The 57671-nt window shown below is 51.1% G+C and carries 59 protein-coding genes and 1 riboswitch (1 of these 60 running past the window's edge); of the genes, 46 read left to right on the top strand and 13 right to left on the bottom strand.

All coding sequences use genetic code 11. The features are described from left to right. Window positions 1-262: rhodanese-like domain-containing protein (locus TX85_RS27135; protein WP_262362593.1), on the bottom strand; the 262-nt coding region annotated here is incomplete at its 3' end. 254 nt (window positions 263-516) lie between these two features. Between TX85_RS27135 and TX85_RS00315 the strand changes: the two genes are divergently transcribed. Then, complete coding sequence (locus TX85_RS00315; protein WP_044477169.1) at window positions 517-1440, top strand: DMT family transporter; 924 nt, start codon at window positions 517-519, stop codon at window positions 1438-1440. 24 nt (window positions 1441-1464) lie between these two features. Here TX85_RS00315 and TX85_RS00320 read toward each other — a convergent pair whose 3' ends face one another. After that, a complete protein-coding gene (locus TX85_RS00320; protein ID WP_044477170.1) occupies window positions 1465-1677 on the bottom strand; it encodes a hypothetical protein in 213 nt (70 codons plus the stop codon). Window positions 1678-1871: 194 nt separating this feature from the next. Between TX85_RS00320 and TX85_RS00325 the strand changes: the two genes are divergently transcribed. The 7 genes from TX85_RS00325 (at window position 1872) to TX85_RS00350 (ending at window position 9401) form a co-directional block, all read left to right on the top strand. Further along, window positions 1872-2462: a hypothetical protein gene (locus tag TX85_RS00325; RefSeq protein ID WP_049894735.1), complete on the top strand. Its 591-nt coding sequence runs from the start codon at window positions 1872-1874 to the stop codon at window positions 2460-2462. A gap of 55 nt (window positions 2463-2517) precedes the next feature. Next, entirely contained in the window at window positions 2518-4641 is a 2124-nt protein-coding gene (locus TX85_RS00330) for a DNA topoisomerase III (protein WP_044477171.1), read from the top strand. A 112-nt stretch (window positions 4642-4753) separates the two neighbouring features. Then, a complete protein-coding gene (locus TX85_RS26955; RefSeq protein WP_187375119.1) occupies window positions 4754-4891 on the top strand; it encodes a hypothetical protein in 138 nt (45 codons plus the stop codon). Window positions 4892-5040: 149 nt separating this feature from the next. Next, a complete protein-coding gene (locus TX85_RS00335) occupies window positions 5041-5304 on the top strand; it encodes a DUF1294 domain-containing protein (RefSeq protein WP_044477172.1) in 264 nt (87 codons plus the stop codon). A gap of 109 nt (window positions 5305-5413) precedes the next feature. Further along, window positions 5414-5848, top strand: coding sequence for a universal stress protein (locus TX85_RS00340; protein WP_044477173.1), 435 nt, complete (start codon window positions 5414-5416; stop codon window positions 5846-5848). Between the two features lie 991 nt (window positions 5849-6839). Next, window positions 6840-8006 (top strand): winged helix-turn-helix domain-containing protein, encoded by a 1167-nt coding sequence (locus tag TX85_RS27900; protein ID WP_044477174.1) that lies wholly within the window; start codon window positions 6840-6842, stop codon window positions 8004-8006. A gap of 105 nt (window positions 8007-8111) precedes the next feature. Next, entirely contained in the window at window positions 8112-9401 is a 1290-nt protein-coding gene (locus TX85_RS00350) for an MFS transporter (protein WP_044477175.1), read from the top strand. Window positions 9402-9460: 59 nt separating this feature from the next. Here the strand turns inward: TX85_RS00350 and TX85_RS00355 are convergent, their stop codons facing one another. Then, window positions 9461-10189, bottom strand: coding sequence for a MerR family transcriptional regulator (locus TX85_RS00355; RefSeq protein ID WP_044477176.1), 729 nt, complete (start codon window positions 10187-10189; stop codon window positions 9461-9463). Window positions 10190-10287: 98 nt separating this feature from the next. On the opposite strand from TX85_RS00355, the gene TX85_RS00360 reads away from it, so the two are divergent. The 25 genes from TX85_RS00360 to TX85_RS00475 all read left to right on the top strand — a co-directional run bounded on the left by TX85_RS00360 (window position 10288) and on the right by TX85_RS00475 (window position 37287). Next, window positions 10288-10995, top strand: coding sequence for a CPBP family intramembrane glutamic endopeptidase (locus TX85_RS00360; protein ID WP_316244860.1), 708 nt, complete (start codon window positions 10288-10290; stop codon window positions 10993-10995). 140 nt (window positions 10996-11135) lie between these two features. Continuing rightward, a riboswitch (purine riboswitch) is annotated at window positions 11136-11237 on the top strand. A 240-nt stretch (window positions 11238-11477) separates the two neighbouring features. Continuing rightward, window positions 11478-11981 carry a 5-(carboxyamino)imidazole ribonucleotide mutase gene (gene purE, locus TX85_RS00365; protein WP_044477177.1) on the top strand — a complete coding sequence of 168 codons (504 nt, stop codon included), beginning with the start codon at window positions 11478-11480 and terminating at the stop codon, window positions 11979-11981. Next, on the top strand, window positions 11978-13234 hold the full coding sequence (gene purK, locus TX85_RS00370) for a 5-(carboxyamino)imidazole ribonucleotide synthase (protein WP_081671599.1): 1257 nt from the start codon (window positions 11978-11980) through the stop codon (window positions 13232-13234). Before purE ends, purK begins: the two co-directional genes overlap by 4 nt. Continuing rightward, a complete protein-coding gene (purB, locus tag TX85_RS00375; RefSeq protein WP_044477178.1) occupies window positions 13231-14526 on the top strand; it encodes an adenylosuccinate lyase in 1296 nt (431 codons plus the stop codon). Before purK ends, purB begins: the two co-directional genes overlap by 4 nt. Window positions 14527-14598: 72 nt before the next feature. After that, window positions 14599-15495 (top strand): phosphoribosylaminoimidazolesuccinocarboxamide synthase, encoded by an 897-nt coding sequence (locus tag TX85_RS00380; protein ID WP_044477179.1) that lies wholly within the window; start codon window positions 14599-14601, stop codon window positions 15493-15495. Between the two features lie 72 nt (window positions 15496-15567). After that, entirely contained in the window at window positions 15568-15813 is a 246-nt protein-coding gene (gene purS, locus TX85_RS00385; protein ID WP_044477180.1) for a phosphoribosylformylglycinamidine synthase subunit PurS, read from the top strand. Window positions 15814-15816: 3 nt separating this feature from the next. Continuing rightward, a complete protein-coding gene (gene purQ, locus TX85_RS00390) occupies window positions 15817-16506 on the top strand; it encodes a phosphoribosylformylglycinamidine synthase subunit PurQ (RefSeq protein WP_044477181.1) in 690 nt (229 codons plus the stop codon). Continuing rightward, entirely contained in the window at window positions 16484-18727 is a 2244-nt protein-coding gene (purL, locus tag TX85_RS00395; protein WP_044477182.1) for a phosphoribosylformylglycinamidine synthase subunit PurL, read from the top strand. Before purQ ends, purL begins: the two co-directional genes overlap by 23 nt. Next, on the top strand, window positions 18712-20193 hold the full coding sequence (purF, locus tag TX85_RS00400) for an amidophosphoribosyltransferase (RefSeq protein WP_044477183.1): 1482 nt from the start codon (window positions 18712-18714) through the stop codon (window positions 20191-20193). The genes purL and purF overlap by 16 nt, the downstream gene beginning before the upstream one ends. A gap of 495 nt (window positions 20194-20688) precedes the next feature. Then, complete coding sequence (purM, locus tag TX85_RS00405; RefSeq protein WP_044477184.1) at window positions 20689-21732, top strand: phosphoribosylformylglycinamidine cyclo-ligase; 1044 nt, start codon at window positions 20689-20691, stop codon at window positions 21730-21732. Further along, entirely contained in the window at window positions 21732-22346 is a 615-nt protein-coding gene (gene purN, locus TX85_RS00410) for a phosphoribosylglycinamide formyltransferase (RefSeq protein ID WP_044477185.1), read from the top strand. Before purM ends, purN begins: the two co-directional genes overlap by 1 nt. Window positions 22347-22666: 320 nt before the next feature. Next, window positions 22667-24214 carry a bifunctional phosphoribosylaminoimidazolecarboxamide formyltransferase/IMP cyclohydrolase gene (purH, locus tag TX85_RS00415; protein WP_044477186.1) on the top strand — a complete coding sequence of 516 codons (1548 nt, stop codon included), beginning with the start codon at window positions 22667-22669 and terminating at the stop codon, window positions 24212-24214. A 75-nt stretch (window positions 24215-24289) separates the two neighbouring features. Then, on the top strand, window positions 24290-25567 hold the full coding sequence (gene purD, locus TX85_RS00420) for a phosphoribosylamine--glycine ligase (protein WP_044477187.1): 1278 nt from the start codon (window positions 24290-24292) through the stop codon (window positions 25565-25567). 177 nt (window positions 25568-25744) lie between these two features. After that, window positions 25745-26173 carry a helix-turn-helix transcriptional regulator gene (locus tag TX85_RS27145; RefSeq protein WP_233500569.1) on the top strand — a complete coding sequence of 143 codons (429 nt, stop codon included), beginning with the start codon at window positions 25745-25747 and terminating at the stop codon, window positions 26171-26173. 184 nt (window positions 26174-26357) lie between these two features. Beyond that, the gene (locus tag TX85_RS27150) at window positions 26358-26636 is read left to right on the top strand and encodes a hypothetical protein (RefSeq protein WP_233500570.1); all 279 of its coding nucleotides are present in this window, start codon (window positions 26358-26360) and stop codon (window positions 26634-26636) included. Between the two features lie 69 nt (window positions 26637-26705). Then, window positions 26706-26936, top strand: a complete 231-nt coding sequence (locus tag TX85_RS00430; RefSeq protein ID WP_044477188.1) for a hypothetical protein — start codon at window positions 26706-26708, stop codon at window positions 26934-26936. Between the two features lie 133 nt (window positions 26937-27069). Then, a complete protein-coding gene (gene ilvA, locus TX85_RS00435; RefSeq protein WP_044477189.1) occupies window positions 27070-28344 on the top strand; it encodes a threonine ammonia-lyase IlvA in 1275 nt (424 codons plus the stop codon). Window positions 28345-28544: 200 nt separating this feature from the next. After that, complete coding sequence (locus TX85_RS00440) at window positions 28545-29894, top strand: FAD-dependent oxidoreductase (protein WP_044479693.1); 1350 nt, start codon at window positions 28545-28547, stop codon at window positions 29892-29894. 44 nt (window positions 29895-29938) lie between these two features. After that, window positions 29939-31234, top strand: coding sequence for a citrate transporter (locus TX85_RS00445; RefSeq protein ID WP_044477190.1), 1296 nt, complete (start codon window positions 29939-29941; stop codon window positions 31232-31234). A gap of 63 nt (window positions 31235-31297) precedes the next feature. Next, on the top strand, window positions 31298-33439 hold the full coding sequence (locus tag TX85_RS00450) for a hydantoinase/oxoprolinase family protein (RefSeq protein ID WP_044477191.1): 2142 nt from the start codon (window positions 31298-31300) through the stop codon (window positions 33437-33439). A 54-nt stretch (window positions 33440-33493) separates the two neighbouring features. Further along, the gene (locus TX85_RS00455) at window positions 33494-34195 is read left to right on the top strand and encodes a hypothetical protein (protein WP_044477192.1); all 702 of its coding nucleotides are present in this window, start codon (window positions 33494-33496) and stop codon (window positions 34193-34195) included. Window positions 34196-34335: 140 nt separating this feature from the next. Then, entirely contained in the window at window positions 34336-35196 is an 861-nt protein-coding gene (locus TX85_RS00460; RefSeq protein WP_044477193.1) for a MurR/RpiR family transcriptional regulator, read from the top strand. Between the two features lie 180 nt (window positions 35197-35376). Next, window positions 35377-35760: a GntR family transcriptional regulator gene (locus TX85_RS00465; RefSeq protein ID WP_044477194.1), complete on the top strand. Its 384-nt coding sequence runs from the start codon at window positions 35377-35379 to the stop codon at window positions 35758-35760. Between the two features lie 70 nt (window positions 35761-35830). Further along, complete coding sequence (locus TX85_RS00470; RefSeq protein ID WP_044477195.1) at window positions 35831-36529, top strand: ABC transporter ATP-binding protein; 699 nt, start codon at window positions 35831-35833, stop codon at window positions 36527-36529. Then, entirely contained in the window at window positions 36526-37287 is a 762-nt protein-coding gene (locus tag TX85_RS00475; protein ID WP_044477196.1) for a hypothetical protein, read from the top strand. The genes TX85_RS00470 and TX85_RS00475 overlap by 4 nt, the downstream gene beginning before the upstream one ends. Window positions 37288-37292: 5 nt before the next feature. Here TX85_RS00475 and TX85_RS00480 read toward each other — a convergent pair whose 3' ends face one another. After that, the gene (locus TX85_RS00480; protein WP_044477198.1) at window positions 37293-37997 is read right to left on the bottom strand and encodes a hypothetical protein; all 705 of its coding nucleotides are present in this window, start codon (window positions 37995-37997) and stop codon (window positions 37293-37295) included. A 1173-nt stretch (window positions 37998-39170) separates the two neighbouring features. On the opposite strand from TX85_RS00480, the gene TX85_RS26635 reads away from it, so the two are divergent. From TX85_RS26635 to corA, 7 genes are all read left to right on the top strand, one after another. Then, the gene (locus TX85_RS26635) at window positions 39171-39347 is read left to right on the top strand and encodes a hypothetical protein (protein ID WP_158297287.1); all 177 of its coding nucleotides are present in this window, start codon (window positions 39171-39173) and stop codon (window positions 39345-39347) included. 131 nt (window positions 39348-39478) lie between these two features. Further along, complete coding sequence (locus tag TX85_RS00485; RefSeq protein WP_044477199.1) at window positions 39479-40306, top strand: alpha/beta hydrolase family protein; 828 nt, start codon at window positions 39479-39481, stop codon at window positions 40304-40306. 123 nt (window positions 40307-40429) lie between these two features. Next, window positions 40430-41221 carry a DODA-type extradiol aromatic ring-opening family dioxygenase gene (locus TX85_RS00490; protein WP_044477200.1) on the top strand — a complete coding sequence of 264 codons (792 nt, stop codon included), beginning with the start codon at window positions 40430-40432 and terminating at the stop codon, window positions 41219-41221. A gap of 177 nt (window positions 41222-41398) precedes the next feature. Then, a complete protein-coding gene (locus tag TX85_RS00495) occupies window positions 41399-42493 on the top strand; it encodes a DUF3048 domain-containing protein (protein ID WP_044477201.1) in 1095 nt (364 codons plus the stop codon). Between the two features lie 191 nt (window positions 42494-42684). Then, window positions 42685-43299 carry a DUF47 domain-containing protein gene (locus tag TX85_RS00500; protein ID WP_044477202.1) on the top strand — a complete coding sequence of 205 codons (615 nt, stop codon included), beginning with the start codon at window positions 42685-42687 and terminating at the stop codon, window positions 43297-43299. 82 nt (window positions 43300-43381) lie between these two features. Next, window positions 43382-44380, top strand: coding sequence for an inorganic phosphate transporter (locus TX85_RS00505; RefSeq protein ID WP_044477203.1), 999 nt, complete (start codon window positions 43382-43384; stop codon window positions 44378-44380). 298 nt (window positions 44381-44678) lie between these two features. Beyond that, entirely contained in the window at window positions 44679-45638 is a 960-nt protein-coding gene (corA, locus tag TX85_RS00510; protein WP_044477204.1) for a magnesium/cobalt transporter CorA, read from the top strand. 20 nt (window positions 45639-45658) lie between these two features. Here corA and TX85_RS00515 read toward each other — a convergent pair whose 3' ends face one another. Further along, a complete protein-coding gene (locus TX85_RS00515; RefSeq protein WP_044477205.1) occupies window positions 45659-46201 on the bottom strand; it encodes a hypothetical protein in 543 nt (180 codons plus the stop codon). 256 nt (window positions 46202-46457) lie between these two features. On the opposite strand from TX85_RS00515, the gene TX85_RS00520 reads away from it, so the two are divergent. The 4 genes from TX85_RS00520 to rlmD all read left to right on the top strand — a co-directional run bounded on the left by TX85_RS00520 (window position 46458) and on the right by rlmD (window position 50755). Beyond that, window positions 46458-46748 carry a YerC/YecD family TrpR-related protein gene (locus TX85_RS00520; RefSeq protein ID WP_044477206.1) on the top strand — a complete coding sequence of 97 codons (291 nt, stop codon included), beginning with the start codon at window positions 46458-46460 and terminating at the stop codon, window positions 46746-46748. A 69-nt stretch (window positions 46749-46817) separates the two neighbouring features. Beyond that, on the top strand, window positions 46818-47627 hold the full coding sequence (locus TX85_RS00525; RefSeq protein ID WP_316244861.1) for a sirohydrochlorin chelatase: 810 nt from the start codon (window positions 46818-46820) through the stop codon (window positions 47625-47627). Window positions 47628-47737: 110 nt separating this feature from the next. Continuing rightward, entirely contained in the window at window positions 47738-48619 is an 882-nt protein-coding gene (locus tag TX85_RS00530) for a diacylglycerol kinase (protein ID WP_044477207.1), read from the top strand. 525 nt (window positions 48620-49144) lie between these two features. Then, window positions 49145-50755, top strand: coding sequence for a 23S rRNA (uracil(1939)-C(5))-methyltransferase RlmD (gene rlmD, locus TX85_RS00535; RefSeq protein WP_081671600.1), 1611 nt, complete (start codon window positions 49145-49147; stop codon window positions 50753-50755). A 171-nt stretch (window positions 50756-50926) separates the two neighbouring features. On the opposite strand, the gene TX85_RS00540 is transcribed toward rlmD, so the two are convergent. After that, window positions 50927-51784, bottom strand: coding sequence for an Hsp33 family molecular chaperone HslO (locus TX85_RS00540; RefSeq protein ID WP_044477208.1), 858 nt, complete (start codon window positions 51782-51784; stop codon window positions 50927-50929). A gap of 99 nt (window positions 51785-51883) precedes the next feature. On the opposite strand from TX85_RS00540, the gene TX85_RS00545 reads away from it, so the two are divergent. Further along, a complete protein-coding gene (locus TX85_RS00545; RefSeq protein ID WP_049894738.1) occupies window positions 51884-52609 on the top strand; it encodes a MerR family transcriptional regulator in 726 nt (241 codons plus the stop codon). A 153-nt stretch (window positions 52610-52762) separates the two neighbouring features. Here TX85_RS00545 and TX85_RS00550 read toward each other — a convergent pair whose 3' ends face one another. The 4 genes from TX85_RS00550 to TX85_RS00565 form a co-directional block, all read right to left on the bottom strand. Next, window positions 52763-53383 (bottom strand): DedA family protein, encoded by a 621-nt coding sequence (locus TX85_RS00550; protein WP_044477209.1) that lies wholly within the window; start codon window positions 53381-53383, stop codon window positions 52763-52765. Window positions 53384-53387: 4 nt separating this feature from the next. After that, window positions 53388-54035: an ammonium transporter gene (locus tag TX85_RS00555; RefSeq protein ID WP_044477210.1), complete on the bottom strand. Its 648-nt coding sequence runs from the start codon at window positions 54033-54035 to the stop codon at window positions 53388-53390. Window positions 54036-54045: 10 nt separating this feature from the next. Beyond that, complete coding sequence (locus TX85_RS00560) at window positions 54046-54348, bottom strand: PadR family transcriptional regulator (RefSeq protein WP_049894939.1); 303 nt, start codon at window positions 54346-54348, stop codon at window positions 54046-54048. 457 nt (window positions 54349-54805) lie between these two features. Beyond that, a complete protein-coding gene (locus TX85_RS00565) occupies window positions 54806-55561 on the bottom strand; it encodes an SDR family NAD(P)-dependent oxidoreductase (protein WP_044477212.1) in 756 nt (251 codons plus the stop codon). Between the two features lie 217 nt (window positions 55562-55778). Here TX85_RS00565 and TX85_RS00570 point away from each other — a divergent pair, with 217 nt between their 5' ends. Then, window positions 55779-56666 carry an AraC family transcriptional regulator gene (locus TX85_RS00570; RefSeq protein ID WP_044477213.1) on the top strand — a complete coding sequence of 296 codons (888 nt, stop codon included), beginning with the start codon at window positions 55779-55781 and terminating at the stop codon, window positions 56664-56666. Window positions 56667-56832: 166 nt separating this feature from the next. On the opposite strand, the gene TX85_RS27155 is transcribed toward TX85_RS00570, so the two are convergent. The 3 genes in view from TX85_RS27155 to TX85_RS00580 are tightly spaced (each overlapping or abutting the next) and all read right to left on the bottom strand, a layout consistent with a single transcriptional unit that may run on beyond the window. Next, window positions 56833-57192: a hypothetical protein gene (locus tag TX85_RS27155; protein WP_233500751.1), complete on the bottom strand. Its 360-nt coding sequence runs from the start codon at window positions 57190-57192 to the stop codon at window positions 56833-56835. After that, window positions 57101-57508: an alpha/beta hydrolase gene (locus TX85_RS27160; protein WP_049894740.1), complete on the bottom strand. Its 408-nt coding sequence runs from the start codon at window positions 57506-57508 to the stop codon at window positions 57101-57103. Before TX85_RS27160 ends, TX85_RS27155 begins: the two co-directional genes overlap by 92 nt. Continuing rightward, window positions 57495-57671 carry the 3' portion of a LysR family transcriptional regulator gene (locus tag TX85_RS00580; RefSeq protein WP_044477214.1) on the bottom strand. 726 nt of this gene lie beyond the right edge of the window, so the window shows 177 of its 903 coding nt (coding positions 727-903); the start codon falls outside the window, past its right edge — the gene reads right to left on this strand; its stop codon occupies window positions 57495-57497. The genes TX85_RS27160 and TX85_RS00580 overlap by 14 nt, the downstream gene beginning before the upstream one ends.

A 57671-nucleotide genomic window follows, 5' to 3' on the forward strand; every position in this document is an offset into this window, starting at 1 on the left:
CGACCCGGACGGCATTGCCGATGCCGGCGCGACCCAGGGTCAGCGCCAGCTCCTCTGGCCGCGGCAGCCCGTCGCGGCCATCGCCGTCCGGAGCGGACAAGTCCCGCTCCGGATCAAGATAGACCGCCCCTGGTATATGGGCGGTCTCGTAGGCGAGCCGTCCGGCTTCCGGCTCCCCGGACTTGAACCGGCAATCCACGATGACGAGATCGGGCTCGTACATTCTTGCAAGCACCCATCTGGGGCTTACCAAAGCTTCCATATCATTTACCTCCCTAAATTAGCGATAGAATGAAGTCCTAGGCTTTGTCTGTATGCGACTGAATTCGCTCCTGGACTCCACGAAATTCCCCTCTTAAAATACCTCTAAAAATAGCAGTTGCCGTTCCAGCAACAGCTCAGCTATACTATGGAGCGGACTATAGAGTTGAACTAGAGAAACTACTTAGAAAAGGCATAAGTGTTCGAAGAATAGCCCCAAGATGTACTATGCGATGAGAGGAACCTGATGAATTAATGAATTCCACCGCGAGAGCTTCGCTCAAGTATCAAATCCTGTTTATAATCGGCATTATTGCGATTTCCTTCTCGTCGATCTTCATCCGATGGTCAGACGCCGAGGCGTCGGTGATCGGTATGTATCGGCTGTTCCTGACGAACCTGATTATGCTGCCGCTTGTATGGAAATCCCGTAAAGAGATGTTTTCTCTAACCGGAAGACAATGGGGCTGGCTGCTTCTGTCGGGAACGCTGCTTGGCCTCCATTTTCTCTTCTGGATCGGCTCCTTGTCCTATACAACGGTAGCCAGCTCCACGGTGATTTTAACGCTGGAACCGATTTTGGTCGTCAGCTCGTCCTATTTTCTGTTCGGCACACGAATCAACCGGACCATGATGCTCGGCATCGGACTGGCCCTGGTCGGTTCAATCGTTATCGGTGCAGGCGATTTCCAGGTATCCGGATCGGCGGTGCATGGTGATTTGCTATCCCTGCTGGGAACATTTGCAGTAGCGGCTCATATGCTGGCGGGCAAGCAAATATTGCAGAGCATGAGCGCGTTTGTCTACAATTTCTGGGTGTTCTTCACGGCCGCCTCGCTGCTGGCTGTTTATAATCTTGTTCAAGGCTATTCCTTTACCGGATACTCGTCCAAGGAATGGGGCGTCTTCTTGCTGCTAGCGGTCGTTCCTACCTTGTTCGGGCACTATCTCTTTAATTGGCTGATGCAGTATATGAGTGCTTCCGCTGTATCCATGGCCGTACTGGGGGAACCGGTTGTCGCTTCCTTGCTGGCCTGGTTATTGCTTAAAGAAAGTCTGTCAGGGCTTCAGCTTGGGGCCGGGGCTGTTATTTTGGCTGGCGTATGGCTGTTTATTGCTAATAACAAGGAAGTACCGAAGCCGGCGGCGGAACCTGAGCGACGTAGGAAATCTGCCTAAAGCTGGGTAAACACTTCATTTTTCTTATTTTTTGACCTCAAAAAATTGACAGTCACGGCGTGAGTGATAGGTAATGTCACTCACGCTTTTTTGCGTGATGACGGTATCTCCATCGAGCCGGATAATGACGGTCCCGTTTTCTACTAAATGCTGTCCTTCGAATACCCGAATCCGGAGCTGGCGCTGAAGCGCATCTTGAAAATCCTGCTCAGTGAGCAGCTTGCGAACGGTTGGCACAATCGTTGTCTCCTCTGATCTTCAGTTTGTTTTTTGACGGCGGAATTTCCTTTGCCGCTATCAAGAGCATATCGCCGCCAATTCGCTTTGTCCAGCATACTGCGCCCAGCCGAAGCGGCCATCACCTACATAGGATGAAGCATATAGCGTCGTGCCAGTAATCAGGCGTGGGTCTGAATGAGGAGGAGATTGAAATGGGGAAAACGAGCGGAAAATCATGCAAAGCTGTTCGCCGCAGCGGTCCTAGAAAGCCAACAGCAGCATTGCTTCGGGTCACGGCAGGGAGTATGCTGCCTTTCCTGCGGACGGTAGCCCGGAACCGCAGGTTCGCCGCAGCCTGGAGCAAAGCGATTGTAAAGGGAGATCTTGACCGGATGATCGCCTTGCTTCGTCCGGTTGCTCCGGATTTGATCCGAAACGGACTGGGCACCAACGGGATCGGTTATTTCTTTTCTTGCCCTAAACCTTGGTCAGAGTATAGCTGCGGCACCACGATTCCTCCGGGATCGGTGCAATTTCATTTCAGCCCGGTCATGCATCGGCGGATCGCGGCGTTGTTGATTCCTTATTATCGGCGGTTGCTGAAGCAGCCGGTATATGCGGCCGCACTTGCCCGCGCCATCCGGCGAGGGGAGCAGCGTACAGCGGAACGGCTCATTAAGCGGGAGATTTGTTCTTCTCTGCTTCGCTCCGTCTGTGTGAAGGATGGGGAGCTCCGGCTGACCTTTAAAACCCGCAAAAGCAAATATGTGTACGCGCATTTGCTCTTTCCGTTTCTGGATTGATGCAGATGGGATGGTATAATGGAGGATAGTCAGGAAAGGAGTGCTTGTGTTCGTTATGAAAACTTTGGTATTAGCGGAAAAGCCGTCTGTTGCCCGAGAGATTGCCCGGGTGCTGGGCTGCCGGGATAAACATAAAAGTCATTTGGAAGGTCCGAAGCACGTAGTCACCTGGGCTCTGGGCCATCTGGTCGGACTCGCGGAGCCGGAGGACTATGACGGGAAATACGGGACCTGGTCGCTGGAGGATTTGCCGATTCTGCCTGGCTCCATGAAGCTGAAGGTGCTGCGGGAGAGCAGTCATCAATATAAGGCGGTCCAACAGTTAATGCGCCGTCAGGACATCAGTGAGCTGATCGTAGCCACGGATGCTGCCCGGGAGGGGGAGCTGCTGGCACGCTGGATTATGAGCATGGCCAAATGGAACAAACCCTTCAAGAGGCTATGGATTTCGTCGCAGACCGACAAGGCGATCAAGGAGGGATTCGCGTCCTTGAAGCCGGGAAGCCAGTTTGACCGGCTGTATCAGTCGGCGCGCTGCCGGGCTGAAGCCGATTGGATGATCGGATTGAATGTAACCCGGGCCTTAACCTGCAAGTTCGGTTCTCCATTGTCTGCGGGCCGTGTCCAGACGCCGACGCTGGGTATGATTATGCAGCGGGAGCGGGAGATTACCTCCTTCCGTTCCGAGGAGTTTCATTCGCTGCGCGCCGACCTTGGCGGGTTTGAGGTTTTGTGGCGGGGGTCCAACGGCGATTCCAGAATCTTTAATGCAGAGCAGGCCGGACAATTGCAGCGCAAGCTGGAAGGTAAGACCGGCGTCATTGTGAAGCTGGCCAAGAGCGAGAAGCAGGTGCCTCATCCGCAAGCCTATGATCTGACCGAGCTGCAGCGGGATGCGAACCGTTATTTGGGCTTTTCTGCAAAGCAGACATCAAATGTACTGCAGCGTCTGTACGAGCAGCATAAGCTGGTGACATATCCGCGGACCGACTCGCGCTATCTGACGACCGACATGGTCGATACATTGAAGGAACGGCTGACCAGTGTGGCGATAGGCCCGTATGCATCTTTGGCCCGGCCTTTGCTGCGCAAGCCGCTCCATCCGGGCAAGCGCGTGGTCGATGACAGCAAGGTAACGGATCATCATGCAATTATCCCGACCGAGCAGACGGTACTGCTGAATACGCTGAATACGGAGGAACGGAGATTATATGATCTGATCGTTCGCCGCTTCATCAGCCTGTTCTATCCGCCGGCCCGTTTTGATCAGGTTGCAGTGGTCGTGGAGGCAGAGGGCGAGAAGCTGCATGCCAAGGGGATCACGATCAAGGACAGCGGCTGGAAGGCCGTCTATGACGGACAAGCCGGGGGCGAAGAGGACGAGGAGGAAGAATCCGGAGAGGACAGCGGCACTCTGCCGGAGCTGAAGGAGGGCCAGCGTTTGACGATCAAGCGCTGCCGCTTGCTGCCGGGGCGGACTCAGCCGCCGAAGCGGTATACCGAAGCCGCCCTGCTGACCCAGATGGAGAAGCATGGACTGGGAACCCCGGCGACCCGTGCGGATATTATCGAGAAGCTGGTTAGCTCGGATACGATTGAGCGGCAGGGATCTTCACTGCATCCGACGGGCAAAGGCAAGCAGCTCATCGAGCTGGCGCCCGAGGATCTGCGCTCGCCGGAGCTGACGGCCAAATGGGAGGCCGAGCTGGAGCGGATCGCGCGCGGACAGGGCAAGCCTGAGCCGTTCCTTGGCGGCATCCGCGAAATGACGATGACACTGGTGCGTGGCGTGAAGAACAGTGAGGCCACTTACAAACCGCACAATGTCTCGAACAGCCACTGCCCGGATTGCGGCACGCGGCTGCTGGAGAAGAAGAGCAAACGCGGCTTGCTGCTGATCTGCCCGAGCGAGGATTGCGGATACCGCCGTTCAGGCGAGAAACGTCTGTCGAACCGCCGCTGTCCGCAGTGCCATAAGAAGATGGAGCTGAAGGAAGGTAAAGCCGGTCTGTACGTGCAGTGTTTGCCTTGTGGAATTACGGAGACCTTGAACAAGGATTCAAAGCATGTGAACAAGCGGGAGCAGCAGAAGCTTGTGAAGCAATACGCCAAGCAGGAATCGCTCGGCAACAACCTCGGGGATCTGTTGAAGGCAGCGCTGGAGAAGCAGGACAAATAGCAATTGAGGAATGAGGACTCAACAGAGCTTGCATAAAACGGCAGCCCCTGCGGGAGGATAATGATGGGAATGAATTGATTTGCATTCTTTATTTCCACAGGAGGTGAAGCTCATGCCGTATCATAAAGCGCGCAAGACAGAGAATCAGCAGAATAAATCCAGTATTCTGGAGGAGAGCATCACGCCCAAGCCGAAAAAGCAAGGCGAGCGTCCAGCCAGTCTGAACGATATTCCGAAGCAGGAATCCTGATAGATTCAGCCGGCAAATTGCAGCAGCAGTCTCCTAAACGTAAGGCCAGGCCCTTCATTCCCGTGAGGGCGCCTGGTCTTTTTCTGTTTGGTATGCAGAAGAGGTTAGCAGTATAATAGAACTAGAGCGATGAAGGGAGGGGAGCGGTTATGCGGATAGGAATCGTGATATGGTTTGTATTTATTAATTTAGTAGCCTATATCGTCATGTCCGATGACAAGCGCCGGGCCAGACAGCGTAAGGAACGTACGCCGGAAAAAACACTGTTTCTACTGGCGGCTATCGGTGGTGCGCTGGGCATCCTCCTGGCGATGAATATCCATCGTCACAAGACGAAGCACGCCAGCTTCCGGATCGGAATCCCGCTGCTCTTGCTGTTAAATGCGGTGTTGTACGGCTATTTCTTAAGCTGAGACCGGCCGTTAACACGGATACAGACCGGAGGAGATGCCTGGAATAGTTTCATTCGTTGGGTCAAGGGTTATTGGTTTACATACTTTTAGAGATAAGGGGTGCTGACCTATGTTATTTTCTAAAATTGTTGCCGCCTTCGACGGATCCAAAGCCGCCAATAAGGCACTGGATAAAGCGATTGAACTGGTGAAGCTGACGCCGGGAGCCAGTCTTACGGTTGTTCATGCGTTTGATTTTCCAAGGTTCTATATAGCGGAGGGCTTCGCGCCGATTCCCGCTTCTGTGAATCAGGATTTCTATAATATGGCTGAGAGTACGGTGAAGGAAGCAGAGGAACGGGTTAAGCAGGCGGGTTTAACGGCGAAGGTCGAGTTGTTGCAGGGGGCGCCGGCCGAAGCGCTGCTTGATTATGTGAAGAAGCACGATTCCGATCTGATTGTGATCGGCAGCAGAGGGCTCGGAGGCATCCGCGAATTCGTGCTGGGCAGTGTCAGTCATAATGTGGTGCAGCATGCGCGTATTCCGGTACTCGTGGTAAAATAAATCATCTTTAAATAGAATAGCGATCCGCCTGGATTGCATGGAAAAGCGGGGGAAATCCTCCCGCTTTTTTGTTAATGGCTTCAGCCCGTTGAGCACGCGAAGCATGCGAAACAGAAAACCGCCCGCTATGCGGGTGAGATAACAAAGGTTGAGCCAACAGGATCATTGCTCCAACTTATATTCGATCTATGGTGACGGTTTTTGGAAAAGATACGCCTAAGTTCTGAAGTTTGGCACTGAATTTAGAAATAGTAGTATAGAGTACAGTTAGATTCGCAAAAACTCAGCCGTACCGTCCCACCGCGCGCTGGGAGCTGCGCGCGGTGCCAGAGCGATTCTGAAAAAACAGACATCTTTTGACGGTTGACCTGAACGCTGTTCCTTATTAAGCACTGCTGCAGCGCTTAACAGGGCGATATTCTTCTTTTCGAGCTTGACTGATGCGTTGTAACTAGAGCAATTCAAGCAACAATGCAAGCAACAATGCAGACAGCATGCAAGCAGCGCAATCGATACATTTGCTCAGAGGGGAAATGCTTGGTCTAACGGACATTACGTCTCCTTAAAGGCCACTATGGATGAAGCCAGAAATGTAACGGACATTTTGGCTGCTTAGATAGGTGAGTTGTGTGAATCAGAGCCGATTGAGCGTCTTAAATGCCGAAAATGTCCGTTACCCTTCGAAAATGCGCAAAAATGTCGGCTAACGGTTCAAAATGTCCGCTAGCAAATTCAAAGAAGATACTCCTTTCTAGCGAGTCCAAAATATCCGTTAGTCCAAAACCTGTAGGTGGTATACTTAAACCTGTGAAATTTGGAAATGGCGAGGAATTTAGTTACCCCTTCTACAATATAATCGTCAAGGTTATCCAGCGATCCGCCCAGCCACAATAGGCTTAAATGAACTGAAGCAACCAATAGGCACAAAACACATGAAGATCCATTCAGCAAATATAATTTGAACCCGAATCGATAGGAAGGAAGAATGAACATGGCACAACTTATTTTTGATCCAGCCGGCTATACGGTGAACGACGGAACGGAAAGCGTGGAATTGCTGGCCAAGGAATTTGCCTTGCTGCAGTTTTTATATGAGCGGCGGGGGCAGGCCTTTTCACGCGAGCAATTGCTGGACCGGGTCTGGGTGCTGGAATATCCGGTAGAGCGGACGGTCGATGACCATATTTACCGTTTGCGCAAAAAGCTTCGCCGTTGGCCGCATGTCAAAATTAACACGATTCGGGGCTACGGCTACAGTCTTATCATGGCTGAGCCCAAAGCTTTGGACAATCCCTCCATGCGTGATGAAGAGATCCAGAATGCGGTACGGGGGCTGTTTGAAAAATACCATTTGCTCGGGCAGGGAAAATCTATCGTGGCATTGGCGTCTCAGCGCGAAGTCCTCGGATTTGAGATCAATGCATATTTCCGGAGCTATATCCGGTTTATTCAAGCCGACATCGGGTGGTTTCTGGAAACGGACGAGGTTCAACCGCGGGAACGTTTTTATTGGTTGCTCCTTCTTTACTGGGCGGCCACGCCAGATTCCGACCGGGTGCTCGATTACTGCGAGGAAGTGCTGAGGCAAGGCCTAATGACGCCGGAACAGCACAGGGAGATGGAAATCCTGAATATTCTTGAGCTGTATGCCGATGCCGGCAAGCCCAAGAAGGCTATCGAACGATTTGATCATACTGGGCGCGTAGTGGAGCAAGACGGATTGACCGGTTTTGTCATGCCCGTGGCATTGATGGAGATGTATGTTCATCTGGTGGCCGGAAGCTGGGAGGAGGCCGATCAGACCGCTGCCAGACTGGAGCGCTTGCTGGAGAAAGAGCCTTATATTAGAGAGATAGGCAGATTTCGCGTTTTTAAAGGCTTGCGCCTTCTTACGAAGGGGCAAGAGCGAGAAGCGGAAGAAAGTCTGGATGAAGGACTGGAGATACTGAGCATGTCTCAACACCTGCCGCTTTATCTAGGTGCTATCAAACAGATTAATTTATTTTTGCGGCGCTGTGATCCGGAGAATTCATTAGCGCGTAAATATGCCTATTTATTTGAGTCCGTACAGAAGGAATTTCATCTATCGACGCTTCGCCCCGTCATGGAAAAATACATTTCGGAATTTCTTGGAGCCGGTATGGTCGAAAAGGAGTAATTTATCCCCGTCCCCCATTCTTATTTGATCATTCTCTGATATTCATCGGTTAAGCTGCAAAGAGTGATCACGAAATGGACAGATGAAGGATGGAGGAATTGTTAAATGATATCTGCTTCCCGCTCCGCGCTGTGGTCGATCCGCAGTTACAGGAGCATGTTTTCCGCCTATGCGCTCGCTTCGTTCGGAGACTGGTTCGATGCGCTCGCCATTCAGGTTTTGGTAGTCTATCGCTGGGGCGTAGACCCGTTCATGATTGCGCTCATTCCGGTATGCATGGCGTTACCGGCCGTTTTGTTCAGTTCTTTTGCAGGCACGCTGGCGGACCGGGTCCAGCAGGCGAAGCTAATGATGCTGTGTGATCTGCTGACCGTCATCCTGACGGTCGGTGTCCTGTTCGCTCCGAATTTTGCATGGCTGTTGCCGCTGCTGGCGCTCCGGGCCATGGCCGGTGTATTTCATGTGCCAGCTCAACAAGCGCTGACCCGCCGGGTTGTTCCCGCTGATTTATTGCTGCAGGCGACCTCCTATAACGGACTGGTCGGCCAGGGATCTAAGGTGGCCGGACCGCTGCTGGGCGCGGTAACGCTTGCTGCCCTGTCTCCCCATGCCTGTATCCTGATTAATATGGGAGCGCGGCTGCTGTCTGCTCTTCTGTTGCTGGGGTTATGGAGGCTGCCTGCTGGTAAAGCCGGACAAGAGAGGGAAGTCGCAAAGGGGCAGTTCCGAAGACAGAGCTTCTGGAGCGAATGGAAGGAAGGCTGGGCATTCCTCTGGCACCGTAAAGTGGTGTTTCATACTATGATTTTTGGCTTTATCGGTTTAACGGCAATCTTGATGGTTGATTATCAATTTCCGACCCTGTTTAAGTCTATTTCTCCCGATAATGAATCGTTGACCGGACAGGTTGTGGCCGCGATTGGAGCGGGTGCCGTGGGCGCGATTGTTGTTCTGAACAAGCTGGGTAAAATCCATTATGCTTGGGGATTGGGCGGAGGCTGCGGATTGATCGGCCTGGGTATTGCGCTGCTGGGGCTATGCCCTCCGGCAAGCCCGCTTTGGCTGTTGCTAGGATTTGGGCTGCTGCTCGGAATCGGCAATGGGACATATATTCTGGTCCAAAATTATATTTTGCAGAAGGAAACTTCTCCGGACGTCGTCGGGCGCGTGTTCGGCATTCAGAATACAATGAACAGTCTCGTGATGCTGACCGCGCCGCTGGTTGGGGGACTATTCATCCGGGCGCTTTCCGTTGGGACGGCCTTCATGTCTATCGGCATAACGATGGTGGGACTTGGCCTGACAGGAATTTTGCTCCGGCGCTTGCTCTGGCCTCAAACGGAAGTTAAAGAAACCGGGGCCGGTGTATCCGGAATGAAAATGCCCTCCGCTTAAACATGCTTTTCGATAGATATTGAATGTTGTTAGTCGCATGAGCACCCACGCCAGCAATTTTAATGCTGCTCGGCAAAGTGAATGCTCTCCTCCACAAAGGCTAGTACCTCTTCACTTATGGGAAGCAATCCGGTATCCGCGGCCGGACGTTTCCGAACCTCCCAGAACTTGCTTTCCAGCTCCTGGTCTCCGCCAAAGGTAACTTTGGATAACGTTAGCAGCTCTTGTGCAATAATTTGTCCCTCTTCGGATTGGGGCTGGATCCCCTGAGAAATACACCAATCGATCCGGCGAAGCAAGGAAATATATTGCTGGGTGACCGTGTCGTTGTTTTCTAATTTCGGCAAGGTTCTTCGCAGTAGCTCCTGTTCTTCCTTCTCGAAATAGTCGACCCATTTCTTGGGGGTTGATTTCCCATGGGCAATGAACCCGGATACTTTCTCCCAGGGCAAGTCATCCTCCAAATCCACCATATGAATCAGAGAGACCGTATGATCAATTTGCTTTTGCAGGGCGCTTAATTGATCTTGAAGGTGATTGTGATGGGCAATAAGTATCTCCCGATACGACAGCGCATCCAGCAGATGGGCAATATCCTCCAGCGGTAAAGCCAACTGCTTCAGCATCATTATTTTTTCCAGTCGAAACAAGTCATCCTCGGAATAGTACCGGCGGCCGTGATCATCCTTCCGACCAGGACGGAGCAATCCAATCTGATCATAAAATCGAAGTGTTCGGACCGAAATGGAGCGCTTTTTGGCTACTTGTCCGGTAGTCCATTGAACCATTTTTTTCTCCCCTGACGAATTTATGCTTGCAGGTTACGTTGCGTAACCACTTATAGTTGCCAGTATAACATACGACATACGTACTGGAGGCCAATGAAATGGAAATGCACATCGCGGAGAAGTGGACGAAAGAAAATAAATGGTCATGGCGTGAATTTCTTGCTTTAATGCTGCTTGAATTCGGAGGTGTTGTGTGGTTCGTCAAACATGGCCTGCAGCCCCTGTATGAGGCGCGGTTGGATAATTCCTTGTATGCCGGTGCCTTGACGGGCCTGACCATTGCCGTTATCCTGCTGACCGGACTCTATCTGATTGCCTTGCGGCCCCTTGGATTATCTTGGAATCAAGTCGGTATTCGATGCTTTCCGTCCAGCTATTGGGGGAAGATAATCCTTTGGTTCCTGATCCTGACGATCCTTAGTATTGCTGCTGTCATTATCACAGGATATATGGGAAATACCGTGGATAACAGTAAGACCGAAGCATTGCGTGAGCAAGTGAATGGACTAACAGTATGCATAGGGATTCTATCGGCAGGGGTCATATCCCCAGTGTATGAAGAGATTTTTTATCGCGGATTTATTTATCGGTGGTTGAGAACACGTACGGGAAAAGGGTTAAGCCTATTGATCAGTTCCCTGATTTTTACCGCTGCTCATTATCCGACCCTGAATGCCATGCCGGTCAATTTCATCTCGGGTATTATATTTGCCTGGACTTATGAAAGAACCGGCTCTGTCTGGCCTGCCATCCTGATTCATGGCGCTTTCAATTCGATTGCCGTTATCCTGACCGCCTTGTCTTAATGCGATGGATTTGCAGAGGGAAGGGGATAGGTTAAAATACGAACGATATTTTGTTAACAAAAAAATAATGTTCGTGTTTGAGTTGACATCCCTTGTCGGGGATTGTTAAACTAAGAGAGCGCGCGGGAGAACCGCGAATGAGAATGAAACTTATATACTCTCGTATAAAGCCGGGGATAGGGCCCGGAAGTCTCTACCCGAGAACCGTAAATTTTCGGACTACGAGTGAATACGTCATAGGAATAGGCTGTTTCTTGCGTTGCCTTGACGGGCTGCGGCCGATAAGGCCGATTTTGTGCTCGTCAGGGCAAGCGGCGTATTCGCAACCGGGTCCGAAACTTCTGAAAATACGTGTATTTTCATAGAGTTCGGGCTTTTTCTTTTTTAGGCTCCGGGTACGAACAGCAATTTCAACCATTTTAGTTATAGAAGAAGATTTATGAAAGTTTAGGAAACCTAAAGAAAGCGGGTGGATGTCAAGCATGTCAGCACGGGTTGGAGTCATTATGGGCAGCAAATCGGATTGGGAGACCATGTCTCACGCATGCAGGGTATTGGAAGAGCTTCAGGTGCCTTATGAGAAAAAGGTAGTATCTGCGCACCGCACGCCGGATCTTATGTTTGAATACGCGGAGCAGGCGGCGGAACGCGGACTGAAGGTGATCATTGCAGGTGCCGGAGGTGCAGCACACTTGCCGGGCATGGTTGCTGCCAAAACGGTGCTGCCGGTGATCGGTGTGCCGGTACAATCAAAGGCGCTGCAGGGGCTGGATTCGCTCCTATCCATCGTCCAGATGCCAGGCGGGATTCCGGTTGCAACGGTAGCCATCGGTAAGGCAGGCGCGACGAACGCCGGGCTGCTGGCAGCACAAATGCTTGGCGCATTCGACCAGGAGCTGGCTGAGCGGCTAACGGCACGGCGGGAGCGGATCCGCGATGAAGTGCTTGAGAGCAGCGGCGAGCTGGTGCTGGAGGAGAAGCAATGAGCCGTTTGAAGCTGGAGGCGGCAGGCCCTCGCCTGGCTCCGGAAGGAGCCGGCGGGGAAGCGCGAGCTAACCTGGATGCCGAGAAGGTAATCGCTCCCGGCTCCACAGTCGGTGTGCTGGGCGGCGGCCAATTAGGGCGGATGATGGCCTTGGCGGGAAGTAATCTCGGCTATCGCTTTGTAACGCTGGACCCGACACCGGAGTCGCCGTGCGGGCAGGTTGCCCGGCAGATTGTCGCCGGATACGGAGATCGGGCGGCGGCCCAAGAATTGGCTGCTCAAGCGGACGTAATCACATACGAATTTGAAAATGTGGATGCAGATGTAGCGGCATTGCTTGAAGAGCAGTCTTACGTTCCTCAGGGGAGCCGCTTGCTCTATACAACGCAGCATCGTCTGCGTGAGAAAGCGGCTATTGAGGCGGCTGGTGTGCCGGTCGCTCCTTATGAACAGATCCATAACGAGGAAGGGCTGCGCGGAGCGGCAAGCCGTCTGGGACTGCCGGCGGTATTGAAGACCGCGACAGGCGGTTATGACGGAAAGGGGCAATGGGTGATTCGCTCAGAGGCTGAGATTGCCGAGGCGTATGCTACATTGAGTCAGGCGGGAACGGAGCTGGTATTGGAGCAGTTCATTCCGTTTGAGAAGGAATTGTCCGTGATCGCAGCCCGCAGCCCGCGTGGTGAGATCAGGACTTTTCCCGTTGCCGAGAACATTCATGTAGACAATATTCTTCATGTGTCGATCGTTCCGGCCCGGATCGGGTCGGAAGTGCAAGCAGAAGCGGAGAAGCTGGCTTCGCGGATTGCGGAGTCGCTGGGAGCAGTAGGACTGCTGGCGGTAGAGATGTTCCTGACCGGAGACGGAAGGCTGTATGTTAATGAGCTGGCGCCAAGGCCGCACAATTCGGGCCATTATACGATGGAGGCAAATGCGACCTCGCAGTTCGAGCAGCATGTCCGGGCCATCTGCAATTTGCCGCTTGGCGCCCCTGGCTTGAGAACACCAGTGGTGATGGTCAATGTGCTTGGTGAACATTTGCAGGCGGTAGAGCAGGCAGTAGCCACCGGGCAATGGGGAGAGAGGGTGCCGTCTGCGGCTGGCAATCCGGTCAACCCGAAAGTACACTTATATGGAAAGCAAGGTTCTGCGCCGAAGCGGAAGATGGGACATGTCAATCTTTTGTGCAGCGATGTGCAGGACGGGCTGGATTTTATACAGCAAACCAAAATATGGAGGAACCAACAGTTATGATCGAACGTTACAGCAGACCGGAAATGCGGGCCATATGGACCGAAGAGAACAAGTTTAAGGCCTGGCTTGAGGTGGAGATTTGCGCTTGCGAAGCGTGGGCGGAGCTGGGAGTTATTCCGAAGGAGGATGTAGCGCTGCTGCGTCAGAATGCCACCTTCGATATGGATCGGATTTATGAGATTGAGCTGGAGACGCGTCATGATGTCATCGCCTTTACCCGTGCCGTTTCCGAGAGTTTGGGCGCAGAGCGCAAATGGGTGCACTATGGCCTCACCTCGACGGATGTTGTGGATACGGCGCTTGGTTATCTGCTCAAGCAGGCGAACGAGATTCTGGAACGGGATTTGGTAAGCTTCATCGATATTCTGCGCAACAAGGCCATCGAATACAAGGATACGGCCATGATGGGACGGACACACGGAGTTCATGCCGAGCCGACGACCTTTGGTCTGAAGATGGCGCTCTGGTATGAAGAGATGAAGCGGAACCTGGAACGGTTCAAGCGGGCAGCCGACAATGTTCAGTTCGGAAAGATCTCCGGTGCGGTCGGCACTTATGCGAACATCGACCCGTTTGTAGAGGAGTTCGTCTGCCGCAAGCTGGGCACGAGCCCGGCGCCGATCTCAACGCAGACGCTGCAGCGTGACCGTCATGCTGAATATATGGCGACCCTGGCGTTGATTGCAACCTCGCTCGACAAGTTCGCCACGGAAATCCGGGCGCTGCAAAAGAGTGAGTTCCGCGAGGTGGAGGAAGCCTTTGCGAAGGGACAGAAGGGCTCATCGGCCATGCCGCACAAGCGCAATCCGATTGGCTGCGAGAACATTTCCGGCCTGTCGCGCGTGATTCGCGGGCATATGCTCTCTGCTTATGAGAACGTGACGCTGTGGCATGAGCGCGATATTTCGCACTCTTCGGTGGAGCGTGTGATTTTGCCGGATGCAACGATGCTGCTTAACTACATGCTGAACCGCTTTGGCAATATCGTGAAGAATCTGACGGTATTCCCTGAAAATATGAAGCGCAATATGGAGCGCACCTTCGGCGTGCCGTTCTCCGGCCGGGTGATGACGAAGCTGATCGATAAGGGCTTCAGCCGTGAGCAGGCATACGATACTGTACAGCCTCGCGCGATGCAGGCCTGGGAGACGCAGCGGCATTTCCGGGACATTATTGAAGAGACGCCGGAGATCACCTCCGTGCTGACCAAGGAAGAAATCGAGGATGCATTTAATCCATCCTGGCATTTGAAGCATGTGGACACGATTTTTACCAAGCTGGGATTGAACTAAATTAGTCCTTGTATTAAAGGAATAATGAAAAATGTAAGTTGAACTATAAAGGTTCATAGGAGGGAAGCAAGCATGTCAACACCGGCGATTTCCACGGCGGAGGGAATGATTGGGGCCCCGCTGCTATATAAAGGGAAGGTTCGCGAGCTGTACGATCTTGGGGAGCATTATCTCATCGTCGTAACGGACCGGATTTCGGCCTTCGACTTCGTGCTTGAGCCGGCTGTGCCGGAGAAGGGCAAGGTCCTGAACCGGCTCAGCGCTTATTGGTTCGAACAGACCAGTCACCTGATCGATAACCATGTGATCCACACCGATGTAGACCGGCTGGAAGGCATTGTTCCGGCGGAGCACCGTGAGGCATTACGCGGCCGGATCATGGTGACCCGCAAGGCGCAGCGCATCGATATCGAATGCGTGGTCCGCGGATACGTGACCGGCGGGGGCTGGCGGCAGTACCAGGAGAGCGGGGAGATTAACGGAATCAAGCTGCCTGAGGGACTGCGCAAGAACAGCAAGCTGGCAGAGCCAATCTTCACGCCGGCCGCAAAAAACGATGTCGGACACGATGAAGACATCCCATTCGCGAGGATGGCGGAATTGACCGGCGCGGAGCTGGCGGAACAGCTGCGGACCCGCAGTCTGGAGCTGTATAGCTACGCCCGCGAGCGTTGTGAACAGCGCGGCATTGTTCTTGCGGACTGCAAGCTGGAATTCGGTCTGGTGGATGGCAAGCTGATCTTCATTGACGAGATTTTTACCCCGGATGCCTCGCGCTTCTGGGCCGAAGAGAACTATGCGCTCGATATTGAAATCGACAGTATGGACAAGGAACCGGTTCGCACGTATTTGGCCGGCTCGGACTGGGACAAGATCAGCCCGCCGGCCCCGTTGCCGCCGCTAGTTGTGGAGGAGACAACCCGGAGATATAAGGAGATTTACCGGCGCTTGACCGGGGCGGAGCTATAGCCGTCGCAGCCGGTCAGCCAATCTATTTTGCGGCATCGCCGCACATACCATGACAAGGGGGAACACGGGAAAATGTTGAAAGCTCGCGTATATGTCACAATTAAGCAAAGCGTACTTGATCCGCAGGGGGTTGCCGTACAGGGGGCGCTGCATTCGATGGGATTCAGAGAGGTTGAGGGTCTGAGAATCGGCAAGTATATGGAGATGCAGTTGGACACCGATGACCGCTTTGAGGCGGAAGCCCGGGTCAAGGCGATGTGCGAGAAGCTGCTGGCCAATACGGTTGTCGAAGATTACCGCTTCGAGTTGGAGGGCTGATCCATGAAATTTGCAGTCCTCGTATTTCCCGGCTCCAACTGTGATATCGACTGTTACAAGGCAGTAGAATCTGCACTTGGCGAACCGGTTGACTACGTATGGCACACAGCTACAGATTTGTCGGGCTATGATTGCATTCTCGTGCCGGGCGGCTTCTCTTACGGAGACTATCTCCGCTGTGGAGCCATTGCCCGCTTCGCGCCGGTGATGAATGAGGTAGCCAAGGCGGCAGAAGAAGGCAAATACGTCCTGGGCATCTGCAACGGCTTCCAGATTTTGACCGAGGCCGGACTGCTCCCGGGGACGCTGCGCCGCAACGATTCCCTGAAGTTCCGCTGTCATGATACGGTGCTTCGTGTCGAGAATAATGACAATCCATTTACCTCGCTCTATGCGGAAGGAGAAGAAATTACGATTCCGATTGCGCATGGGGAAGGCAACTATTATTGCGATGAGGATACCTTGAGGCAGCTGCAAGAAAATCGGCAGATTATTTTCAGATACAGTAGCAATCCCAACGGTTCGGTGGACGACATTGCGGGGATTACGAACGAACGCGGAAATGTGGTCGGCATGATGCCGCACCCGGAACGGGCGGTTGACGGACTGCTTGGCTCGGAAGACGGCAAGAAGATGTTTACTTCGATATTAAAGGCATGGAGGGATCGGCATGAATCAGCAGGTGTCCGCTAAGGAACCGAATGCAGAGCAAATTGCGGAGCAGCACATTTACAAACAGATGGGCGTATCGGACAGCGAGTATGAGCTGATCTGTGGATTCCTTGGGCGCAAGCCGAACTACACGGAAATCGGTGTGTTCAGCGTCATGTGGTCGGAGCATTGTGCTTACAAGAACTCCAAGCCGCTCTTGCGCCGCTTTCCGACCAGCGGGCCGCGCGTACTGATGGGACCGGGCGAAGGCGCGGGCATTGTCGATATCGGAGATAATCAGGCGGTCGTATTCAAAATCGAAAGCCATAACCACCCGTCAGCGGTTGAGCCTTATCAAGGCGCCGCTACAGGTGTCGGCGGGATTATCCGCGATATTTTCTCCATGGGGGCAAGACCGGTGGCGCTGCTGAACTCGCTTCGCTTCGGCAAGCTGGAGAGCGAGCGCGTGAAATATTTGTTCGAGCATGTCGTATCCGGCATCGCGGGCTACGGGAACTGTATCGGCATTCCGACGGTAGGCGGCGAAGTGGTGTTTGACGAAAGCTATGATGGCAACCCGCTCGTTAACGCGATGTGCGTCGGCTTGATCGATCACGATAAGATTCAACGCGGCGTAGCCAAGGGCGTCGGAAATCCGGTGTTCTATGTCGGTCCTCCGACAGGCCGGGACGGAATTCACGGAGCGACCTTTGCATCCGAGGAGCTCACTGAAGAATCGGAGGCAAAGCGGACAGCAGTACAGGTTGGCGATCCGTTCATGGAGAAGCTCGTGATGGAGGCGTGTCTGGAGCTGATCGATACCGGCATTGTGCTGGGGATTCAGGATATGGGCGCAGCCGGGTTGACCTGCTCCAGTGCGGAGATGGCGAGCAAGGCGGGGAATGGTCTGGAGCTGTATCTCGATCAGGTTCCGCAGCGCGAGGAGGGCATGACTCCGTATGAAATGATGCTGTCGGAGTCCCAGGAACGTATGCTGTTCGTAGTGGAGCCGAAGGATGAAGCGCAGGCGCTGGAGATTTTTGAACGGTGGGGCGTGATTTGCGCGAAGGTCGGTAAGGTTACGGATGACGGCCGGCTGAAGCTGTTCCATCATGGCGAAGTGGTTGGCGATATGCCGGTGACCGCACTTGTAGATGAATGTCCGGTATACGAAAAGCCATCCTCGGTGCCTGCTTATTATGAGCAAAACGCAGGAATCGACACGCTTCGCTATCCGGAAGTGAGCGATCTGAACTTAGCGTTGGAGCAAATCCTGGCTTCGCCTTCGGTGGCAAGCAAGGCTTGGGTGTATAACCAGTATGATTACATGGTTCGGACCAGCACGGCGGTTCGCCCGGGTTCTGACGCGGCGGTGGTGACGGTTCAAGGCACCCGCAAGGCGCTGGCTATGACGACGGACTGTAATGGACGTTTCGTCTATCTGGATCCGGAAGTGGGCGGCAAGATTGCAGTGAGTGAAGCCGCACGGAATATTGTGTGCTCGGGTGCAGAGCCGCTGGCGATTACGGACAATCTGAATTTCGGCAGCCCGGAGAAGCCGGATATTTTCTGGCAGATGGAGCGTGCGGTTGACGGCATGGCGGAAGCCTGCCGTGTGCTGGACGCACCGGTCATCGGCGGTAATGTTAGCTTGTACAATGAAAATTTGCAAGGTGCGATCTATCCGACACCGGTTGTCGGGATGGTTGGCCTGGTTCATGATACGGATCATATTACGACGCAAGGGTTCAAAAACGAGGGCGATGTCATTGTGCTGCTCGGGGATACCCGCGGCGAGCTTGGCGGCAGCGAGTTCCAGGCCGTGGTGCATGGCGTAACAGAAGGACGTCCGCCAGTGCTGGACCTCCAAGTGGAGAAGCAGCTGCTTGATGCCGTGCTAAGTGCTATTCAAGGCGGCTTGGTTCGTTCGGCACATGATTTGTCAGAGGGCGGCCTAGCGGTAGCGATTGCCGAGAGCTGCATCAGCGGCGGCATCGGTGCCAAGATTGAGCTTGATTCTGCGCTGCGTGCTGATTTGGCGTTGTTCAGTGAATCCCAGTCGCGGATCGTGTTATCGGCAGCTCCGGCACAGGCGGAGCAATTGCTGGATCATCTTGCCTCGCGCGGGGTTCCGGTACAGCGGATCGGCGTTGTTGAGGGCAGTGCGCTGAAGGTCTCCGTTAACGGAGCATCGGCGATTGACAGACCGGTGAAGGAGCTGGCCCGGGTCTGGGAGGATGCGATTCCATGTCGGATGCAATGATGCCTTCGCAGCAGCTATGGACGGGAGACTATTATAACGAAGGCACGGGGCGCAGCGATATTTTCGATACCTTGAAAGAGGAATGCGGCGTGTTCGGTGTGTTCGGACACCCGGAGGCGGCCTCGCTGTCTTATTACGGCTTGCATGCATTGCAGCACCGCGGCGAGGAGAGCGCGGGAATCTGTGTAACTGATGGAGAGCAGTTCAACTACCACCGCGGCATGGGGCTGGTCAAAGAGGTGTTTGACCGTGACAAGCTGTCCTCGTTGCCGGGGAACCGCTCCATCGGTCATGTGCGTTATTCGACGAGCGGCGATAGCCGTCTGACGAATGCCCAGCCGCTGATCTTCAAATATCGGGATGGAGATCTCGCGGTGGCAACGAACGGCAATATCGTCAATGCCCCGCAGATTCGCCGGGAGCTGGAGCAGGCGGGCTCGATTTTCCAGACGACCAGTGATACAGAGGTTATCGCCCATCTGATCGCCCGTTCATCGAAGGAATTTGTTGAGGCAGCCAAGGATGCGCTCCGCCAATTGGTTGGCGGGTTTGCTTTCTTGCTGATGACCAACAACAAGCTGATCGTTGCCAGTGATCCGCACGGTCTGCGTCCGCTGACGATGGGGCGGTTAGGAGACGCCTATTTATTCTCATCGGAGACCTGTGCCTTTGAGGTGGTCGGTGCCGAAATTATCCGCGATATCCTGCCGGGCGAGCTGTTGGTGCTGGATGAGAACGGAATGCGGGAGGATCGTTATGCCGAGCCGCAGCGCAAGGCGCTGTGTGCGATGGAATACATCTATTTCAGCCGGCCGGACAGCGAGTTGAACGGAGCGAACCTGCACCGGGCCCGCAAGCAGATGGGACAGGTGCTGGCGCAGGAATCCTTTGTGGATGCGGATGTAGTAACCGGAGTGCCGGATTCGAGTATATCGGCTGCGATTGGTTACGCAGAGCAGACAGGAATTCCTTATGAGCTTGGACTGATCAAGAATAAATATACCGGCCGGACCTTCATCCAGCCGAGCCAGGAGCTGCGCGAGCAAGGCGTCAAGATGAAGCTTAGCGCCGTGCGAGGCGTGGTGGAGGGCAAGCGGGTTGTAATGATTGACGACTCCATCGTCCGGGGAACGACCTCGCGGCGTATCGTCAATTTGCTGCGGGAGGCGGGAGCGACCGAGGTGCATGTGCGGATTACATCGCCTCCGTTTAAAAATCCGTGCTTCTACGGCATTGATACACCCGACCGGGCAGAGCTGATCGCTTCCTCCAAGTCGGTGGAGGAGATTCGCCAAGAGATTAATGCGGATTCCCTGCAATTTTTGACCCCGGATGGATTGATACGAGCTGTCGGCGGATTTAATCAGGGCGACTATAAGGGCGGCTTGTGTATGGCTTGCTTCGACAATGACTATCCGACCCAAACGGATTTTGACGGGGAAGAGAAGTTTGGCTGTACGTGTTGAGTAGTGAGAGCTAGTTGTAAAAACTACATTTATATTTCTTCAGTGAAGGGGAAACAGGCAAACTAGGTGTAGAAAGTACAGCTATTTTCCACGATCTAGGCTCTTCACCTTGGCATAGAAGCCATTTAATTGCAGTCCGTACATTTAAGCATGTCTATTTCAAGAGAAGAACGAAGAATAGATGTATCTTATACAGCTACTAGGATAGTAAGGAGCTATATTAGTTGAACTAAAGAACTGCAGAGAAAAGGCATAAGTGTAAAGTGTTTTGAAGTAAAAGCTTTCTGAAAGAAAGCTACTTCGAGAGCATAAGCTCGGTAGCGTTCGCCTTTGAGAGCGGATTTCTTCCTTCACATGGCCAATTCAATCCAAGAAATTCGCGAACAACAGCGATCGTAAGAACACTTTACACGTTGCCTCCTGTGTATAATCATTAGTTCAACTTAGCTAGTTATCTTTAGCCAAGAAAATATGTTATAGGGAGAGTGTCGATACGTGTCTGAGGCATACAAACAAGCCGGAGTGGATATTGCGGCAGGCAATGAAGCGGTAGAGCGGATGAAGAAGCATGTCAAACGGACGTTCCGTCCTGAGGTTATGACAGAGCTTGGCGGGTTCGGCGGATTGTTCGGCTTGAATAAGGACAAATACAAGGAGCCGGTGCTTGTGTCGGGAACCGATGGGGTCGGCACCAAGCTGAAGCTGGCTTTTGCAATGGACAAGCATGATACAATCGGCATCGATGCGGTTGCAATGTGTGTCAACGATATCGTGGTGCAAGGCGCAGAGCCGCTGTTCTTCCTGGACTATCTTGCTTGCGACAAGGTCATTCCCGAGAAGATCGAGGCGATTGTAGCGGGGATTGCCGAAGGCTGTCATCAATCAGGCTGTGCTCTGATCGGCGGCGAGACGGCAGAGATGCCCGGCATGTATGCCGAGGGTGAATATGATATAGCCGGCTTTACGGTCGGCGTGGTTGACAAGAGCAAGATCGTTAATGGCAGTTCCATTGCTGCAGGGGATGTTGTATTGGGACTGCCGTCCAGCGGAGTTCACAGCAACGGCTTCTCGCTGGTGCGTAAGCTCTTGCTGGAGCAAGCGGGCTATGATCTGAAGGACCGGGTATCCGGGCTGGATGGAGAAGTGCTTGGCGAGGTTTTGCTGGCGCCGACGCGGCTCTACGTCAAGCCGGTGCTGTCGCTGCTTGAGAAGGTCCAGGTGAAGGGAATGGCTCATATTACGGGCGGCGGCTTCATCGAAAATATCCCTCGCGTATTGCCGGACGGCGTAAACGCGGAAATCGACTATGGCTCCTGGCCGGTGCAGCCGATCTTCCGGCTGCTGCAGCGTACAGGAGAGGTCAGTAACCGGGACATGTTCACGACCTTCAACATGGGAATCGGGCTTATCATCGTCGTTGCGGAGCAGGATGCCGAGCAGGCGCTTGCCGCATTGCGCGAAGCGGGCGAGACCCCGTATCAAATCGGTCGCATTACTGCCGGAGAACGGCTGGTTACCTTTACCGGGGTGGAAGTCTGATGTCGCAAGGCTGTCGGATTGCTGTATTTGCTTCGGGAAATGGCAGTAATTTTCAGGCGTTGCTGGAGGCCTCCCGGGAAGGGGGGCTTGGCGGCGGTGAAATCGTGCTGCTCGTCTGTGACAAGCCGAATGCCTTTGTCGTCGAACGGGCCCGCCAGGCGGGGGTGGAGACGTATCTGTTCCGCCCGAAGGAATATGCGCGGCGCGAGGATTACGAGGCTGAGATCGCAGCAAGGCTTACTGAGCTTGAGATCGACCTAGTCATATTGGCTGGTTATATGCGCCTGCTTACACCGGTATTGGTTAGTCCTTACGCCGGAAGAATGTTGAATATTCATCCATCCCTGCTGCCCGCATTTCCGGGCACGGATGCTATTGGACAAGCTTGGAATTACGGAGTCAAGGTTACGGGCGTGACCGTGCACCTGGTGGATGAGGGCATGGATACGGGAACCATTGTGGCGCAAGAAGCTGTGACGGTGGAGCCCGGCGAGGATGTCGATTCTTTGACGGCCCGGATTCACCAAGTCGAACAGCGCTTATATCCTCAGGTTGTGAAACAATTTGCCAAGGGCAGAGTTCGCGTGAACGGACGCAAGGTTGAGTTGGGTTAGGGCTGTGAGCTATATAAGTTTAACTTAAGAAGCTACGCAGAAAAGCAAAAAGTGTGAAGTGTGCTGAAGCGAAAGCTTTCTTGCTGAAAGCTGCTTCGGGAGCATACGCTTCGGTAGAGTTCGCCTTTGTGAGTGGAATTCCGCCTTACCATAATTGGGTCCAATCAGAGGATTCCGCGAACAACAGAGCTCGTAAGAACACTTCACACGTTGCCCTAAGAGCGTAAGGATCATTAGTTTAACTTATATAGAATGGTTTTTCGATATTTCCCGAGAAATATTGCAAGCACATTCGTCAAAATTAAAGGGGGACCTGGAACGTGGGAATCAAGAGAGCGCTGGTCAGTGTATCGGATAAGACAGGGATTGTAGAGTTTTGCCGGGAGTTGTCCGGACTGGGGGTAGAAATCATATCCACCGGCGGTACTAAAAATCTGCTGGCGAAGGAAGGCGTGCCCGTCATCGGGATTTCCGATGTGACCGGATTCCCGGAAGTTTTGGATGGGCGGGTGAAGACGCTGCATCCGGCTGTGCACAGCGGACTGCTGGCGGTTCGCGACAGTGCGGAGCATCAGGCGCAAATGCAGGAATTGGGACTGGATTATATTGATCTGGTGGTCGTGAATCTCTATCCGTTTCAGGAGACGATTGCGAAGCCGGATGTGACTTATGAGGACGCGATTGAAAATATCGATATCGGCGGCCCGACCATGCTTCGTTCTGCGGCGAAAAACCATGCGTTTGTCAGTGTGGTAGTGGATGCTGCAGACTATGCCGGCGTAATTGAAGAGATTCGGGCTGACGGCGATACTACGCTCGATACGCGCAAGCGTCTGGCGGCGAAAGTGTTCCGTCATACCTCGGCGTATGATGCACTGATCTCGGAATATTTGTCGAAGGTGACTGGCGACCCATTGCCGGAACGCTTTACGGTCACTTACGAGAAAATTCAAGATTTGCGCTATGGCGAGAATCCACATCAAAAGGCTGCATTCTACCGGAAGCCGCTTGCAGCCGTGGACACGCTGACTTCAGCAGAGCAGCTGCACGGCAAGGAACTCTCCTATAACAATATCAACGATGCCAATGCAGCCCTGCAAATTGTCAAGGAGTTTGATGAGCCGGCTGTTGTCGCCGTGAAGCATATGAATCCTTGCGGTGTGGGAGTAGGCGAAAGCATTTATGAAGCTTACCGGAAGGCGTATGATGCGGATCCGGTATCGATTTTCGGCGGAATCATTGCCGCAAACCGGATCATTGACGAAGCTACAGCAGTATTGTTGAAGGAGATTTTCCTGGAGATCATTATTGCTCCGGACTTCACCCAAGAGGCGCTTGACGTACTGACACAGAAGAAAAATATTCGTCTATTGAAGCTGGGCAGCCTGCAGTCGGGCGCTAATCGCAGCAGTCAGTTCGTCGTTACTTCGATTGATGGCGGGATGATCGTGCAGGAGAGCGATGTCCACACCTTGTCCGAGAGCGATCTGACGGTGGTTACCGACCGCAAGCCGACCGAGGCGGAATTGAAGCAGCTGTTGTTCGGGTGGAAGGTCGTTAAGCATGTGAAGTCTAATGCGATTGTGCTGGCAAAGGATGATATGACGGTTGGAGTAGGTGCCGGGCAAATGAACCGCGTCGGATCGGCAAAGATTGCGATTGAGCAAGCGGGCGACAAGGCGAAGGGCAGTGTGCTTGCTTCCGATGCGTTCTTCCCGATGGGAGATACGTTGGAGTTTGCAGCAAAGGCTGGAATTACGGCGGTAATTCAGCCGGGGGGCAGTGTCCGTGACGAAGAGTCGATCAAGGTTGCTAATGAGAATGGAATCGCGATGGTCTTCACCGGAGTCAGACATTTTAGACACTAATAAACACTAAATAGTTGTTATTAGTAAATGTGAATGACAGGTTTGACTAGGCCAAAATCGGCAGGAGGTACCCAAATGGATACATTAGTCGTCGGCGGCGGAGGCCGTGAGCATGCAATATGTTGGGCGCTCGCCAAGAGCCCCAGGGTCGGAACAATCTATTGTGCGCCAGGAAATGCAGGGATTGCCCAAGTGGCCGAGCTTGTACCCATTCAGGTTGAGGAGTTCGGCAGGCTGGCTGCATTTGCCCGGGAAAAGCAGTTGGGCCTTGTCGTAATCGGTCCGGATGATCCCTTGGTCGAAGGGATTGTCGATGCGATTGAAGAGGCCGCTCCGGGAATTCCGGTGTTCGGCCCGCGCAAAAATGCAGCATTGATCGAGGGCAGCAAAACGTTTATGAAGGATCTGCTGCATAAGTATGAAATTCCAACGGCAAGCTACCGGAAGTTTGCAGATTATGCAGCCGCGCTTGAATATTTGCATTCCCAGCAGGCGCCGATTGTCATTAAGGCAGACGGACTGGCAGCCGGTAAGGGTGTAACGGTGGCCTTCACTCAGGAAGAAGCAGAAGAGGCCTTGAAGCGGATTATGGTTGACAAGGTATTCGGTGAGTCGGGCAGCCAGGTCGTGATCGAGGAGTTCCTTGAAGGGCAAGAGATGTCGATTCTGGCATTTGTAGACGGGGAAACGGTACGTCCGATGGCTGCGGCTCAGGATCATAAGCAGGTGTACGACAGTGACCGCGGGCCGAATACCGGAGGGATGGGGACCTACTCGCCTCTGCCTCACATTTCGAATGAGATCATTGATGAGGCGATCGAGACGATCATTAAGCCGACTGCAAAAGCTATGGTTGCGGAGGGACGTCCGTTCCGCGGTGTCTTGTTCGCCGGCCTGATGGTGACACCTGAGGGTATGCCTAAAACGATCGAATTCAACGCCCGCTTCGGCGATCCGGAGACCCAGGTAGTGCTGCCGCGCCTAAAAAGCGACTTGCTCGAAATTTTCCTGGCAGCGGTTGAAGGCCGACTGGGTGACGTGGAGATCGAATGGAGCGAAGAAGCGGCGGTCTGCGTGATTCTGGCTTCCGGAGGCTACCCGGCTGCTTATTCGAAGGGTCTGCCGATTCAGGGACTGGAGCAGGCGGAGACAGCGCATAGTCTCGTCTTCCATGCAGGAACTGCGCGAGGCGAGCAGGGAGAGTGGCTGACGAACGGCGGACGGGTGCTGGGCGTTGTCGGTGTTGGTGCCAATATTGCCGAGGCGAGAGAGTGTGCCTATGAGGCCGCCGGTAAAATTACGTTCGACGGGAAGCATAACCGCACAGATATTGCAGCCAAAGCATTGGTATAACGAACTGAGAAAATGCCGTCCGGGACGCCGGGCGGTATTTTTGCTTTTTGTTCAGCTTGGAGGTTGGAGCAGCAGGAAGGGATGGCAATCGGATTGTAGAATTTAATATTTGCAACTCAGATCAAATCCTTGAGGGGATACCCGTGCTACATTTGGGAAGAAAGGAGTGTTGCCTTCATGTATGAATGGAATGAGATGGTCCAGAGGATGATTGATTGGGTGGATGAGCATTCAGACGCCACGCCCTCATTATTGGCCATTTCACAACAGCTGGGATACTCGCCCTATTATTGTACCAAGCAGTTCCATGCGCTGACGGGGATGACACTGCGGGAATACGTCACTATGCGTCGAATCAGCGGTGTCGCACTGGAGCTCCGCGACACGGAAGAGAGGATACTGGACATTGCCGTCAAGTACGGATTCTCATCCCAGGAAGCATTGACGGGGGCATTCGTTAAGGCGTTCAATATTACCCCCAACGCTTACCGGAAGTCGAAACGTCCTATCCCGCTGGCTATTCGTCAGGAAGTATACACCCCTTATCATTGCAATATCGTCTACCCAATATGTCGAAGTCAAGGTAGAGAAGATCCCGGCACATAAGCTTGTCGGAATCTGGGATCTCAAGTCTAACAATTATGGAAGCTTTTGGAGCAATGGTCATGACTGCGACGACATATGCGGCACACTGGCAAGCTTATCGGGACGGGTATTACCCGGACAGTTAGGGCAACTGGGCGGATGGTTTTATGAGAATACTAAAAAGGGCTATTTCTACGGTCTTGCGATGCCGGAAGAGGATGAAGGCTTGATTCCCGAGGGCATGGCGCTTCGTCCGGTGCCGGAATCGGAATATGTAGTATTCCATCATCCCCCGTACGATTACTTGAAGGACAATCCGGCCGTAATGCAAGCAGTGGAAGCGATGGCGTGGAACTTTGATCCCCGTACGATAGGGTATGTATGGGATTATGAGGGCAACAAGCAGGAGTATCAGAGGCATTTCCCGGAAGGATACGGGTATGCGGTAGTACGACCTGTAAAAAGAGCCCCAATCCAACCGTAAAGCACGCTGTACGAGCCGTGGATAATCTCTCTCTTTCTGGAGATATTACCAGGGAGGAGGCGATTCTGCTTGAGTAATGAGGAAAAAAGAATGCACCCGGTCTCGCGGGAAATCGTCGAGACGGAAGGTGTGTACACTGACGAGCTTGGACGCGAGACATACCTGCATAAGGGGGATGAGTTCCCTGCCGACCTGGTCCTCGGGACGACGGAATACAAGCTGACCGAGCTGGCCCAGGTCAAGCATGCAGAAGGACGAACCAATCCTAGACTGGTGCCGAAAAAGGAAGAAGATAATTGATTGGAGCGCCCTTTGAGCCCGGCATTTTGCCTGAGCGATCAGAGGGCGCCTTTACTTTTCCTCTTGAAGACTGGCCGTTTCAGGTGTACCTTTAATAGAATGAGAGTCATGATAACGAGGTGAGGAGAACGAGATGAAGCAGACGGGACAGCAGCATACAGCAGGAACGGTCGGTATGGAGGATATAGTACGGGCACATCATGTGCTGAAGGAAGTGGTCAGACGGACTCCGCTTCAGTTAGATCATACCCTGAGCACGAAATATGATTGCAAGGTTTATTTAAAGCGGGAGGATTTGCAGATCGTCCGCTCCTTCAAAATTCGGGGAGCTTATAATATGATCCGAAGCCTGGCACCTGAGGACCTCGATAAGGGCATTGTCTGCGCCAGCGCAGGGAATCACGCCCAAGGCGTGGCTTTTTCCTGCCATGTCATGGGGATCAAGGGCAAGATTTATATGCCTAGCACGACACCGAATCAGAAGATTAAGCAGGTTAAGCGATTTGGCGGGGATGCGGTAGAGGTCATTCTGACCGGCGACACTTATGATGATGCCTATGCGGAAGCAATCAAGGCCTGCGAGGAAGGCGGCATGACGTTTATTCATCCGTTCGATGATCCGATGATCGTGGCCGGTAACGGGACGATTGCGATGGAGATCATGGAGGGTCTGGACTCGCCGGCGGATTATATGTTCGTCACGATTGGCGGAGGCGGTCTGATCTCCGGTGTAGGCACGTATTTGAAGACAGTGAGTCCGAATACGAAGCTGATCGGGGTGGAGCCGTCCGGTGCGGCTTCGATGACGGAGGCGATCCGGCGCAACGAGGTCGTGACTTTAGAGTCGATTGATAAGTTTGTTGATGGTGCGGCGGTAAAACGGGTCGGCGACTTGAACTATGAGCTCAGCAGGGGCTTGATCGATGACATCGTCCTCGTTCCCGAGGGTAAGGCCTGCACAACTATTCTGGAGCTGTACAACGACAGCGCAATTGTTGTTGAGCCGGCGGGAGCACTGGCGGTCTCGGCACTGGATATGTACCGCGAGCAGATCAAGGGGAAGACGGTGGTCTGCATTATTAGCGGCGGCAACAACGACATCGACCGGATGCAGGAAATGAAGGAGCGTTCGCTCATCTACGAAGGCTTGAAGCATTACTTCCTGATCAACTTCCCGCAGCGTGCCGGCGCACTTCGTGAATTTCTGGAGCAGGTGCTTGGACCGAACGACGATATTGCGCGTTTCGAATATACGAAGAAGCATAACAAGGAGAATGGCCCGGCACTCGTTGGCATCGAGCTCAGCGACAAGGAGGATTATCAGGCGCTGATCGACCGGATGAGTGCGAAAGGGATTGCCTATACAGAGCTGAACCGGGATCTGAACCTGTTCAATCTGCTTATTTGAGCAGTAGAAAGTCCATAATCACATAAGGTTTAAGGGTTTAGTAGAATCATAACGTCCGAGAAATCGGGCGTTATTTTTTCGGCAATTTTACGATCATTCTGATATTTTTTGAAAAAAATATACATTACTATTGATGGTTTTTGAAAATTATGATATTCTCTTGATGCAATGTAATCGCTATCATAAGGGGTGGAAAAATGATGAGACATTATGAGGTAATTGTATCCGGCGGCGGCGTATCGGGAGCTATAGCAGCTATCGCAGCGGCGAGAGCCGGAGCGAAAACCCTGATCGTCGAAGCGAACGGCTTTCTGGGCGGAACGTTAACAGCGGCAGGCGTCGGACCCATGATGACCTTTCACGCGGGGAAGAAGCAGGCGATCCAGGGGATTACGGACGAACTGATCCAGCGGCTGCGCCAGATTGGCAAGTCTCCGGGACACATCGAGGATGCGACGAACTACACCTATTCCGTGACTCCGTTTGATGCCGAGGCCATGAAGCACGAGCTGGAGACCATGCTGCTGGAAGCGGGAGGCGACATCTTGTACCACACGATGCTGGCCGGCGTGGTTACGAACGGAAGCCGCATCACTTCGTTGACCCTGTGCAATAAGGCAGGGCTAAGCGAGATTACCGGCGACGTCTTTATCGATGCGACCGGCGATGGCGACGTGGCGGCCTGGGCAGGCGTAGAATTCGCGAAAGGCCGCGAGAGCGACGGCATGTCGCAGCCGATGACGCTGAAGATGAAGATGCGAAATGTGGATACAAGCGCTATCCGCGATTATATCCGCAAGCATCCGGAGGAGTTCACGCGCATGAATCAGGATCTGTCGGTCATGGATACGGCGGAACGACTCTCTGTCATCGGCTTCGAGAAGCAGTTCAAGGAAGCGAAGGAGCGCGGCGAGGTAACGATCAAACGGGAGGATGTGTTGTTTTTCGAAACGAATAATCCCGGCGAGGTTATCATGAATACAACGCGTATTCTTGGCTGCGACAGCACCGACCCGTGGAGTCTGAGCCTGGCGGAGATCGAGGGGCGCAGACAGTGCCGCGAGCTGGAGCTGTTCCTGAGGAAGTATGTTCCCGGTTTTGAGGAGGCGATCGTTGTATCGACCGGTCCGTCCATCGGTGTCAGGGGTTCGCGCCAGATTAAAGGACAATATACGCTGACGGGTGAGGATATTTTGACCATGAAAAAATTCGACGACGTTATCGCTCATTCGGGCTACCCGATCGATATCCACAGCCCGGACGGGGAGGGAACGACGCATGGACGGCTGGAATGGGGCGGCATGTACGGTATTCCTTACCGCTGTCTTGTGACCGACCAGTTCGATAATCTGATTGTGGTCGGACGCTGTCTATCCGCAACCTTCGAGGCGCAGGCCGCCGTCCGGACGACGCCGACGGTGGGCGCGATTGGGCAAGCGGGCGGCACGGCTGCAGCGCTGGCCGTCAAATCCCGCAAGGCCGTCACAGAGGTGGACATCGCCGAATTGCAGCGCAAGCTGCGTGAGGAAGGAGCCTATCTCGAGGTTTAATATGCTGGAACCCGTAATTATATGAATTCTAAGGGGATGTGTCTATGGAAACTTTGCAAGTAATCGGCATTTTGCTTGTATTCGCCGTATTTGTAGCTTTAATGATGATGAGAAAGCTGCCTACCCTGCTGGCACTGCCATTGATGGCCGTACTGCTGGCGGCTGTAGCGGGTATACCGTTCATTTCAAGCGACCCGGAAGCGTTTACAATCGCTAAGGGCGTATTGGCGGGCGGAGCTATGCGGCTGTCTACGGCAATCGCTGGCCTCATCTTCGGGGCCTGGTTCGGACAGATTCTGAACAAGGTCGGCATTACCAAGACAATTATCCGCAAAGCTGCCGAATTGGCTGGCGATAAGCCGCTGGCAATCGCGATTGTCTTCTTTCTGGCAGCATCGGTCATTTTTGCGGCGGCGAGCGGCCTTGGCATGGTCATTCTCGTCGGGACCATCACAATACCGATTATGCTTACTGCCGGATTGAAGCCGTTTGTCAGCGGGCTGGTCGTCCTTCTGGCCAATGCGGTAGGCGTGACGTTCAATGTGTCCAACTGGGCAATTTATACGGATGTGCTGGGAATCCCGACTTCGGAAGTAGCTTCCTACTCGTTACTATGCGGACTTCCTCTGATTCTTATGGCACTCGTTATGATCGTGTTCTATACGAAGAAGGGCGGCAAGGTGAAAAAAGCGTGGGCGATGCCGGCCAAGCAGGATCCTTCCGGCGGACCGGAATCCAAGAACGTTCGCTCTATCGCGCTGATCAGCCCGCTGGTGCCTGTGTTGCTGGTATTTCTGCTGAAGCTTGATATCGTATCCGCCGTCTTTGTCGGCGCGGCCGTGACGCTGCTGCTTTCGACGCCAAAACGGCCGGTGCATGTGTTGTCCAGTGCGCTTGTGGAAGGCATTCAGGATGTGGCAGGAGCCCTGGGTCTGATGATCGGTATCGGCATGCTGCTGGCCGCCGTTACTGCTCCTGAAGTGGCTGCGCTTATTCAGCCGCTGATCGAAGGGATTTTGCCGTCGTCTCCGCTCACTTACGTACTGGTCTTTACCTTGTTGTCGCCGCTTGCAATCTACCGCGGTCCGCTGAATGTGTGGGGCCTGGGCAGCGGCATCGCCGCTCTGATGGTAGCGGGAGGCATGGCTCCAATCGCCGCTATGCTTGCGCTGCGCATTGTCAGCAACCTGCAGGCCGTCAGCGATCCTACTAATTCGCACAATGTTTGGGTGGCCGACTTTACAAAGACGGACATCGTGGAAATTTTGAGGAAAACGGTGCCGTGGATGATTCTGATCGTATTTATTTCCATGATTATAGCCGCCTTCTACGCTTTTTAGAGAATCATTAGCAGTAACGAAGAGACAGATAAAAGACAGACGATATATGGGGAGGAATACCGGATGGGCAATCAAGAGGTGCGCATCGGCATCGACGTGGGCGGTACATTCACGGATGCTGTAGCCATCGACAACCATACTTACGAAATCATATCCAAGGTTAAAATACCGACGACGCATCACGACGAACGGGGGGTAGCCAGCGGTATTGTACAGATCATCGAACGGCTTATGAAGGACAACGGGATCTCGCCGCAGGATATTACCTTCATCGCCCACGGTACAACTCAGGCAACGAACGCTCTGCTTGAAGGCGATGTGGCCCGGGTCGGCATTCTCGGCATGGGCACGGGCATCGATGCCCGCAGCGCCCGCTCGGAGACGAATATTGAGCATATCGAGCTGGCGGCAGGCAAATATCTCGTTACGTACCACACGTTCATAGACTCCAAGGATCTGACAGATGAGGCGATCGACAATGCGATTACCGATCTTGTAATGCAGGGCGCCCAGGTTATTGTCGCTTCCGAGGCTTACAGCGTCGACGATCCCTCCAATGAATTGAGAGTCATCGAACGGGCGCGCAGCCGGGGCATCTACGCTACCGGCGGGCATGAGATATCGCAGCTCTACGGCTTGAAGACGCGAACACGCACGGCGGTGGTCAATGCCAGTCTCATTCCGAAAATGATGGAGACAGCGAATATGACCGAGCAGGCGGTCAAAGAGGCGGGCATCACATCCCAGCTTATGATCATGCGCTGCGACGGCGGTGTGATGAGCATTGACGAAGTGCGCCAGCGGCCGATTCTGACGATGCTGTCCGGACTTGCCGCAGGTGTGGCGGGTGCGCTTATGTACGAGAAAATCTCCGACGGTATTTTCTTTGAAGTCGGGGGCACCAGCGTCGATATTTCCGTGATCAAGAACGGCAAGGTCATGATTGAAAATGCCGAGGTCGGCGGACATAAAACCTATTTGCGCTCGCTTGATGTACGGACGCTGGCGGTGGCCGGGGGAAGCATGATCCGGGTGGAAGACGGCGCGATCATCGATGTGGGACCGCGCAGTGCCCATATTGCCGGCAAGGAATATGAGTGCTTCACCGATACCGCCAACCTGGAGGGGGCTGAGCTCAAGCAGATCAGTCCCCGCGAAGGCGATCCCGATTATACGATCGTTAGCGCGGCTGGAGGCGAATATGCGTTGACGCTGGCCGGTGCGGCCAATATTTTGGGCTATGTGCCGGACGGTGATTATGCGCGCGGCAGCGACGCAGCGGCGCGTAAGGCATGGCAAGTACTGGCCGATAGACTCGGAGTGAGCGTGGAGGAAGCGGCTCGTGCGGCGATGGACATCGCTGTCCGCAAAGTGATGAAGTCCGTCCGCGAGATGATCACCGACTATGAGCTGGACGAGAGCTTTGTCACTCTCGTCGGAGGAGGCGGCAGCGGGGCCGTACTGGTGCCGGCCCTGGCCGATGCTGAAGGCTTCAAGCATCAAATCGCGAATAACGCGCCGTATATCTCCACGATCGGCGTAGGCATGGCGATGGTTCGCGAACAGATCGAGAAGACGGTCGTCGGCGCGACCGAGCATGATATCAAGCTGATCCGCGCCGAGGTGATCGAGAAGATTGTTCGATCCGGCGCCAACGAGGGGACGGTGGACGTCACCATAGAGGTAGACGCCCAGCGCAATATATTGCGCGCCATTGCCACTGGCTCTACCGAGCTGCGATCCAAGGATTTGGCCAACCGCGATGTTCCGCTGGAGGCGCTGCAGGCTACGGCTGCCGAAGCGCTGAATGCAGGGGAGCAGGAAACGGAGTTGAAGGCAGCTTCAGGGCGTTGGTACCTGTTCGAGCGTATAGAGACGAAGAAGGCGATGCTGGGTCTGTTCAAAAAGAAGATTCCGCATATCGGAGTGCTGGATCGCGAAGGTGTGGTGCGCTTCAAAAAGGCGAACGCTTATTATCTCCACTTCCGCAAACGGGACCTAAGCGGCAGCTTCTCAGCCTTTCTGGACGAAAACACGATTTATTCCGATGCCAACGCGACAATTCCCAAAGCATTTCTGTTCTACAAGGAGAAGATGCTGGATTTAACAGGCATGCAGACGAAGGAGCAGCTTTTCTCTATCCTGGAGGTAGAGACGCAGTTGCTTGAAGAGGACAGCGAAATGCTGGCTGTCGTCTATCAGTAACAGGCGAAGAGCGCGGAAATAGAGTGATGCAGGATGAAAGGAGAGCGGGAACGTATGGCGAAGGAACATTTACTGCTGCCGGACGAACAAGTGATGGCCTATGCAGAGCTGACCCAGGACTTGCTGTTTCATAAAATTCCGCCAAGTCGAGTAGCCTTCTATGTCCGGCGGTCGCTGGAGCGCGGAGCGGAATTGGCCGCTGCTGCGCGGAAGGAAGGGAAGGATATCCGCGAGCTGTGCCGGGCGGCAGGCATCTCGGTGACGATCGCCGACGGGGAGAGCACGTTTGGAAAAGTGCGGTTCCGGGCGGAGATCGAATTTTCCGACAAGGAACGGGCGATTACGGTTTACCGCAGCTCGCTGCGCGAGCTGGAGCAAGCCTGTCAGCGCTATCTGCCAGAGGCGGCGCTGTCGTTCAATGATATGGTTAACATTCATCTGGCACATGAATATTATCATTATCTGGAGTACAGCGGCCACGGCTTCACGAACGAGCTGCTGCCGCCTGTAACGACGCTGTCCTTCGGCCCGCTTCGCCGCAGCGCGACGATCGTCCGCTGCTCTGAAATCGCCGCTCATGCCTTTAGCAAGGGTTTCACAGGCGTCGATTGGCTGCCGAATCTATTCGATTACTTCTATATGAGAGAAAGCGGCCAGTTGACCGAAGATGAATATGCCGCCCTGGAGCGGAGCTGGCGCTCGGGATGGGAGTCTGCTCTGGCAGCTGCGGAAACGGCGGAACTGGCGAAGCAGTAATTGAACTCTTATCCGGCTATGCGCTTCCTTCTCCTTCCTTGCCCCCGGCATGTCTCGCGCCGCGGGGCGTTTGACTATCATTTATACCCGAATTTTGTTAAACTATGGGGATGGAAGATGGTATTGCGCGGGGGGTACATATGAGCAGCCAAACGAATGCGGTTGTCGCCAAAATTATATCTAGTAAAGATAAGCTCACATTCAGTGAGAATGAGATTGCCAATTTCGTCATGGACAATCCGGATTACATCATTCAGAATACGATCACTTCTATTGCGGCCGAAATCGGCGTGTCAGAAGCAAGCATTAACCGGTTCTGTAAAAAGGTCGGCTTTAAGGGCTTTAATGATTTCAAAATTGCGATCGCCCAGGATACGCATTACCGCAACATGAACCACAAATCCAAACGGCGGGAGGACATCCCCTTTTCCGATGAGTTGGCCTTCGATTATAACGATCTGATCACGAGCACGGCAGCATTGATCGACCCGGAGGAGATTGCCAAGGCGGCGCAGGCTATCGCCAAGGCTAAGAATGTCTATATTTTTGGGGTTCTCAGCTCCTGGCTTGCAGCTCTGGAACTGCGCCAGAAGCTGGATCTGATCGGTATCAAGTCATTTGCCTACAACGATACCTACAATATGAAGCTCTCCGGCTCCATGTGCACCGGGGGAGACGTCGTGATTGCGATTACCCGTTCCGGTCTGGTGCGGGAGATTGTGGATAGCCTCAGTCTGGCCAGCCAGAGCGAAGCTACAGTCATTACACTAACCAGCTATAATTCCACTTCGGTTACTCAATATGCAGATATTAAAATCATTGCCTCGGATAAACTGTCGGTGAGAAACAGCGCTTTTTTATCGGAGCATATTACGTTTCTGTATGTGATTGACCTGATATTCGCCGCTCTGGTGAAGTCGGATAGCCGCTATATGAAGCGCAAGCTTAGCAGTGAGGCGATTATTGAGAGCAGTCAATTTTGGAATAACGAGTATTTGTAAGTCATCTGAATAAGGCTTTAATAGCCAGCAGACATTTAAACGGCCTTTTTTGGGCCGTTTTTTATTTATCCAAACACTTTACAACAACAAAATACTAGTGTACTATTTAACTATGACACAGATACAGTTTGAAAATAACCATAAAAGTGAAACAAAGGAAAGCCGAAAGGAGGAGATTATGTGGCACTCGAATTTGACAATAACCTGCCTATTTACTTGCAGATCATGAATTATATCAAGCGGGAGATTGTGACGGGCAAGCTCAAGGCAGGAGACAAAATTCCTTCCGTCCGAGAACTGGCGGCCGAGCTTCAGATTAACCCGAATACGGTACAGCGCACCTTTCAGGAACTGGAACGGGAAGAGGTCGTAGAGACGCGGCGAGGACTAGGGCGATATGTAACCAGCGAGGAGGCTAAAATTATGGCGATCAAAAAGGAAATGGCCGGAGATTTGATCCAGCGGTTTATTACCGGGATGCAGGAGCTCGGGTTTGCTAATAAAGATATTGCAGCGATCATTGCCGAAGCGGTAGACGACAAAAATCCGCCAGCTCTCAAATGACCGTTATGATTTTTAGTGAAGAGGTCGAGGAAGTTGGATTTTTCGTGAGGAATAGGAGGAGGACAGTGACATGAAGGAACATATTTTGCACCTGCAAGGTGTTTCGAAAAATTATGCCGGGAAGAAAGCGCTGGATCAGGTCTCGTTATCTATTGGCAAAGGTAAAATCGTAGGGCTGCTGGGTACAAACGGGAGCGGTAAGAGTACACTTATGAAAATTGCTGCAGGCTTGATTCCCTATGAAGGAAATGCTACTGTGCTGGGAAAACCGGCAGGACTGGAGTCTAAGGCTGAGGTAGCATTTATGCCGGACCGTCCGCTGACGGAGAGCTGGATGCGTGTATATGAGGCGATTAGAATGCAGCGAGACTTCTATCCTGACTTTGATGAGAACAAAGCAGGCCAGATGCTGGAATTCATGAATCTGAGAGATCGCGACCGGGTCAGCACGCTATCGAAAGGAATGCAGGAGCGGCTGCAGCTTACGCTGACCTTGTCCCGGAGAGCCAGATTGTATTTGCTGGATGAGCCGATCGGAGGAGTTGACCCTGTGGCACGAACCCGTATTTTGGATGCGATTCTGGAGTTCTATGACGAGGACAGCAGCATTGTGATTTCCACGCATTTGGTGCGTGAGATTGAACGGATCTTTGATGAGGTGTTGTTCCTGAAGCAGGGGAAGGTTGTTCTCCAGGATGAAGTGGAGCAGTTGCGGAGCAAGCACGGAAAAAGTGTGGAGGATTTGTTCAAGGAGGTGTTCGCCGAATGATGAAGCTGTTTAAATACGATTGGAAGAGGGATTCCAATACAATCTATAGCGTTCTTGCTGTGCTGGTCGTAGCTCAACTATTGTTGCACTGGGTGGGAACATCCAGAGGTTGGGAACCGATGATTAAGATAGGACTAGGCCTGATGGTGTATGTATGCGCTATGGTCGTAATGGTCATCACAGGCTCTAAGGCATATATTAAAAATCTTGGGTCCTATCAACGGAGACTGGTTCCCATTCATCCGATATACCATATACTGTCCGCCTTGTTGTTCAGTACGCTTACTATGGTGGCGGTGTTCGCCATTGCGGTAATTCACGGGCTCTTATTGATCCCCTGGAGTGAACTCACAGCCTTCCTGGAACTTGGCAATATGCAGCTTACGGCATGGGATGTGATCACTGCCGTTGCCAGCGGAATCTGGGGCACCTTCTTCATTATGCTGTTGGTTTATTTCTCCATAACGGTTGGGGCTGTGGTCAACATTCGCGGGAAGGCGGGAGTTTGGGTCGGCATTATCGTATTTATCATTATTACGAATATGATCAGCTTGATCAGTGAGACGATATTTGAACAAGCTGGCAGTGCAGCTAACTTCGGGATTGTTCAGATCGAATCAGGTTCATCAGCGGTTCCAGATACAGTCTCGGTCAGTTCCTTGGGAACAGGGCTGGGCAGCTTCCTGTTTGAACTTGTTGCAGCCGCCCTGCTGCTCTGGCTGATGGCATGGCCGATTCGTAAAAAGCTCGAAATCTAATCTCCTTATTTGGAGCTTCGGAAGAGTGCAATTTGTCCGGCGAGTCCAATGGCGAAAATGATCAGGCTCTGCAGCGGGGTCACCGGGAAGACTGGAAGCATGCGATCCAGGATCAGGCCGCCGACGCTTACCAATACAACAAAGACAACGTACATTCCGATTGATTTCAGACTAAGTTTTCTGCGGGAGGGGGCGCCAGGCGTCTCCTCTTTGCTATTCCGCGAGTCTGTTCCAAGAAAGCGGGTCATTAGCTCGATCGAAGCCACGGCCAGAGCGGCAATCAGCAGCAGAAGGGTCGTGCTGATTTCGTATACAGGGGCGGTTCCTTCAAGCCATAAGCTGAAATAGCCTCGAAACATATAGATAAAGAACACCCAGGTTATAGCTGACCAGGCGATCAGTACATAATAATGCAGCTTCTCTTGAGCGGTGCGCGGTCTGCGCATCCTGATATCATCTGCCAACTGTTCGGCGAATGCGGCCGGGGGACCCTGCAGAAGCTGCTCTACCGGACGTCCTTGAGCTTCAAGCCGTACGATTTGTCTGGCAAGTTGGAGCAGAGCACGATCAGCCCGAGCTTCAGTTAATCGGGTTGATTCGTCGGTTGCTTTATAGAGAAGCTTCGAGACCTCTTGGAAATAGGCGCGGTGAGAATCATTCATTTGCAGCTTGATGGCCTGAAGCTCAGGCTTGTTGATATTCTTGTTCAAGTGATGTTCGCTCCTTAATAGCTAGAAATGAAGTAGGTACTACAGTCATCATACTTCACCTGAGGAAAAAGCTGCAAATCTCTAAGAGGCTCGTGAGGGGACAACGTGTGAAGTGTTGTTACGATCGCTGTTGTTCACGGATTTCTTTCATTGAAATTAAGTTCTAACTAGGTAGAAATCCGCTCACAATGGGGAACGCTCCGAGCCTATGCTCCCGATGAAGCTTTCTTTCAGAAAGCTTTTACTACACAACACTTCACACTTTTGCCCTGACTACTTGCCTGTGCAGTTCAACTAATACTGCAGTTTACACATGGCTGTTGGTATATGCGGTATTGTAATAAGCTTGCTGCCTGTGGCATACAAGCAGGATACTGAGTGCTCGGAGTTGTGCCCCCCAGCACTGCATTGAGCTTCGCTTGTTCGACCGGAATTTTAGCCTCGCTTAGAACTTTACCCGTCAGCGTGACCAGAATCATTCCGGTCACGCTCCAGTGAATTAATTTACCTTAAATTCTCCAATCGACGCACGAACCCACATTTAGTGAAAAAACTTACCTTAGATCGCCAGTAACTAGCCAAACCGGTGTTTTAGTCAACTTTAAGTACAAAAATTTCACTATATCCGCATTTCTATCATTTCCACTGAATTTAAGGTAACTTTTTTCACTATATCGGCATGGGTGAGTGATGCGTACTTGGTTTGCATTTTTCTAAATTTGCTGTCAGATTGCATTTTAATTGGTTAGCTTTGGTACATGCGCTATATGTATGTGTTATATGTATGTGCTATATGTGTGCGAGTAATTCAAATGCAATCGAGCACTGAATTTTGCCTTGCAAGCTATGATAGTGAAATCAGCATGTATAAGGCTGAACTAAAGAGGCTACGTAGCTAGGGCATAAGTGTGAAGGGTGCTGAAGAAACGGAGTGTTCGCCTTTGTGAGTGGATTTCTTCCATTTCTGAACTTCGTCCAGTAAGAGAAATCCGCGAGCAACAGCGATCGTAAGCATCCTTCACACGTTGCCCCCGGACGCACAAACATTTATTCGGCTCTTTTTGCTGATGAGTTCAACTTATAGCTCTGTTAATGTGACGTTTTCTTGAACAGGTATAAAAGGCTTATCCTCACGCCGAAACTACTGCAAATTAGTTCTGGAGGGAAGCCCAAATGGATTATGATGAATCGGAGTTGACTCGCCGCTTTTTATTGAACAGTCATTCAAGGGGAAGCCTGGAGGAAGTGGCCTCAGAGGATGATGTGATCGGGATGCGCTATGACTCGAACGAATCTGAGATGGATCATGACGATATGACTCGCTTTTATTTGAGACAGGCCTACGAATAGCGAGTGGAATAAGATTGACACCGTTTCGATTCCAATGCTAATATAAGATTACATTAAATCTTATTAAACTTATCGGATTAATATTAATATGATTGGTTCGATAATTCGTATAGGAATGGGGGCGGAATCGGATGGAGCGTCAAATTATTATTCCGTATGGACAGGAATCGTTGGCTGCCAGTATACATTATCCGACAACAGCTAATCAGGAAGGGCGTTGCAAGGGACGTTCCCCGCTCGTCGTGATCTGCCATGGCTTTGTCGGGAGCCGTATCGGGGTTGACCGGTTGTTCGTGAACACTGCCAGAGAGCTTGCCGCCAAAGGCTATTTGGCCGTCCGCTTCGACTATCTGGGCTGCGGGGAGAGCACCGGAACCTATGGAGATGAGGGTGTGGACTCCATGATTGCCCAGACTCGCGCAGTGCTTGATTATGCGCTGGGAATCGGGGACATTGATCCAACCCGTGTGACCTTGCTGGGACACAGTCTTGGCGGGATGATCGCACTTCTGACTGCTGTCCGTGATCGCCGGGTGAAAAATCTGGTGCTGTGGGCTGCGGTCGGCTATCCGTTCGGGGATATCGTGAAAATAACCGGCCGCCAGGTCTATGACCAGGCCATCGGACAGGGAAGTGCTGATTATCTTGGCTATGAATTGACGCCTGTGTTCTTTAATTCCTTGGGCAACTTCCAGCCGCTTCAGGAAGCGCTGAAGTTCTCGGGAGATGTACTCGTAATTCACGGAACCTCCGATGATGACATTCCGGCAGACTACGCATTTCTGTATCAGAAGGTATTCTGGATGCGGAGCGAGGGCAGCTGTGATAAGGAGATTATTTTTCAGGCCAATCATACCTTCTCATCCGGGGAATCGCGCAAACAGCTGTTGCAGACGACCTTGTCCTGGCTAGGACGCCTTCAGACGACCCAAAGCGATTGGCAGCATTGGATGATCTAAACCGTTTCAAAGGCTGAAAGCAGACTGAAAATCTTCAATCTTTTTTCGCAAATGTGGTAAATCGCTTCCTTTCGGGATAAAATGGAAATATATCCTTTGGCGAATGCCCGGGAGGTTGATAGAATGACTCAGCCTGCTTTATTTATTGCCCATGGGGCTCCAACTTTAGCGATCGAGAACAACGAATACACGGCTTTTTTACGCAGGCTCGGACAAGAGATCTTGTCCAAACCGAAAGCAATTGTTCTGTTCTCCGCACATTGGGATTCCCCGATTCAATTCGTGACCTCCGATCAGGTTCATGATACTATTCATGATTTCTACGGATTTCCGGATGAACTGTACGAGATCAGTTATCCTGCACCAGGAAGTCCTGAGCTGACGGCAAGGATTGAAGCTCTGTTCAAGGATGGCAATCTGGCTTACAAGACCATCACGGGAAGAGGGCTTGATCACGGGGCATGGATCGTGCTTCGGGAGATGTTCCCTGCATGTGATGTTCCGGTAGTGGCATTGTCGGTGGATGCCCGACGTACTCCTGCGGAGCAATATGCGATTGGCAAAATGCTTATGGCCCTTCGGGAGGAAAATGTGCTGGTGATCGGCAGCGGAGGACTGGTTCACAATCTGCGAATGCTGGAGCGCAGCGGCGACTCGCCTTCATCGTGGGCGGTCGACTTCGATAAATGGATTGAAGAGCAGCTCGCAAATTGGGATCTGCGGCAGTTGTTTGAATATGTTAAGCGTGCGCCCCATGCTCGCGAAGCGGTTCCTTCCTATGCTCCGGAGCACTTTGCACCTCTGCTGTACGCGATGGGCGCTTCCGACAATGACCGTAATGCCAGCAAGCTGCATCAGGAATATGAATTTGGCAATCTCAGCCTGAATTGCTGGATGTTCGGTAGCAAATCCTAGATTTTAATTCAGCCGTCATGAGGTCAGAGACGCTGTAGTCTCTGGGCTCATGGCGTTTTTTTGCGTTCAAATCCCCTTTGGATAAACACGCTCTATTAATTTTAAGCCAACTCTTGGTTTTCTCAGGGATAGCCGAGAGCGTATAATAGAATTTACAAATAGTTTGACGGAGGAAATATGACAAAATTTAACCCTAAATTGAGTTTCTTCTTATTGCTGCTTTCTGCATGCCTGATTCTGCTGTCTGGATGTAATACGGTCAAGGAGGTTGCGGATCTGGACGAGCACTCGCCTCCTGTTACAGAGCAGGATCCGACGACGCCTGATGAACCAGAGGCGCCGACAGTTCCGCTTTACACGGCGCCGCTCACAGGCATGCCGATGGATGAACCGGTTACTCGCCGGCCCTTGGCGATTATGGTCAATAATGCGCCAGCGGCCAGACCTCAATCCGGTCTGTTGGGAGCCGATATCGTCTATGAGGTATTGGCCGAAGGCGGAGTTACCCGGTTAGTCTCGATTTTTCAAAGTCATGCGGATGGCGCCAAGATTGGCCCAATCCGGAGTATACGTCCATATATGATTGATCTTGGGGAGAGCTATCACGGCGTTCTTGTCCATGCCGGAGCGAGCAATGACGCATACGCCATTCTTCAACGCCAGCATAAGGAGGATCTCGATGAGATTACGAATGCAGGCTCCTTTTTCTGGCGGGACAAATCACGCAAGGCGCCTCACAATCTTTATTCCAATGTGGAGACCTTGCTAGAAGGAGCAAATAAGCGAGGCTATGCTCTAGAGGATGCGGACGTCCCTTCCTACACCTTCCGGAGTGCGGATGAGGTGGTTGAAGGAGAATCAGCTCAAAAGCTAGAGATTAAGTTTCAATTAGAAAACTATAAGGTTCAATATCAATATAATGCCTCCAGCGGACTATACGAGCGCTTTATTAACGGAAGCCCTCATGTCGATCTGGAGAGCGAAGAGACCCTGACGGCAGCAAACGTTGTCGTCATGGGCGCAAATCATAAGGTATTGGATGATATCGGCAGATTATCGATTGAGCTGGACCTGGGCGGAGAAGCCGTGCTGTTCCAGCAGGGCAAAATGATTCGGGGCCATTGGATCCGGCGTGCAGATGATGTGATCCGGTTCGTGAAGGATAATGTGGAGGTTCCTTTTATTCCTGGAACGACCTATTTCAATATTGTCCCGAACAGTCCTGATTTCGACAGTCATTTGAAGGTGAATGAGGAAATTACGAGCCCATAATTGTCTGAAATTGTATATGCAAGGATAGTTTTGTATCTGATTGGGTAAATTTATGCTGTGAGTTTGAAATGTTTGCGACATTATTACCTACATTCTTACGAGATGTGTTAAGATATTCAAGGTGTGTTAAGCCAGTGTTAAAAGTGTAATAGGAGTGTAAAATCGTATATTCAAAGAAAAGGGGAAACAAGATGCGTGTCAAGAAGAAGGACATCTTTTTTCAAACTTTAGAGAACATGGCAGACGCTATCGTGCATGCTGCGGATTATTTTGCTGAGCAAGTAACGGAATTCAACAATGTGGACCAATTCGCCAAGAAAATGAAGGAATTCGAGTCCCAATGCGACAGCTATACACATACGATCATCGTTGAACTGAACAAGACGTTCATTACACCGATTGAGCGTGACGATATCATGAACCTCACGACGACACTGGATGATGTGGTGGATGGTCTGGAGGCAACGACTTCACGCTTCTTCATGTATCATCTGTCCGAGCCGGACGAGCATATCACTCATTTTGCAGAAATTTTACGTAATTCGGCTTACGAGATTCAAAAAGCTATCCACCTGCTATCAGAGAAGAAGCTGCTGGCAATTCGTGAGCACACGATTCGGCTTAACGATCTGGAGAACCAGGGCGATGATTTGTTGCGGATTTGTATCAATGAATTGTTTGCCAAGGTGACAGATCCGATTGTTCTGATCAAGAAGAAAGAAATTTATGAGCGCCTGGAGACGACGACAGATGCCTGCGAGCATGTTGCTAATATGCTTGAATCCATCATTATGCGTAATTCGTAATGCCTAAGCTATTGAATCGATCAACGGGAGGTTGGGAATTGCGCGGATTTAGACAGAGAGGACCCATCTGTGCAGACTAGTTATGGATATAAGTACACTAATTATTCTGATCGTTATCTTTCTTGCGCTGGCTTTTGACTTTATTAACGGATTTCACGATACCGCCAACGCGATTGCGACATCGGTATCCACCCGGGCTTTAAAGCCGCGGACAGCGATTATGCTTGCTGCCTGCATGAACTTCCTGGGAGCCATCATGTTTACCGGTGTTGCCAAGACGATCGGCGGCAGTGTGGCAGACCCTGCGAAGCTCGATAACGGTCTCGAGATCTTGGTTGCAACGTTGTTGTCGGCAATTATCTGGAATCTGGTTACCTGGTGGTTCGGAATTCCGTCGTCCTCTTCCCATGCACTGATCGGCTCGCTTGCCGGTGCGGTGTATGTGGGCGCAGGATCGGACAAGCTGAACTGGAGCGGATTCATTACTATTATTGAAGGCCTGGTACTTTCTCCGATTATTGCATTTGTTGTAGGTTATATTATTATGATGCTTCTGAAATGGATTTTCGCCAGACGCAGCCCTCATACGGTGAATAAAGGCTTCCGCAGCATGCAAATCCTCACGGCGGCAATCCAAAGCTTCACCCATGGTACGAATGACGCTCAGAAAGCGATGGGGATTATCACCTTTGCGCTCGTAACGGCTAAGTTCCAGGATGATATGGAGGTGCCGCTGTGGGTTAAGCTCTCGGCAGCTACTGCAATGGCGCTGGGGACCTCAGTCGGCGGCTGGAAGATCATCAAGACGATGGGGACAAAGATTTTCAAGATTGAACCGATTAACGGCTTTGCAGCCGATCTTACCGGAGCGACGGTTATTTTCGGAGCGACATTGCTTCACTTGCCGGTCAGCACTACGCATGCTATTACATCGGCAATTCTGGGTGTAGGCTCCGCGAAACGCTTCTCTGCCGTGAAATGGGGAGTAGCCGGACGGATCGTGGTTGCTTGGGTAATCACCATTCCGATCGTAGCTGTACTAGCCGGTGTATTGTACAAATTGTTATTCGGTCTTATATAAAGTTGAACTAAGAAGCTGCGTTGAAAAGGCAGCGTGTACAGTGAACGCACTGCGCACGTTGCCTTCAGCGTATATCATTAGTTCAACTTTTTCTTAAAGTTCGTGTTCAAAAAGTTAACTTTTCAGCACCGAGAAGGTTGCGAGAATCCGAAGAAGGAGGAACGGAATGTAGGCAGACCCTACATGAGTACCGGACTTCAAGGGTGAACGCAAGATTCGACGTCGAATGATCTTCTTGAAACACTTCGTGATCAAAAGGGGACTTTTTGAACAACCTCTTATAGGGGGAATGCCGATCATGATTCGAGTAATGGGGATTACACACGATCATCGGGTCGATGCCGGAATTTCATTGGAAGACATTCAGGACGCCAAATACTTATGGAGCTGGATTGATTTCAGCGAGCCGACCGAGGAAGAGAGCTGTCTGCTGGATACCGGTTTTCATTTTCACCCCTTGGCTATAGAGGATTGTCTTCATGTGCTTCAGCGTCCCAAGATCGACTATTACGAGGAATACGAATTTCTGGTGCTGCATGCGCTGGACCCGGATACCCTGGCAACGGCAGAGGTTAACCTGTTCATTGGCTCGAATTATATGGTCTCCTTCCATCAACGCCCGATCACCGAGATTGATGCGGTATGGGAGGGATTGCAGCACCGGACACAGAGCCACAAGTCCTGGACGAGAGGACCGTTCGTGGCCGCTTATTTTATCATTGATGCATTAGTGGATCAGTATTTCCCTTGTGTATATGCCTTAGAGGACGAGCTGGACGAGCTGGAGAACCGGGGCAGCAAGGAGTCCGTGGAGTTATTGATGAATCAGGTATTCGAGCTGCGGAGCAGGCTGTTGAAGCTGCGTCGGACGATTGTTCCCATGCGGGATATGTTGTACCGAATCTTGAATTCACAACATATCCAAGGAGAGAAGGAGCCGCGGGCACACTTCGCGGATGTGTACGATCACTTGCTCAAGCTGTCGGAGATGATCGAGAGCGACCGGGAGATGACCGCCGATCTGCGCGATTCCTATATCTCTCTTAATTCGAACCGGATGAACGGGATCATGAAGACCTTGACGGTCATTACTACTGTATTTATGCCATTGACCCTGATTGCGGGCATCTATGGAATGAACTTCGTGAATATGCCGGAGCTAGGGTGGAAATATGGATACTTCGCCGTGCTGGGCGGGATGCTGGTGCTGACCGTCTGGATGATTCTCGCGTTTCTGAGGCGCGGCTGGTTCAAATAAGAGAGACGCCGCCGTTGGCATTAACGGCGGCGTTTGACGTTCTTCCTGCGGCTCCCTGAGCCCGACCCGCTTCTCTTGTTGGTTCGTCGACCGTTGCGTCTGCGCCGGGGAGGCTTGTAGTAGGAAACCTTATCAGCCGCTGTCGCCCCTGCTTGAAGCTTGGCGGCGGCTCCGGGAAGAAATGCGGTGAACATTTTGGCCATGGGGGCAAATTGCTGCACAGTCTGCATCATCTTCTGAACCTTTCCGACGGTTTCAAGAATGCCGTCAAGGCCGCCCATGCGGTCAATGATGCCCTTGATGTCCCCCAGATTGCCCAGATTACCTAAACTGCCTAACAGCCCCCCGCTCTTTGTAGCAGCATCGGCTGCTCCGCCGCCGAGCGGTGCGAGCGCACCTCCCGCTTGCGGACTGTAAGGCACCAGTGAGGAGGCTTCTGCTTGGAGTACCTCTTCTGCAGCACCTTCCAGGGGAGCGAGTCCCGGGTATTGACTATACGGGTACGCAGGCGGGGTTGCGCTGCGGGTCGTGCGTTGCGGATGGGGAGATTGATAATGTGGCATGAATATCACGATCCTTTTCCTATAATTCTGAATCGTTCACAAACAGCGTGAGATTCCTTCTCTTCCTTGGGCGATTGATTACTATACTGTATGTGTCCAGGGGCGAATGCGTATAGACGAATGTCCCGATTCATTAGGCTTTTGCCGGATTTGGGCACTATTTCTGTAATGCGTGAAACCGTTAATGCTTGAAAAGGGGGACTTGACTCGGGTACAATGGAATTGTGTTTAAGTCATGGTAGGGGATGATTATCCAGTGCAGCTTAAGAAATTGAATGATAAAAGCATTGATCAATTATTCGAAGCAATTCTTACATTGAAGGACATCGAGGAATGTTATATCTTTTTTGATGATTTGTGCACGGTCAATGAAATTCAGTCGCTCTCCCAGCGTCTGGAAGTGGCGCGAATGCTTGGCAAAGGGAATACCTATAACCAGATTGAAGCGGAGACCGGAGCCAGTACGGCTACGATATCCCGCGTGAAGCGTTGCCTGAACTATGGCAATGAGGGTTATAAGATGACCTTGGACCGCCTGGGCAGATAATAGAGGCGGTACACTTACTAAGTAGGGAGTCGGGCTCGCCTCAATGAACGGGAAGGATAGAATGCAATCATGACAAACAAGAAGGAGCCTCTTGCTTTGAACAAATCGGTTCAGCCAGGTGTGCTCATCATTAGCCATGGTTCTCCTGACCCGGGGTGGGCGGAGCTGGTCGACGGCACGGTTTCCGAGTTGATGGAATTACTCCCTGAAGGGATATCCGTGGAAGCTGTATTCCTGGATAACCAGGAGGGCAGGCTGATCCAGGACGGAATCGACCGACTGGAAGCGCAGGGGATTACGGAAATCATCGTTATCCCCTTGTTTGTGTCTTCTGGAAGTACGCATATAGATGAGATTACCTATGCTTTAGGCATCAAGAACACGCCGGAGAAGGAGACCGATATGGAGCGCCTTCGTATATCCGCACGCGTGTTTCTTGGCGTTCCTATACATGATGATCCTTTGATCGCCGAGCTTGTGTGGGACAAGGTGAAGGGATTATCGAAGCGGCCTGAACGGGAGGCGCTTGTTCTTGTCGGCCATGGCAGCAGGCATGACGGGTTCAGGCAGCGATGGAAAGAAGGAATAGCTGCCTTGTCGGCTCGAATCGGCGAGATCAGCGGCCTGGCGGCTGCCGATTATGCGCTGCTGAATCCAGATAGCCTGCGGTCACAGGTCAGCCGGTATACCGAGGAGATGGGGGATGAAGTCATAGTGGCTCCTTTATTTTTAAGTGCGGGTTATTTTACAAAAAGTGTCATTCCTGAGCGCCTTAAAGGCTTGCAATACCGGTATTCCGGGGGAGCCGTTGCTGCCGCATCCTCTGGTCGCCCGCTGGATGTATGCGCAAATATTGAATATAATGAGATCAGTGAATAACTAAATTGCGTCCAAACGGGTAATACCTTTTAATAGGGTTGCTTAGTACACCCTGGCAGTGAATAGAGATGTATTGAGGACGATAATGAATAACAGGTGGCGTTGATGAGATGAAAAGAGCTAGGCTGATCTATAATCCAACCTCCGGACGTGAAGAAATCCGGCGGTTGCTTCCTGACATCCTGGATCGGCTCGATAAGGCAGGGATTGAGACTTCCTGCCATGCGACAGCAGGAGAAGGGGATGCGACACGCGAGGCAGCGGAGGCTTGTGAGCGCGGCTACGATATCATCATCGCTTCGGGCGGAGACGGAACGCTGAATGAAGTCATTAACGGAATGGCTGGACAGAGCCATCTGCCCCCGCTAGGCATTTTCCCGCTCGGGACGACGAACGATTTTGCACGGGCGATGAAGATTCCGAAGCGCTGGGAGGATTACTGTGATCTGATTATTCAGAATCAGACCCGGCCGATTGATATCGGCAAAGTGAACGGAAGGCATTTCATTAATATTGCCGGAGGCGGCTCCTTGACGGAGCTGACGTATGAGGTGCCCAGCCGGCTGAAGACGATGATCGGACAGCTTGCTTATTATGTAAAGGGCGTCGAGAAGATGGTCAATTTGAGCCCGATGCATCTGGTCATTGAAGCAGCCGGACACGATACGATCGAGGGCGAGTTCATGTTGTTCCTGATCGCAAACAGCAACTCTGTCGGCGGCTTCGAGAAGCTGGCGCCTGGAGCGGAGATTGATGACGGGATGCTGGATGTGATCGCTGTGAGAAAATGCAATCTGGCAGAGTTCATTCGCCTAGTGTCGATGGCGCTGCGAGGGGATCATTTCAATGATCCGCATGTTGTCTATCTGAAGACCTCAAGGATGGAAGTGATTTCTCCGAATCATGTGCTGCTTAATCTCGATGGTGAGCTCGGCGGCGAGCTGCCCGGCGTGTTCGAGATTCTGCCGCAGCATGTGCAGATTTTTGCCTAGATGGAGCAGGAAAGGGATTAAGTACCTTTTGTGCTTTGCGCTTTGTGCTTTAAAGGTGAAGAGACGCTATAATTTGCTCATGAGTCCCCGCCAGAGATCGGCGGGGTTTTGTGCGGATGAGGCTATTTTGAGGATAAGTACAGGTTCAACACCGGAATCAGCGCTTGACCCGTGATGAACTTAACTTGCTTGCTGGAGTGATGGTAGATTTGAAGGTGTTTTGTAGGATATTCCATATAAAGCGTAGTCTTTTCAAGGTAAAGGCGAGTGTTTTATAGGAGAAATCATACAACTTTTCGATTTGAGGATGTCCTTGCTATGCTTTTGTATGTTTTTTCGTCTAGGATGCATCGATTCCTATAAATTTAAGAACAACTTATACGAAAAAGCGTACAAATGTTTTCAGGCACGGCATGCTGTAGGCAATCAGACCAAAGGGAACACGCCTAACTCTCCCGTCACGTCAGACACTGATTTTAAGATTGAACCTAATACAGGAATATGTTCTGGAAATGAGGCAATGAGATGAAGCGACAGCAGAGGATTCAAGGACAGCAAGGGCGAGGCAGGAAGGGACAGGCTAGTAAACGGCTTGAAGGTGTTCCGATAGCCAAGAATGATGTAGTCACACTGGAAATGGTCGGCATGAATCATGATGGAGAAGGCGTGGGTCGTGTGGAGGGCTATACGTTGTTCGTTCAGGCGGCGCTGCCCGGTGAGGTGATTCAGGCCAAAGTGCTGAAGACCAAGAAGCAGTATGGCTATGCGAAGCTGCTTAAGATTGTGGAACCAAGTCCCCAGCGCGTATCCGCTCCTTGTGCAATTTATGACCAGTGCGGCGGCTGTCAGCTTCAGCATCTCAGCTATGAAGGACAGCTGGCCTGGAAAAGACAGCACGTCGTCGATGCGCTGGAGCGGATCGGTAAGCTGCGTGTCGCGGGAGAGCAGAAGGATAGTGGCTTGAGGGATGCGACCACGGATGGAGAACGTGCGGAGAGCACGATGTCCGCAGCAGGGAAGGTGGACGGAAGTTCTCTGGCTGGCTCCGATCATTCCCGGTTCAATTCGGGAGATTTGCCGGGAGCAACAGCAGACAGCTCTAGTGAGGGTATCCGGGTGCTGCCTACGCTCGGGATGGATGAGCCATGGCGCTATCGGAACAAAGGCCAGGTGCCGATTGGGACGGCTGATGGCGGACTTGTGGGCGGATTTTATGCCCGGGGAAGTCATCGGATCGTGGATATGGAGACTTGTCTGATCCAGCATGAGGATAATGATGCCGCTGTCGCCGTGGTGAAGCAGCTCGGCAGTGAGCTGGGCATTTCCGCTTATAACGAAGAGACGGGACGCGGGCTGCTGCGCCATGTGGTGGTGAAGAAAGCTTTTCGTACGGGAGAAATGATGCTGGTTCTCGTAACCAATGGACGGGATATCCCGCACCTGGATGCCTGGATCGGCAGTATTCGGGATCGTCTTCCGGATGTGGCTAGCATCTGCCAAAATATTAATACCAAACGGACCAATGTGATCTTCGGAGACGAGACGCTTGTCCTGTGGGGAAGAGATGTGATCTATGATTACATTGGAGATGTGCAGTTTGCAATCTCGGCCCGCTCCTTCTATCAGGTGAATCCCGTGCAGACCGAGGTTTTATACCGGAAGACCGTGGAGTATGCTGGATTGACGGGCAAGGAAACGGTGATCGACGCTTACTGCGGGATCGGTACGATCTCGCTGTTCCTGGCGCAGCATGCGGAGCAGGTGTACGGTGTGGAGATCGTCAAGGAAGCGATCGAGGATGCTCGTGTCAATGCGGAGTTGAACGGGATGAAGCATGTGAAGTTCGAGGTCGGCGCCTCTGAAGACGTGATTCCGCGCTGGAAGGAGCAAGGCATCGAAGCCGACGTGATCGTCGTCGATCCACCGCGCAAGGGCTGCGACCCTCGCCTGCTGGACACGATCCTGGAGATGAAGCCTGAGCGTGTTGTGTATGTGAGCTGCAATCCGGCCACCTTGGCACGGGATTTGCGGGTGCTGGAGGATGGGGGATACAAGGCAGTAGAAGTGCAACCAGTGGATATGTTTCCGCATACGGTGCATGTGGAGTGCGTAATATTGATGGTACGCAAGGAATAAATGAGATGTGACAGTAATGCTCAATTACGATAGAGTCACAATGTATTTGGAGTGCAGCTAGTGGAGACTTAAGTTCGATCCCCTTGGCTCCATGACGAAGAAAAGAGGTTGTCCGTCAGGATCAGCCTCTTTTCGTATTTTAGAAACATGACATCTTCTCTGAGAGCGAGTTTAGAGTAAATTTTTCAGTTCTTCCGGATGGTATAAATATTTGTTACCACACACATTGCATGCAAATTCTATTGTACTGCCACTAATGTATGCATTCGATATCTCTTCCTTACCTAAGCCATACAGCATCGAATAGAACATCTCTTTTGAGCAGCCACAGAATAGTTGTATTGGTTTGTTCTCGAGCAATTCGGCATCATCAAATAGGGTGAAAGGCAACTGTTTCATGATCTCTTTGTTGGTTGCGTCAAAGAAGAGCGCTTTATGATCTGTGATCCTCCTTCTTATTTGGTGTTGCAGTGTAATTGGAGAACCTGGGAGCAACTGCACGAGAACTGCTCTGCTAAGTTCTATCTGATCTTGCTCGTTAAAAACAATGTAGGTCGAAATCCAGGTAGGAGTCTGTTCGCTCTGTGCATAATAGTGTGAAATATCATCGACAATGTTTCTATAAGGCATGTCGGTAATCCCAGTAATGATACTGTTCATTCCGATATCGTTCGTCAGCTGAATACAACCTTTGTCACCAATAATTTGTTCAACCGTGAATGGACTAATTCCCTCACCATGAGCGTTTAGCAGTTCATCACTGATAAATCCCCGCACGTTTCCTTCAGCATCGACATCCGCATATACTTTATAGTCCCTTTTGCTAGCACTGATTCTGAGACTAATACGATGATTATCCTTCAGTAATCCAGTTAAGGAACTTGCGCAGCTAACCGTTCTAGCCAGCAATGTTTTTAAAAGCCTATTCGTGTTTTGATTGGAGCATACCTCGTGGATCAAATTCGTATTTTCTACAAAAAGTATGCGTGCCTGCTTGTTTAATGCAAGTATTTTAGTAATATAATTCATAATAATTCTAATCCCCTCTTGTCAGCGTTTATTTTCAACTTTTATGTTAAAATCGATTATAAATCATGACGTTACGTTAGGTTCAAGGGGGTGCAAGATTTGGTTAAGAAAACATTAAAAATAGGAGTAGTTGCTAAGAAAACGGGACTTACTGTTCGAACCTTGCATCACTATGATCAAATTGGTTTGTTGAAGCCATCAGATGAAACAGAATCAGGTCACCGTCTTTATACAGATTCTGATATCGCGCGGTTACATCAAATTGTAACGCTCAAGCAGTTGGGTTTTACTCTTGAAGAAATAAAAGATATGATGAATAACTCTGATTACAATCCAAAGAAAATGCTGAATTTACATCTATCCCGTTTAAACGAGCAGATAAACCAACTGGTTGAACTTCGAAACAGGTTGCATGACATATTTGAACTACTTGATGTAGGAGAAGCTGTATCGAGTGAGCGTTTCCTGATGGCAATCCAAATGACGAAAATGATTGCAAGTCCCCATTTTTCGGAGAAGCACAAGGTAGAGATGATAAAAAAGTATAAGACGACGGTTACTAATGAATTGAGGAAAAATAACGCAGTAGGCAAGAACTTGCTTTCCGAATTCCGTGAAATGAAGGAAAATGGGAAGTTGCCAAGCGATCCCGAGGTTGCGCCACTAGCCAAACGATGGATACTTGAAATAGAGTCAGTTGCTCCTGAGGGATTTATTCAATCTGCCGAACATTATTACAGTGAGAACTTTACTGAATCGATTGCTTACGGCATGGATAGTGAGCTGTATCATTTCATCAAAGAAGCTGTCTCACACTTTACTTGATAGCGCAATATTACGCACTCAATCCATGTGGAGTGCGTAATATTGATGGTACGCGGGGAATAAATGTATTGGTGATACGGACATCCCCCTTAGCTCATAACTAAGAAAGAGGTAAATCTAAGGGGGACATCATCTTTATTGGATACGGAGTCATTAGGCTTTCTGATTTTTTCTCTTGTATATACCAAAGTACCAATAAATAAATATAATGAATAACACGACTAATCCGACATAGGCGATGTTGGAATACACATCCATAAACTTAACAATCGATGTCCAAGATTCTCCGACATAAGCACCGATGATGATTAAGACAGCATTCCAAATTAAGGATCCGAGTGTAGTTAGCAATAAAAAAGGTGTGAGATTCATGCGGGCCATGCCCGCAGGCAATGATATCAGGCTTCGAATTAGAGGAATAAATCGACAATAGAAAACAGTCCATTTTTCGTTTTTTCTAAACCATGCGTTAGCCCGTTGTATATCCTCTGGTGAGATTCTTAAGTACTTTTGCCATTTGGAAACAAATTTTTCAATTCGATCTGCGTTAAATATTCTTCCCACCATATACAGAATGATCGCACCGGCTACTGAACCCAGCGTTGCTGATGTAATGACACCAATGATGGATAAATTTGAATGAGTCGTGACAAACCCACCAAAGGTTAAAATCACTTCTGACGGAATGGGCGGAAAAAGGTTTTCTATCATGATTAAAAAGAAGATTCCAAAGTATCCGTAGTCGTTTAAAACTTCCAAAATAATTTCTTCCATCACACTACTCCTCATCCCCATACAATTTCTTTCTAAAAATAGCATCTAGAAATTTATACAGAATAAACATTCCGATAAAACCAAACGTGTAAATGATCAACATGCTAATAATGCTGACCATTGTGGTTGACCAACCAACGTAGCTGCTAATGACCGAAAGCAACAGGAACAGCGCAGTAAAAACGGCTGCATAACCAAGCAAGTAGGTATGCTTCATAAAGATAAACAAGTTCTTATCTTTCATTAACTGATGGATTTCTTTGATGTTAAATTCATTCATTGCGCGGGTCCGTGCATCTTTCTCGGACAGGTGATGCTGTATGACCAAGTCGGAAGCATAGTCTGCCAGATATGTTTTTAACTCTTGCGCCTCTTCAATGGAAAGTTTCATCTTGTCCACATACTCTTCAATATCTCCATGTAGGATTGCAGAAGTCACGTTATATTGGATGTGAGAAATATAGTTAATAATGCCCCATATGGTGGCAAGGCCAAAGGAAGTCCAGTAGCCCGATTGGACAATGACCAGATTATCGTTCACCGAGGATCGGTCAATATAGACTATCACTGCAAATAACAGCATTGAAGCAGCGATTAACATTTTATAGTTCAGTTGTTGAAAGTTAAACATTGAATCTTGGTGTGCTTTCATAAGTACCTCCTTAAATAAACCGATCAATCAATTTTCTTATTTCGGTCCATTCATTTGTTAATGTTTCGAGTTGATCCTTCCCCTCTTCAGTTAGCGAGTAGTACTTTCTTCGGCCTCCATTACTTTCTGTACCCCAGTATGAACGTAGAATGCTTCTGTTTTCCAAGCGTTTCAAAGACAAGTAAAGTGTGGGCTCCGGAATATCGAACTGATTTTGGGATTTTAGTTTAATCGACCGTGAAATTTCGTAGCCATAGTTATCCGCCCCATTTAAAATGGATAATATCAATAAGTCAACCATTCCTTTCATCATTTCAGTATTCAACTGCGATAACACCTCTCCATTATTACTTTTTATAACAAAGTACTTATTCAAAAAAAATGTAATGCTAAGCACTTGGAAAATATAATAGCACACTTTACTTTACATTACAATGTACTTTGTATAGCAAATTTAAGAGCAAGGCCTCGCATTATACCTTGTGATGAAGATCAGCCTGAGCTTTACAACATGTGGAGTCGGTCATATTGATGGTTCGAACATGAGATGTGACAGCGATTGCCTCCGGCTTTCGCGGTGCATTTCGAACAATGGCGGTCGAATGGAGGAATGGAACATCGTTCCGAGAGGGGAAGCTAATAGAGATGAACGGTCCGAGCAATAGGTAGGCGAATCCCGAGAATCTCGCTAAATGAGGGGGCCCTAAGCCATATAAATGACGATGAGCCCCTTTTTTTATCCGGGCTTTCACATGGGGAACATAGCTTTCTTAAAGCAAATGTCCGCCAGATACTTCAATGTCCTGGGCTGTAACCCAGCCGAAATCATCGGACAATAAATTCACAATGACCTTCGCCATATCTTCGGGTTGGCCGATTCTGCCAAATACAGATTGCTCAGCCAGCGGCTTAATGAATTCAGGATGTTTATCGAATGCTCCATCGCCAAAATTGCTGTGCGTAGGACCGGGCGAGATGGCGTTGACCCGAATTTGGCGAGGTGCAAGTTCTTTGGCGATGTAACGGGTCCAGGTTGAGAATGCTGCTTTTAACGAGCCGTAGACGGAGTACCCTGGAAATGACTGGTTTCTGGATGAACTCGTGGTATTTACAATAGCTCCAGCATCCTCCATGAATTCGACAAGTTGTTGTGTTAAAAAAATCGGTCCTTTGAAGTTCGTATTAAGAATCTTGTCGAAGTATTCATCGCTCATCTCAGTGAACATCATTGGCCCGCCGACACCGCCATTATTAACTAAGTAATCAAAAGTCGTTCTGTTCCAAATGTCCAGGAGGCTCTTTTTCACTTCCAGAACAAAACTTTCGAATGTTGATATTTGAGTCAAATCCAACTTCAGCGCGAATGCCCGAACGCCTTTATTCTTCTCAATTTCCTTAACGACAGCTTCTGCCCGGTCCTTATAGGAATTGTATGTGAGAATGACGCTAATTCCGCGCTTGCCAAGCTCAAGCGCCGTCGCTTTCCCAATGCCATTACTTCCACCTGTTACAATCGCAATTTTCATAAGATCCTCCTTATTTGGTGTTCGATCTGGCTTCAATTTTAGTTGCATCTGTTGAGAAAATATAGATCTAAAAATGCCTTTTGATTGCCTAAAAATACCACCTTACTTTTCAATAGACCCGAATCATCCTTTATATTTGTCGCGTGAATAGCCTAAAAATATCGAAGTATTTCAGAGCTGTGTTGAGGGATAAGAAGGCGTGTGATAGAATAAGCGCATGAAAAACGTCCTTGATGAAATTATTGATCTAATGGAAGGCGCAGGCACTCGACAGATTGAAACCGGAGTACCGGGGCTAAGTATGATTAAGGGAGACATTCCCGCTCATCAGCTCGCAGCACTCTACGAGCCGATGATTGGTTTTACGGTTCAAGGAACAAAGATTCTTTCAATCGGGGAACGTAGCACTAATCTGAAAGGGCCGTCATATTACGTGTTACCGGTGCATGTTCCTGCAACGGCGAGTGTACATCAGGACCGTAATGGCCGTCCTTACATGTCCCTTGGTCTCAAGTTGAATCAGAATGTTCTTCAGAGTTTATTAAGGGATCTTCCTGAAAATCTATTACCGACAGCCTCCAAGCATTTCACAGCTTGTGAAATGGACATTGAATTTATGGAGGCGTGGCTGCGCTTAATGCGATTATCGAAAACATCAAGAGATATTCCGGCTCTTGCACCAGCTTATGAGCGCGAAATCCTATATCGCGTTCTGATGGGACCACAAGGGTGGTATCTAAGGCAATTTGGCCTGCGGGAAAGTAATTTATCGAAAATGTCCCATATTATTCAGTGGTTTCGCGGTAATTTTATGAGGCCAATAGACATTGGAGTGATGGCATCAAAATCTGGTATGGCTATAAATACCTTTCACCGTCAGTTCAAACGGGCAACGGGTTTAAGTCCAATTCAATTTCAAAAGCAATTAAGGCTTTTGGAGGCTAGAAACCTCATAGCATTTGAGGGCTATCCAGTAGCAAGTGCCGCATATCATGTTGGCTATCAAAGTCCCTCACAGTTTAATCGAGAGTACTCTCGCTTCTTCGGTTCATCCCCAGCCCGGGACACTGAGAACCTGAGACGAATCGAAAGCACGAGGGACTAGATAGCGGGTATCTTTTTTATATACTCCACGCGTCATTGTCGGGGCTGCGTACAAATCCTCCCAGGTATAGCATTTGGCCCGTACAGCGTAATAATCCTTTTCGCGAAGGCCGTTCAGAACGGCCTTTATTTCAGCCTTGGCTACCCGGGTTCATGCCTGCCGTACGTTAATTCATAGAAACCCCCAGCTTGTCTGCGAGCGCCTGGATATCAATGCTGGCGTCTCCTTTGATAAATCGGTCAAAGAAGGCGACGGACAGCTGATTCACCGCTTTGTGCACGGATTGGGGCGGAGCGCCCTTCGGATACAAAAGAGGCGAATACAGGTAAAAATCTGTGAAGCTCATATGATTGGCATGCTTTAAAATGAAAGAGTACGCATCTTCTCCCGAAGCGGCTCGTTGGCGTCTGCTGTCGGATTCCGCCCAAAATTGCTCATAATGCGCCCGGGTTCTGCCGGAGGACGCAATGGCCTGATCCAGCGATTGCTCGAACCATTCGTAGTCTATGCTCTGCTCTGCATTCATCTGCATATATGGAAGATCGAACCCGTTCTCGGGTATGGATTGACCGTACAATATGCCATTCCATATTCAGCGCAGCCTTGATACGCGAATCCTCTATCAGCATTCGGGCCGCTGTTGCGCCGCCAAAGGAATGGCCGAATACGCCTGCACGATTCATGTCGATCTTCTCTGCAAGCCATGCGGGAACCGGCGAGGACGCCGCCTCCAGGGAATCCAGCACAAAACGGGTATCCTCGACCCAGAGCCGGCTTTTCTTCTCGTAATCCGCAAAGCCTGAAGCTGTTACTGGCCTCTCTCCCCAATCAGCTATTTTCACCCTCCCACTCCTCCTCCATAGCCCTCCAGAACATCCGCATCGCCGGGCTGGCGAGCTTATTCCGATGACGCACAGCATAGATGAACCGCTTCTCCGCCCAGCCAGGAATCCTCCGGACTATTAAATGTCCTTCGGCCTGCTCCGTCCCAATACCTGCCTCGGC

This window comes from Paenibacillus antibioticophila (genome assembly GCF_000455265.1).
Lineage (GTDB): Bacteria > Bacillota > Bacilli > Paenibacillales > Paenibacillaceae > Fontibacillus > Fontibacillus antibioticophila.

Coding starts and splice junctions, on each gene's coding strand:
- TX85_RS00315 (WP_044477169.1), top strand. CDS start 517: ATGAATTCCACCGCGAGAGCTTCGCTCAAGTATCAAATCCTGTTTATA.
- TX85_RS00325 (WP_049894735.1), top strand. CDS start 1,872: ATGGGGAAAACGAGCGGAAAATCATGCAAAGCTGTTCGCCGCAGCGGT.
- TX85_RS00330 (WP_044477171.1), top strand. CDS start 2,518: ATGAAAACTTTGGTATTAGCGGAAAAGCCGTCTGTTGCCCGAGAGATT.
- TX85_RS26955 (WP_187375119.1), top strand. CDS start 4,754: ATGCCGTATCATAAAGCGCGCAAGACAGAGAATCAGCAGAATAAATCC.
- TX85_RS00335 (WP_044477172.1), top strand. CDS start 5,041: ATGCGGATAGGAATCGTGATATGGTTTGTATTTATTAATTTAGTAGCC.
- TX85_RS00340 (WP_044477173.1), top strand. CDS start 5,414: ATGTTATTTTCTAAAATTGTTGCCGCCTTCGACGGATCCAAAGCCGCC.
- TX85_RS27900 (WP_044477174.1), top strand. CDS start 6,840: ATGGCACAACTTATTTTTGATCCAGCCGGCTATACGGTGAACGACGGA.
- TX85_RS00350 (WP_044477175.1), top strand. CDS start 8,112: ATGATATCTGCTTCCCGCTCCGCGCTGTGGTCGATCCGCAGTTACAGG.
- TX85_RS00355 (WP_044477176.1), bottom strand. CDS start 10,189: ATGGTTCAATGGACTACCGGACAAGTAGCCAAAAAGCGCTCCATTTCG.
- TX85_RS00360 (WP_316244860.1), top strand. CDS start 10,288: ATGGAAATGCACATCGCGGAGAAGTGGACGAAAGAAAATAAATGGTCA.
- purE (WP_044477177.1), top strand. CDS start 11,478: ATGTCAGCACGGGTTGGAGTCATTATGGGCAGCAAATCGGATTGGGAG.
- purK (WP_081671599.1), top strand. CDS start 11,978: ATGAGCCGTTTGAAGCTGGAGGCGGCAGGCCCTCGCCTGGCTCCGGAA.
- purB (WP_044477178.1), top strand. CDS start 13,231: ATGATCGAACGTTACAGCAGACCGGAAATGCGGGCCATATGGACCGAA.
- TX85_RS00380 (WP_044477179.1), top strand. CDS start 14,599: ATGTCAACACCGGCGATTTCCACGGCGGAGGGAATGATTGGGGCCCCG.
- purS (WP_044477180.1), top strand. CDS start 15,568: ATGTTGAAAGCTCGCGTATATGTCACAATTAAGCAAAGCGTACTTGAT.
- purQ (WP_044477181.1), top strand. CDS start 15,817: ATGAAATTTGCAGTCCTCGTATTTCCCGGCTCCAACTGTGATATCGAC.
- purL (WP_044477182.1), top strand. CDS start 16,484: ATGAATCAGCAGGTGTCCGCTAAGGAACCGAATGCAGAGCAAATTGCG.
- purF (WP_044477183.1), top strand. CDS start 18,712: ATGTCGGATGCAATGATGCCTTCGCAGCAGCTATGGACGGGAGACTAT.
- purN (WP_044477185.1), top strand. CDS start 21,732: ATGTCGCAAGGCTGTCGGATTGCTGTATTTGCTTCGGGAAATGGCAGT.
- purD (WP_044477187.1), top strand. CDS start 24,290: ATGGATACATTAGTCGTCGGCGGCGGAGGCCGTGAGCATGCAATATGT.
- TX85_RS27145 (WP_233500569.1), top strand. CDS start 25,745: ATGTATGAATGGAATGAGATGGTCCAGAGGATGATTGATTGGGTGGAT.
- TX85_RS27150 (WP_233500570.1), top strand. CDS start 26,358: ATGCCGGAAGAGGATGAAGGCTTGATTCCCGAGGGCATGGCGCTTCGT.
- ilvA (WP_044477189.1), top strand. CDS start 27,070: ATGAAGCAGACGGGACAGCAGCATACAGCAGGAACGGTCGGTATGGAG.
- TX85_RS00440 (WP_044479693.1), top strand. CDS start 28,545: ATGAGACATTATGAGGTAATTGTATCCGGCGGCGGCGTATCGGGAGCT.
- TX85_RS00445 (WP_044477190.1), top strand. CDS start 29,939: ATGGAAACTTTGCAAGTAATCGGCATTTTGCTTGTATTCGCCGTATTT.
- TX85_RS00450 (WP_044477191.1), top strand. CDS start 31,298: ATGGGCAATCAAGAGGTGCGCATCGGCATCGACGTGGGCGGTACATTC.
- TX85_RS00455 (WP_044477192.1), top strand. CDS start 33,494: ATGGCGAAGGAACATTTACTGCTGCCGGACGAACAAGTGATGGCCTAT.
- TX85_RS00460 (WP_044477193.1), top strand. CDS start 34,336: ATGAGCAGCCAAACGAATGCGGTTGTCGCCAAAATTATATCTAGTAAA.
- TX85_RS00470 (WP_044477195.1), top strand. CDS start 35,831: ATGAAGGAACATATTTTGCACCTGCAAGGTGTTTCGAAAAATTATGCC.
- TX85_RS00475 (WP_044477196.1), top strand. CDS start 36,526: ATGATGAAGCTGTTTAAATACGATTGGAAGAGGGATTCCAATACAATC.
- TX85_RS26635 (WP_158297287.1), top strand. CDS start 39,171: ATGGATTATGATGAATCGGAGTTGACTCGCCGCTTTTTATTGAACAGT.
- TX85_RS00485 (WP_044477199.1), top strand. CDS start 39,479: ATGGAGCGTCAAATTATTATTCCGTATGGACAGGAATCGTTGGCTGCC.
- TX85_RS00490 (WP_044477200.1), top strand. CDS start 40,430: ATGACTCAGCCTGCTTTATTTATTGCCCATGGGGCTCCAACTTTAGCG.
- TX85_RS00495 (WP_044477201.1), top strand. CDS start 41,399: ATGACAAAATTTAACCCTAAATTGAGTTTCTTCTTATTGCTGCTTTCT.
- TX85_RS00500 (WP_044477202.1), top strand. CDS start 42,685: ATGCGTGTCAAGAAGAAGGACATCTTTTTTCAAACTTTAGAGAACATG.
- TX85_RS00505 (WP_044477203.1), top strand. CDS start 43,382: ATGGATATAAGTACACTAATTATTCTGATCGTTATCTTTCTTGCGCTG.
- corA (WP_044477204.1), top strand. CDS start 44,679: ATGATTCGAGTAATGGGGATTACACACGATCATCGGGTCGATGCCGGA.
- TX85_RS00515 (WP_044477205.1), bottom strand. CDS start 46,201: ATGCCACATTATCAATCTCCCCATCCGCAACGCACGACCCGCAGCGCA.
- TX85_RS00525 (WP_316244861.1), top strand. CDS start 46,818: ATGACAAACAAGAAGGAGCCTCTTGCTTTGAACAAATCGGTTCAGCCA.
- TX85_RS00530 (WP_044477207.1), top strand. CDS start 47,738: ATGAAAAGAGCTAGGCTGATCTATAATCCAACCTCCGGACGTGAAGAA.
- rlmD (WP_081671600.1), top strand. CDS start 49,145: ATGAAGCGACAGCAGAGGATTCAAGGACAGCAAGGGCGAGGCAGGAAG.
- TX85_RS00540 (WP_044477208.1), bottom strand. CDS start 51,784: ATGAATTATATTACTAAAATACTTGCATTAAACAAGCAGGCACGCATA.
- TX85_RS00550 (WP_044477209.1), bottom strand. CDS start 53,383: ATGGAAGAAATTATTTTGGAAGTTTTAAACGACTACGGATACTTTGGA.
- TX85_RS00555 (WP_044477210.1), bottom strand. CDS start 54,035: ATGAAAGCACACCAAGATTCAATGTTTAACTTTCAACAACTGAACTAT.
- TX85_RS00560 (WP_049894939.1), bottom strand. CDS start 54,348: ATGATGAAAGGAATGGTTGACTTATTGATATTATCCATTTTAAATGGG.
- TX85_RS00565 (WP_044477212.1), bottom strand. CDS start 55,561: ATGAAAATTGCGATTGTAACAGGTGGAAGTAATGGCATTGGGAAAGCG.
- TX85_RS00570 (WP_044477213.1), top strand. CDS start 55,779: ATGAAAAACGTCCTTGATGAAATTATTGATCTAATGGAAGGCGCAGGC.
- TX85_RS27155 (WP_233500751.1), bottom strand. CDS start 57,192: ATGAATGCAGAGCAGAGCATAGACTACGAATGGTTCGAGCAATCGCTG.